39 protein-coding genes, 2 tRNA genes and 6 pseudogenes are annotated in these 52033 nt (G+C 58.7%); 22 read left to right on the top strand and 25 right to left on the bottom strand.

The window, feature by feature from the left end; all coding sequences use genetic code 11:
- Nucleotides 1-171 precede the first annotated feature (171 nt).
- Nucleotides 172-1371 carry an MFS transporter gene (locus GSM73_RS11805; protein WP_160892612.1) on the bottom strand — a complete coding sequence of 400 codons (1200 nt, stop codon included), beginning with the start codon at nt 1369-1371 and terminating at the stop codon, nt 172-174.
- A gap of 298 nt (nt 1372-1669) precedes the next feature.
- Between GSM73_RS11805 and GSM73_RS11800 the strand changes: the two genes are divergently transcribed.
- The 5 genes from GSM73_RS11800 (at nt 1670) to GSM73_RS11780 (ending at nt 9007) form a co-directional block, all read left to right on the top strand.
- A complete protein-coding gene (locus tag GSM73_RS11800) occupies nt 1670-2950 on the top strand; it encodes a cytochrome c (protein WP_160892610.1) in 1281 nt (426 codons plus the stop codon).
- A complete protein-coding gene (locus GSM73_RS11795; protein WP_160892608.1) occupies nt 2947-3420 on the top strand; it encodes a (2Fe-2S)-binding protein in 474 nt (157 codons plus the stop codon). The genes GSM73_RS11800 and GSM73_RS11795 overlap by 4 nt, the downstream gene beginning before the upstream one ends.
- Nucleotides 3417-5654, top strand: a complete 2238-nt coding sequence (locus GSM73_RS11790; RefSeq protein WP_160892606.1) for a molybdopterin cofactor-binding domain-containing protein — start codon at nt 3417-3419, stop codon at nt 5652-5654. The genes GSM73_RS11795 and GSM73_RS11790 overlap by 4 nt, the downstream gene beginning before the upstream one ends.
- 148 nt (nt 5655-5802) lie before the next feature.
- Nucleotides 5803-6915 carry an alkene reductase gene (locus tag GSM73_RS11785; protein WP_160892604.1) on the top strand — a complete coding sequence of 371 codons (1113 nt, stop codon included), beginning with the start codon at nt 5803-5805 and terminating at the stop codon, nt 6913-6915.
- A 295-nt stretch (nt 6916-7210) separates the two neighbouring features.
- Nucleotides 7211-9007: a HAMP domain-containing sensor histidine kinase gene (locus tag GSM73_RS11780; RefSeq protein ID WP_160892602.1), complete on the top strand. Its 1797-nt coding sequence runs from the start codon at nt 7211-7213 to the stop codon at nt 9005-9007.
- 389 nt (nt 9008-9396) lie between these two features.
- Here GSM73_RS11780 and GSM73_RS11775 read toward each other — a convergent pair whose 3' ends face one another.
- On the bottom strand, nt 9397-10296 hold the full coding sequence (locus GSM73_RS11775) for a polysaccharide deacetylase family protein (protein ID WP_160892600.1): 900 nt from the start codon (nt 10294-10296) through the stop codon (nt 9397-9399).
- A gap of 200 nt (nt 10297-10496) precedes the next feature.
- Between GSM73_RS11775 and GSM73_RS11770 the strand changes: the two genes are divergently transcribed.
- The 3 genes from GSM73_RS11770 (at nt 10497) to GSM73_RS11760 (ending at nt 11678) form a co-directional block, all read left to right on the top strand.
- The gene (locus GSM73_RS11770; protein ID WP_047226592.1) at nt 10497-10751 is read left to right on the top strand and encodes a DUF6555 family protein; all 255 of its coding nucleotides are present in this window, start codon (nt 10497-10499) and stop codon (nt 10749-10751) included.
- Between the two features lie 149 nt (nt 10752-10900).
- Entirely contained in the window at nt 10901-11131 is a 231-nt protein-coding gene (locus GSM73_RS11765) for a hypothetical protein (RefSeq protein ID WP_047226593.1), read from the top strand.
- A gap of 121 nt (nt 11132-11252) precedes the next feature.
- Nucleotides 11253-11678, top strand: coding sequence for a hypothetical protein (locus GSM73_RS11760; protein ID WP_047226594.1), 426 nt, complete (start codon nt 11253-11255; stop codon nt 11676-11678).
- Nucleotides 11679-11685: 7 nt separating this feature from the next.
- Here the strand turns inward: GSM73_RS11760 and GSM73_RS11755 are convergent, their stop codons facing one another.
- Both GSM73_RS11755 and GSM73_RS11750 read right to left on the bottom strand, forming a co-directional pair.
- Nucleotides 11686-11913: a PLD nuclease N-terminal domain-containing protein gene (locus GSM73_RS11755; protein ID WP_047226595.1), complete on the bottom strand. Its 228-nt coding sequence runs from the start codon at nt 11911-11913 to the stop codon at nt 11686-11688.
- 92 nt (nt 11914-12005) lie between these two features.
- A complete protein-coding gene (locus GSM73_RS11750; RefSeq protein ID WP_047226596.1) occupies nt 12006-12191 on the bottom strand; it encodes a hypothetical protein in 186 nt (61 codons plus the stop codon).
- Nucleotides 12192-12461: 270 nt separating this feature from the next.
- On the opposite strand from GSM73_RS11750, the gene GSM73_RS11745 reads away from it, so the two are divergent.
- Nucleotides 12462-12824: an NUDIX hydrolase gene (locus GSM73_RS11745; RefSeq protein WP_047226597.1), complete on the top strand. Its 363-nt coding sequence runs from the start codon at nt 12462-12464 to the stop codon at nt 12822-12824.
- Nucleotides 12825-12908: 84 nt separating this feature from the next.
- Here GSM73_RS11745 and GSM73_RS11740 read toward each other — a convergent pair.
- Both GSM73_RS11740 and GSM73_RS11735 read right to left on the bottom strand, forming a co-directional pair.
- Nucleotides 12909-12995, bottom strand: a tRNA-Leu gene (locus GSM73_RS11740).
- 474 nt (nt 12996-13469) lie between these two features.
- Nucleotides 13470-13577: pseudogene (locus GSM73_RS11735) on the bottom strand (cell wall hydrolase); the annotation flags it as partial.
- A gap of 100 nt (nt 13578-13677) precedes the next feature.
- On the opposite strand from GSM73_RS11735, the gene GSM73_RS11730 reads away from it, so the two are divergent.
- Together GSM73_RS11730 and GSM73_RS11725 are read left to right on the top strand one after the other, a co-directional pair.
- The gene (locus GSM73_RS11730) at nt 13678-14793 is read left to right on the top strand and encodes an acyltransferase (RefSeq protein WP_076385058.1); all 1116 of its coding nucleotides are present in this window, start codon (nt 13678-13680) and stop codon (nt 14791-14793) included.
- Complete coding sequence (locus GSM73_RS11725) at nt 14790-15614, top strand: S9 family peptidase (RefSeq protein ID WP_160892598.1); 825 nt, start codon at nt 14790-14792, stop codon at nt 15612-15614. Before GSM73_RS11730 ends, GSM73_RS11725 begins: the two co-directional genes overlap by 4 nt.
- A gap of 312 nt (nt 15615-15926) precedes the next feature.
- On the opposite strand, the pseudogene GSM73_RS11720 reads toward GSM73_RS11725, so the two are convergent.
- Nucleotides 15927-17864: pseudogene (locus GSM73_RS11720) on the bottom strand (acyltransferase family protein).
- A gap of 162 nt (nt 17865-18026) precedes the next feature.
- Between GSM73_RS11720 and GSM73_RS11715 the strand changes: the two are divergent.
- Nucleotides 18027-18284, top strand: a complete 258-nt coding sequence (locus GSM73_RS11715; RefSeq protein ID WP_076385064.1) for a hypothetical protein — start codon at nt 18027-18029, stop codon at nt 18282-18284.
- A gap of 154 nt (nt 18285-18438) precedes the next feature.
- Nucleotides 18439-18738 (top strand): hypothetical protein, encoded by a 300-nt coding sequence (locus tag GSM73_RS11710; protein ID WP_076385066.1) that lies wholly within the window; start codon nt 18439-18441, stop codon nt 18736-18738.
- Nucleotides 18739-18883: 145 nt separating this feature from the next.
- On the opposite strand, the gene GSM73_RS11705 is transcribed toward GSM73_RS11710, so the two are convergent.
- A tRNA-Cys gene (locus GSM73_RS11705) sits at nt 18884-18957 on the bottom strand.
- 378 nt (nt 18958-19335) lie between these two features.
- Between GSM73_RS11705 and GSM73_RS11700 the strand changes: the two genes are divergently transcribed.
- The gene (locus GSM73_RS11700; protein ID WP_047226598.1) at nt 19336-20115 is read left to right on the top strand and encodes a TSUP family transporter; all 780 of its coding nucleotides are present in this window, start codon (nt 19336-19338) and stop codon (nt 20113-20115) included.
- Here GSM73_RS11700 and nudC read toward each other — a convergent pair.
- The 9 genes from nudC to GSM73_RS11655 form a co-directional block, all read right to left on the bottom strand.
- On the bottom strand, nt 20083-20913 hold the full coding sequence (nudC, locus tag GSM73_RS11695; protein ID WP_160892594.1) for an NAD(+) diphosphatase: 831 nt from the start codon (nt 20911-20913) through the stop codon (nt 20083-20085). The two genes, GSM73_RS11700 and nudC, sit on opposite strands and share 33 nt — an antisense overlap.
- A gap of 6 nt (nt 20914-20919) precedes the next feature.
- Nucleotides 20920-21732 (bottom strand): crotonase/enoyl-CoA hydratase family protein, encoded by an 813-nt coding sequence (locus GSM73_RS11690; protein ID WP_160892592.1) that lies wholly within the window; start codon nt 21730-21732, stop codon nt 20920-20922.
- 247 nt (nt 21733-21979) lie between these two features.
- Entirely contained in the window at nt 21980-23455 is a 1476-nt protein-coding gene (locus tag GSM73_RS11685) for an efflux transporter outer membrane subunit (protein WP_160892590.1), read from the bottom strand.
- Nucleotides 23452-26556 (bottom strand): efflux RND transporter permease subunit, encoded by a 3105-nt coding sequence (locus GSM73_RS11680; RefSeq protein WP_047226602.1) that lies wholly within the window; start codon nt 26554-26556, stop codon nt 23452-23454. The genes GSM73_RS11685 and GSM73_RS11680 overlap by 4 nt, the downstream gene beginning before the upstream one ends.
- Nucleotides 26557-26695: 139 nt before the next feature.
- On the bottom strand, nt 26696-29791 hold the full coding sequence (locus tag GSM73_RS11675; RefSeq protein ID WP_160892588.1) for an MdtB/MuxB family multidrug efflux RND transporter permease subunit: 3096 nt from the start codon (nt 29789-29791) through the stop codon (nt 26696-26698).
- Entirely contained in the window at nt 29788-31104 is a 1317-nt protein-coding gene (locus GSM73_RS11670; protein WP_047226604.1) for an MdtA/MuxA family multidrug efflux RND transporter periplasmic adaptor subunit, read from the bottom strand. The genes GSM73_RS11675 and GSM73_RS11670 overlap by 4 nt, the downstream gene beginning before the upstream one ends.
- A gap of 177 nt (nt 31105-31281) precedes the next feature.
- A complete protein-coding gene (gene tpx, locus GSM73_RS11665) occupies nt 31282-31782 on the bottom strand; it encodes a thiol peroxidase (protein ID WP_047226605.1) in 501 nt (166 codons plus the stop codon).
- A 205-nt stretch (nt 31783-31987) separates the two neighbouring features.
- Nucleotides 31988-32659, bottom strand: a complete 672-nt coding sequence (locus GSM73_RS11660) for a DUF3313 domain-containing protein (RefSeq protein ID WP_047226606.1) — start codon at nt 32657-32659, stop codon at nt 31988-31990.
- A 120-nt stretch (nt 32660-32779) separates the two neighbouring features.
- The gene (locus tag GSM73_RS11655; RefSeq protein WP_047226607.1) at nt 32780-33274 is read right to left on the bottom strand and encodes a hypothetical protein; all 495 of its coding nucleotides are present in this window, start codon (nt 33272-33274) and stop codon (nt 32780-32782) included.
- A 289-nt stretch (nt 33275-33563) separates the two neighbouring features.
- Here GSM73_RS11655 and GSM73_RS11650 point away from each other — a divergent pair, with 289 nt between their 5' ends.
- A complete protein-coding gene (locus GSM73_RS11650) occupies nt 33564-34949 on the top strand; it encodes a hypothetical protein (RefSeq protein WP_047226608.1) in 1386 nt (461 codons plus the stop codon).
- Between the two features lie 60 nt (nt 34950-35009).
- The gene (locus tag GSM73_RS11645) at nt 35010-35933 is read left to right on the top strand and encodes a hypothetical protein (protein WP_052915293.1); all 924 of its coding nucleotides are present in this window, start codon (nt 35010-35012) and stop codon (nt 35931-35933) included.
- 21 nt (nt 35934-35954) lie between these two features.
- Here the strand turns inward: GSM73_RS11645 and GSM73_RS28215 are convergent.
- From GSM73_RS28215 to GSM73_RS11625, 5 genes and pseudogenes are all read right to left on the bottom strand, one after another.
- Nucleotides 35955-36038, bottom strand: a pseudogene (locus GSM73_RS28215) (GNAT family N-acetyltransferase); the annotation flags it as partial.
- On the bottom strand, nt 35998-36138 hold the full coding sequence (locus GSM73_RS27225) for a hypothetical protein (protein ID WP_372241383.1): 141 nt from the start codon (nt 36136-36138) through the stop codon (nt 35998-36000). The gene GSM73_RS27225 and the pseudogene GSM73_RS28215, both read right to left, overlap by 41 nt.
- Before the next feature lie 193 nt (nt 36139-36331).
- Nucleotides 36332-37129 carry a transglutaminase family protein gene (locus GSM73_RS11635; protein WP_047226610.1) on the bottom strand — a complete coding sequence of 266 codons (798 nt, stop codon included), beginning with the start codon at nt 37127-37129 and terminating at the stop codon, nt 36332-36334.
- Entirely contained in the window at nt 37126-38076 is a 951-nt protein-coding gene (locus GSM73_RS11630; RefSeq protein ID WP_047226611.1) for an alpha-E domain-containing protein, read from the bottom strand. The genes GSM73_RS11635 and GSM73_RS11630 overlap by 4 nt, the downstream gene beginning before the upstream one ends.
- A gap of 3 nt (nt 38077-38079) precedes the next feature.
- Nucleotides 38080-39489 carry a circularly permuted type 2 ATP-grasp protein gene (locus GSM73_RS11625; RefSeq protein WP_076385079.1) on the bottom strand — a complete coding sequence of 470 codons (1410 nt, stop codon included), beginning with the start codon at nt 39487-39489 and terminating at the stop codon, nt 38080-38082.
- Between the two features lie 488 nt (nt 39490-39977).
- On the opposite strand from GSM73_RS11625, the pseudogene GSM73_RS11620 reads away from it, so the two are divergent.
- Nucleotides 39978-40364: pseudogene (locus tag GSM73_RS11620) on the top strand (LLM class flavin-dependent oxidoreductase); the annotation flags it as partial.
- Nucleotides 40365-40626: 262 nt separating this feature from the next.
- Nucleotides 40627-41634 (top strand): acyltransferase, encoded by a 1008-nt coding sequence (locus GSM73_RS11615; protein ID WP_178129671.1) that lies wholly within the window; start codon nt 40627-40629, stop codon nt 41632-41634.
- Between the two features lie 68 nt (nt 41635-41702).
- On the opposite strand, the gene GSM73_RS11610 is transcribed toward GSM73_RS11615, so the two are convergent.
- The 3 genes and pseudogenes from GSM73_RS11610 to GSM73_RS11600 form a co-directional block, all read right to left on the bottom strand.
- Entirely contained in the window at nt 41703-43829 is a 2127-nt protein-coding gene (locus GSM73_RS11610) for a TonB-dependent siderophore receptor (RefSeq protein WP_047230533.1), read from the bottom strand.
- 271 nt (nt 43830-44100) lie between these two features.
- Nucleotides 44101-45456, bottom strand: a pseudogene (locus GSM73_RS11605) (sodium:solute symporter family protein); the annotation flags it as partial.
- A gap of 11 nt (nt 45457-45467) precedes the next feature.
- Nucleotides 45468-45734, bottom strand: a complete 267-nt coding sequence (locus GSM73_RS11600) for a DUF4212 domain-containing protein (RefSeq protein ID WP_047230535.1) — start codon at nt 45732-45734, stop codon at nt 45468-45470.
- A 247-nt stretch (nt 45735-45981) separates the two neighbouring features.
- On the opposite strand from GSM73_RS11600, the gene GSM73_RS11595 reads away from it, so the two are divergent.
- The 4 genes and pseudogenes from GSM73_RS11595 to GSM73_RS11580 all read left to right on the top strand — a co-directional run bounded on the left by GSM73_RS11595 (nt 45982) and on the right by GSM73_RS11580 (nt 51764).
- Nucleotides 45982-47778, top strand: a complete 1797-nt coding sequence (locus GSM73_RS11595; protein WP_047230536.1) for a methyl-accepting chemotaxis protein — start codon at nt 45982-45984, stop codon at nt 47776-47778.
- 110 nt (nt 47779-47888) lie between these two features.
- Nucleotides 47889-47978: pseudogene (locus GSM73_RS11590) on the top strand (hypothetical protein); the annotation flags it as partial.
- Between the two features lie 235 nt (nt 47979-48213).
- On the top strand, nt 48214-49320 hold the full coding sequence (locus GSM73_RS11585) for a YCF48-related protein (protein WP_160892582.1): 1107 nt from the start codon (nt 48214-48216) through the stop codon (nt 49318-49320).
- Nucleotides 49317-51764: an RND family transporter gene (locus GSM73_RS11580; protein ID WP_256676850.1), complete on the top strand. Its 2448-nt coding sequence runs from the start codon at nt 49317-49319 to the stop codon at nt 51762-51764. Before GSM73_RS11585 ends, GSM73_RS11580 begins: the two co-directional genes overlap by 4 nt.
- The last annotated feature ends 269 nt before the right edge of the window (nt 51765-52033 follow it).

Raw genomic sequence — 52033 nt, 5'->3', positions numbered from 1 at the left:
CGTGCCGCGGCGGAATAACCACCACAACGCACGGTTTCAACAAACATCTTCAATGCCAGCAGCTTGTCCATAGGTGCAATCCGGTCGAAAAGGAACGCAGACGATTGTGCATCACTCGTCTCGCGCCGTCTTGTACGAACGTACCTCACACCTTTCACCGACGCCTGGCGCTCAGGCCTCTGCCTTACGTCCCAGAAACATTAGCAAAGCCAGAGCAGGCAACAATGCCACCGTCACGGCAGACAGGTTCCAGCCGAAATGTTCATACAGTGGGCTCGCCACCAACGAGCCCAAGGCACCACCCACGAAGATGCTGGTCATGTAAACCGCATTCAGGCGCGCGCGACTGTGCGGGTCGATGGCATACACCTCTCGTTGGCCCAGCACCATGTTCAGTTGCACGGCGAAATCCAGCAGCACTGCACACACCACCAGCCAGAGGTAACTGCTGCCAGGCAGCGCCGCGATCAATAGCGAGACGGGTGCCAACAGCAGTGCAGCCAGCGTCCCGCGGCGGCCATGCCCAGCATCGGCCAAGCGCCCGGCAATCGGTGCTGCCAATGCACCGACGGCTCCGACCAGCGCAAAAATCGCAACCTGCGCCTGACTGAACGCGTGGTTACGTACCAGCTCAATGGGCGCGAGGGTCCAGAAGAGGCTGAAGCTGGCGAACAATAAGCCCTGATACAACGAACGTTGCCGCAGAACCGGGTGGCGACGGGCAAGCGCAAACACCGAACCGATCAACGCCGGGTACGTGGCCTGATGAGTCGGCACACGCCGCGGCAGCGCAGTCGCCATAATCACGGCGATGACGGCCATCAGTGCCGCGGCGCTGAAAAACACCCCGCGCCAGCCGAACACTTCCACCAGCAGGCTCGACAGCGGACGTGACAGCAGAATGCCCAGCAACAGCCCGCTCATGATGTTGCCAACAACGCGCCCACGCGTTGCTTCCGGCGCCAGATGCGCCGCCAGCGGCACAAGAATCTGCACCGCCACTGAGGTAAGACCGATCAGCAGGGACAATATGAGGAACATCGACGGCGAATGCGTCAGACCGGCACACAACAGGGTCACGCTCGCGGCGAGGGTAAAACCCACGACAAGGCGTCGGTTTTCCATCAGGTCGGCCAGTGGCACCAGCAACAGCAGGCCCAACGCATAACCAAACTGTGTGAGCGAAACAATCAGACTGGCATTGGCGCTGGACAGGCCGATCTGCGGCGCGATCAGTTCGACAATTGGCTGAGCGTAATAAAGGTTGGCAACGACCGCGCCGCAGCAAAACGCCAGGAACGCGACCATCAGGCCAGAGAGTGAAGCAGATTGTTCGGCCTTGGCCGTTGCCGCCGGGTTACCCGTGAGCATGATGACACCTCGTTGAGTTCGAGAAAGTGGCGTCAAGGCTAAAGGCAGCGGTCGATCCGCAGAATCCACCCCATGAGCAATTGAGTGATGCGCCATATGCAACGCGCACTCGCCTTGCGCTTGGCGCAACAGGCTATTGCGCGATCCGCGGATACTCCAACAGCCACACCTTCCTTACCCTCGGCACTTGGCGCAGAGGTCTCTCCTCCGGCGCCCTTCCCAGGCTGACCGAGGAGCTGTTCATGACCCCCAACTCATCATCACTTGCGACCGCGCGTCTGCGGCACCGGGCATTTTCATGAAGGGCAGTTTCATCAGAGCCAGGCCGTTATGGATCAGCGCCGTGGTCCTGGCTTCGGTAGGCGCCATCGGGGCCGTGATGCTGATGTGGCGTCCGGCGATAGCCCCCATCGAGCGTCCGCGAACCTTCGATTCCGCACAATTGCAACGCGGTGCTCGCGTTGTCGAGGCGGGCGATTGTGCGGTGTGCCATACACGACCCGGGGGCCAATACATGGCGGGGGGCCTGCCGCTAAGAACGCCGTTTGGCACGCTCTACAGCACCAATATCACTGCGGATCCGCAGACCGGAATTGGCCAATGGTCGCTGCCGGCATTCGAGCGGGCGATGCGCGAAGGGATCTCACGCGATGGTCACTTCCTTTACCCGGCCTTTCCATATGTACATTACCGGCGCATGACCACAGACGACATCGCTGACGCCTATGCGTACTTGATGAGCGGCCCTGCCGTGGACTCACCGGCCATGCAAAACAACATGAACTTCCCGATGAACATCCGCCCGCTAGTCTCATTCTGGAATCTGCTGTTCCTGCACGCCAAGCCACTCACGCCAGTAGCACGACAATCTGAAGCCTGGAATCGCGGGCGTTATCTGGTCCAAGGGCCCGGCCACTGCGCAGGGTGTCATTCACCTCTGAACTTACTCGGTGCCCAGAAGAGCGGCGAAAGCCTGGCGGGCGGTTCCGTGGAGGGTTGGCAAGCGCCTTCGCTGCTCGGCATGGCTCGTCGTGCAAACGCATGGAGCACTGAGCAATTGGTGCGCTACCTTCGCGCGGAAATCGTGGAGGGGCATGGCACCGCGGCTGGACCGATGCGTGCGGTCAGTCTTGGCCTGGCACGCATGCCGGTGGCCGATGCAGAGGCGATTGCCGAGTACTTGCTGAGTCTGCCCGGCAGGGCTGTGATCAGGGAAATCCATCCCGATGCTGCCAGCGCCGAGCCCACCGCTCAAGCCAGTGGCGCCCTGCTCTTCGCCAGCGCCTGTGCCGGTTGCCATGGCGCGGCGGCACCGATGCGCGAAATCGACGGGCGTCCGGCGCTGAATCGTACGTCAGCATTACAAGCCTCAAGCGCGCGCAACTTCCTGAAAACCGTACTCGATGGCATCCCGGCCACCCCGGGCGTGCCGGGTCCGGTGATGCCGCCGTTTGCCGCCAGCCTCGACAACGCCCAACTCTCAGCCCTGGCGTCATACCTGCGCCACCAGGCCAGTCCCGACCAACCCTGGACTGACCTTTCTGCCACCCTTGAAGCGATACGCCAGGAGACGAAATGACCCAAGTCACTCTCAATGTCAACGGCTCGCCCCAGACACTGGAGCTGGAACCTGACATGCCGCTGCTCTACGCGCTGCGCAATCACCTGGGGCTCAATGGCGCCAAATACGGGTGCGGCTTGGGCCAATGCGGTGCCTGTACCGTCATTGTCGATGACAAGCCTGTGTTTTCCTGCGTGACACCCTGCGCGGGCCTTGAAGGCAAACAGGTTAGAACGGTTGAAAGCCTCGGCACCGTCGAGCGCCCCGGCCCTTTACAGAAGGCCTTCATCGATAAACAGGCGGCCCAGTGCGGCTACTGCATCGCCGGTATGTTGATGCGCGCCCAGGCATTACTGGAAAGCAATCCGTCCCCGGACGAACAGACCATACGCCAGTACATGGCAGGCAACCTGTGTCGGTGCGGAACCCACCTGCGAATTATCGACGCGATCAGCCTTGTAGCCAGGCAAAACCGGAGTTCGCTATGACGCAGGTTAAAGAGATGGCTCACAGTCGCCGCGCCTTCTTGAAGGGCGGCGCCTTGTTGATGGCATTCACCCTCGCGCCGATGACCCGACGCGCATGGGCAGACACCGAAGTTGATACGCTTGGCACGGTAGTGCGGGCGCCGGACCTGCCCGGCAGCCTGCGCACCAACCCCTATCTCGATGCCTGGATCCGGGTCGGCGCAGATGGCATCACCGTCTACACCGGCAAGGTTGAGTTGGGCACCGGCGTCAAGACAGCCCTATTGCAAATAGCCGCGGAACGCCTGGAAGTCTCCCCGGCGGCGATCAATTTGCTTACCGCCGATACGGCTCTGACACCTAACGAAGGCTACACCGCCGGTAGCCACAGTATTTTCGACAGTGGGACCGCGCTGTACAACGCGGCGGCGCAGGTGCGTGAGTTACTGCTGGAGTCGGCCGGGCGTAGCTGGGAGGTATTGCCGGCACTGCTGAGCACCGAGCAAGGCATCATTCTCGGCCCCACTGGGCAGCGAATGAGCTATGCCGACGCCGTCAAGAATGTCGATCTGCACCTCTACGCCAAGGCCGAATCGCCAGTCATGCCGGCGACGCAATTCAAGCTGATCGGCCATTCGCTGCAAAGGCTGGATATTGCGGCCAAAGTCAGCGGCGGTGCCGCGTTCGTTCAAGACATTCGTCTGCCAGGCATGGTGCATGCGCGAGTCATCCGCCCGCCGCGTCCCGGCAGCAGGCTGGAGGTCTTCGATGCGAAATCGATCAAGATGCTGCCCGGGGTCGTGCAAGTGATTCGTGATGGTAATTATCTGGCCGTGGTGGCGCTTGATGAATGGCAAGCGATCAAGGCCATGCGCAGCGGATACGAATCGGCCTATTGGAGTGGTGGACAGGCAATCCCCGAGTCTGGATCGATCCATACCTTGCTCGAACGGCTCCCCTCACGCCGTTATCCAATCAGTCATGAAGGTACCCCGCAAGACGTGCCCCACCATAGCTACCGCGTGCGCGTAACCAAACAGTATTTGATGCACGGTTCCATCGGCCCGTCATGCGCCGTGGCCTGGCTCAAGGACGGCACCCTCACGGTCTGGACCCACACACAGGGTGTGTACCCCCTGCGCGCCGGGATTGCCGAAATGACAGGACTGCCACCCGAGCGCGTTCGCTGTATCCACACCGAAGGCTCGGGTTGCTATGGTCACAACGGCGCGGACGATGCAGCGGCCGACGCGGCGCTGATTGCCATGCGACTACCGGGCACCCCGGTTCGGGTGCAGTGGATGCGCGAACAGGAAAATCTCTGGGAGCCCTACAGCTCGGCGATGATTACCGAGGTCCAGGCCAACCTTGATGCGCAGGGTCGACTGCAGGACTGGAACTGCGAGCTATGGACCACGCCTCATAACGAACGCATCGTCAATGCCGGACGCTTGCTGCCGGCGCGGCTGCTGGCCCGCCCTTTCATCTCTGCGCCTTCGGTGCCTATCGCACAACCCGAAGGCGACGGCGATCGCAACGCGGTGCCCTTGTACACATTGGGCTCGACGCGCATCGACATGAACTTCGTCACCGAGATGCCATTTCGCACATCGGCCATGCGTTCACTCGGCGCGCACATCAACATTTTCGCAATCGAAGCCTGCATGGACGAGCTGGCCATCAAGGCCGAAGTCGATCCAGTTGCCTTGCGGCTTGCCCATCTGACCGATCCCAGGGCGCGGGCCGTGGTGGAGCGAGTTCGCGACGCCATTGCCTGGCCGCAAAGAAGCAGCGCTCCTGGCGCGGGCATAGGTTTCGCGTTCGCCCGCTACAAAAACATCATGGGGTATTGCGCCATCGCGGTGCGCCTTCAGGTGCACCCTCAGACTGGCGAAGTTCAGATCGATCACGTCGTCACAGCCGTGGACGTTGGGCAGATCGTCAATCCCGACGGCTTGCGCAACCAAGTGCAAGGGGGTGTCGTCCAGTCAACCAGTTGGACGCTGTATGAAAAAGTCGCCTATGACCCCGGAGGCATTCGCAGCTACGACTGGAGTGGTTACCCGATCCTGCGCTTTTCGCAAGTGCCCAAAAAGGTCGACGTCCATCTGCTCGATCAACCGGGACAACCGTTTCTCGGCGCCGCCGAGATTGTCCAGGGACCAATGGCTGCGGCCATTGGCAATGCCATCGCGAATGCCACAGGGCGGCGCTGGTTGAACCTTCCCCTGACTCGCTCGCAGCAGCCGTCATAAACCCACGCTGCATTGCGAATCACGCAATGCAGCGTGGCGAAGTGTGTGGATTATCAGGCGTCATCGCGCCGTTTAACTTAAGTACAGCCAGTGCCTGGCCCAGGTCAGACGCCACCCTGCCTGCACTTTTCGATTATTGGAGAACACCATGACGCCACATCTGTTTCGTCCCATCGCCTTAGGTCCGTACACGCTTGCCCACCGTGTGGCGATGGCACCGCTGACACGCTCTCGCGCCGGGCAACCGGGCGACATTCCGACAGCGATGAATGCCGAGTACTACCGCCAACGTGCAAGCGCCGCCTTGATCATCACCGAAGCGACGCAAATATCCCGACAGGGCCAGGGTTATGCCTGGACGCCGGGCATCTACAGCGATGAACAGGTGCAGGCCTGGGGCGAAGTCAGCGACGCCGTGCATGAGGCGGGCGGTTTGATCTTCATGCAGCTTTGGCATGTGGGCCGCGTATCGCACCCCAGTTTTCAGCCCGACAACGCGCTGCCGGTTGCCCCGAGTGCATTACCCGTACCTGGCAAGACGTTCATTGTCGATACCGATGGTCACGGCGTCTGGGGTGATGTGCCGGTGCCACGAGCGCTGCAAACCTCGGAGCTCGCCGGCATTATCAGCGACTACCGCAAGGCTGCACGCAATGCGATGAACGCCGGAATGGATGGTGTGGAAATTCACGCGGGCAATGGTTATCTGCTGGATCAATTTATCAACAGTAACAGTAACCAGCGCACTGACCGTTACGGCGGCAGCCTGGAAAATCGTGCTCGCCTGTTACTGGAAGTGGTGGCTGCCGTAGTCGATGAGGTCGGTCCAGAACGCGTGGGCGTGCGTCTGACACCCATGGGGCGCTTCATGGGCATGGGTGATGAAACCCCTGAGGCTACATTCGGCCATATCGTGCGTTCGTTGAACCACTGGAACCTGGCCTACCTGCACCTCGTCGAGCCCGCCGTCGTCGGCACTGTAAAAGATGAGAACTTCGATCCGCGCTGGGATGCCATTATCGGTCAGTTGCGTGCAGCCTGGGACGGCGTACTGATGATCGCCGGTGGCTACGATCCAAAGACGGCAGAACAGGCGCTGATCGACGGCCGCGCGGACATCATCGCGTTCGGCAGGCCGTTTCTGGCCAATCCTGATCTGCCACGGCGAATTCGCGAAGGGTTGTCACTCAATACGCCGGATCCGAGCACATTCTTTGGTGGCGACCAGCGTGGATATGTGGATTATCCGCTTCATTCCTGAGCTGTGACCGTTGTAATAGACCAAGCCAAAAGTCGGCCGCCACTGTGGCGGCTGACTTAATCTACGCCCGCCGCCAGCCTCCCACATCGCCCCGCCTCCTTAGCGCTACACTCACGTCATTGACGTACCACGCCACCGTTAGCAGGGAGCTCAACGTGCACCCAGGCAAAAGCAGACCCACGCCACCTATACAACACCAAACAAACACTCCACCCATCGTCCCAAGCGCCGCAATCCTGCCTTGTCTTGGCAACTCACCGATCTGCCCGATCAAGAGCCTTGACGGGAGGACCGCGTGACCACTCTCATTAAAAAATATAAATGGCCCGCCTTATTGGCTGTCGCGCTTGCTGTGTTTTCGGCCTTGATATTCTTTTTAGTCAAGTCCTACACCTACGACGCCTCCACCTATTTCGAGTCCCGGGATTTCATCCGCCAACTCAAACAATCCGACGCCAACTGGAACGTCAAAATCCTGCGAAAAAAGATCGGCATCAATAACAACCTGTCGCTGACCCCGCCACCTGAAGCGGCCAGTCGATGGGCGCAGTTGGAGCAGCTCAACAATTCTGGCCCTTTGGCGGCCCTTTGGGCATCCAGGCGCCAGGGCTATGTGGAGGCGGTGAAGAACAAAAGCCTGCTGGTGGAGCAGTTCCAGCAACACAACACCCGCTTACGCACCGCTCTGGATGCGCTGCCACTTGCCGAGGACGACATCCAGACACGGCTCAGGGAGATGGATGCCGACACTCCGATAAACCGCTTAGAGATTGCCTCCAGTGTCCTTGACCTGACTCTGACAACGCTTGAGTACGCCCTTTATGTCACCTCGGACAAGGCCGAAGAAGTAAGGAGCCAGCTCAATGCGCTGGAGCAATACATCGCCCAACTGCCCCCTTCCTACCAGCCGTCCTTTAGCACGCTGACACAACATGTCGAATCCATTATCCAGGAACAACCGATCGTCAATGACCTCATTGACCGCATCAGTGTGATCCCGGTCGCCCAAGAGCTCGACAGTATTAACGAGCTGTTGAACGAAACCCAACGCAGGACCGCCGAGACCGAACGCCAATATCACATCTATCTGGCTGTATGCGCCGGCCTCATGGCCATTTTGATGATCTACCTTGCTGCGCGGTTGGTTCGCAGTTCCGCGCTCATCACTCAGATTAACCAGGAACTGCAATTCTCCAATGAACGGCTGGAAGAACGGGTGGAAGATCGCACTCGCGAGTTGATGCAGGCCGAACGTGAGCTGGTGGAGGCGGCGCGAATGGCGGGAATGGCCGAGATCGCGACCAACGTGTTGCATAACGTGGGGAACGTTCTCAACAGCGTGAATATTTCGGCGGACCTGGTGACCCGCAAGTTGAAAAACAGCAAGACGCTCGGTCTGGGCAAAGCGGTAAAAATGATGAATGAGCATGCCGAGGATTTGGGCCGTTTCATTACCCTGGATGAAAAAGGCAAATTGTTGCCTCGTTATTTCAATGAGCTGGTCGAGTCCATCAATGCCGAACAGGGACTGCTCATTGACGAGCTGGCACAACTGACCAAGAGCATTGACCACATCAAGGAAATCGTCGCCACCCAACAAACCTACGCTGGCGCCGCGAGATTGATCGAGCCGCTCAATGTCAGGGATCTGTTCGAAGATGCGTTACGCATGAACGCAGGCGCGCTGAGCCGGCACCATGTCACGGTCATCAAGGATTTTCAGGACATCCCCACCATCCTGGGAGACAAGCACAGGTTGCTGTTGATCCTGATCAACCTGATCAGCAACGCCAAGTTCGCAATGTCGAATGTTTCCGGGCATCCGCGGGAAATCACGCTGGGGATCCAGATCGTCGCTGAGAGTACGTTACGCCTCAGCGTCAAGGATCGAGGCGAGGGTATTGCGCCGCAGAACCAGGCTCGAATCTTTAACCACGGGTTCACGACCCGCAAGGACGGCCATGGATTTGGCTTGCACAGCTGTGCTCTGGCCGCGGTTGAAATGAATGGTCGTCTCTACGCCCAGAGCGATGGGCCTGGTCAAGGGGCCTTGTTCACTCTGGAGATCCCGCTGGAACTGGCCAATACCTGAACCACTGGGGCGAGTTGGCTGCGTGCGCAGCATCCTCCGGGGGTTGCGCGCGTGCAGCCAACTCTGACCTGCGAACACGACCTTCTAGCGCTGCTATTTAGTGTTAGCAGATCGCTCGCTTCGGTTTCTGCGTACCGGCAACGCCGCCGCGTAAGCCAGCGCTTCCTCACGGGAAGCAAAGGAGCCAAGCCGGTCCACTTGGGTGCAGACCCGCCATGGGCCGCTGTTCACACTGAGTACGTCATAACCGTTGATGTGCACTTTCGTTAGCATCGCAGCACTCATAGTTACCTCCTGCTAGATAAACCTAAGGTACGCCCCTTACCTTACACTCAGTTGGCACCAGGGCATCAACCGGGCGTCGCAATTTCCCGGGAGCGGCATACTCGTCAGGGTGAGCCCGAACCCCACAACCTGTTCCACAACCCAGGCAGTTGCACCGGCTCGGTGCCGTCTTTGACGGTGCGAGCCAGCGCTGCTCGCTCAAGCGCCTGACGGTCGTCATAAAATGGCTTGGTGTCGGTCTTCACCCCAGTCGCCTGGGCAGCGTCGATCAGAATCTGCAGGTACTCCCGGGCGTGTCGCGCGGTGTAGCGATTGAGATCATGAAAGGTCACCACCACCGGAATGACCCCATCAACGGCAGGTATCTGCCCGACGGCGATACGTTCACGCACTTCGCTGAGCTGACGTATGAGGTTGATTCGCCGTCTCGGACTCGCCGTGATGCCCCAGACTTTGCCGTCGTTGGCACTCAGATCAGTGAGCAACATGTGCAGGCCATGGCGTCGGTAGGCCCCGAAGGTGCGGGTGTCGAAGCTCCAGAACGGCGGCCTCACCAGCCTGGGAGCCGCCCCCGTGATGGCGGCAATGTCGGCGCTCCCATTGAGCAGCGACTGTTCCAGTTCATCTGGGCTGAGGAACCGGTGGTTGCTGTGCCCGGAGGTCGCGGTATGAAAGCCCAGCACATGCCCTTCCTGCTGTTCACGACGCATCACCGAACGCCCGATATCACTGCCACCGGCCCGCGACGCTCGAGTCTGCACAAAAAATACCGCCTTGATCCCCGGCTGCACCGGGTTTTGCGCCAAGGCATCGAGCACGCCCATGCTCGGGTTCCAGAAAGATGATGCGCTGGGCCCGTCATCGAACGTCAGCAGAAAGCGGATCGGCGGTTGCGTGCGAAGGCGCTGTTCGGTCTGCGCAGTCAGCTCGATAGGAGCGCCAATGCATCCCAGCAAAGCGCTGGCAAGGGCTACGAGAGACAACACCCTGGCGAAGATTTTCATTGTGTGCCTTTTATGGTGATCGCACTGACTCGCCTTCGATCCATGGCCCTTGGTGCTCAAGCCCAGCTTGGAGAAGGTTAACCGGGTTTGGTTCCCGGCCGCGAGCCTCGCCGCGCCCCCGATTTTGACCGTCTGGAGATCCGATGGAATTTTCCGCCCGCCTCTGCATCCATCCGTATAGAACTAATTAGGGAGGATTTATGGGCGGGCCATCGCTTTACATCATCGACTACATGCTCCATGGCGAGCCCAAGTCATTCATCATTCGTGCAGAAGTGATGAACAATTCCGAAGCCTGGCATTGGGCCAGTTGCGACGCGGGTGTCGGGCGCATCCCCAAATTCGGGAGGGAAAAGGTCAAGCGGGTGTCAAAACCACTGGCAGAAAAATACGGTATTACCGACGTGCGCTGGCGAGCCAGTGTCGCGCCGGCCTGGGTAAAAGAGTCAGGCTGAGTCCGCAACCCCTCTTTGGCGCACCGGCCGTCCGGCCGTGCGCCGTTTTCTTCGCCAGACCCGAAATAACTCAACTACGCTTAATTATCGGTACAACCCGCTGCTGGCGGGTTTTGTGCTGCCCTATACACACTCAATGGAGGTGCGACATGTCTGAAAAAGAGTCCATCACCACCGTGCTCACCTTGCTGGAATCGCGTCAGGCGCGATTGGCGGCAGCCTGCAAAGAAATCGCTGACTGGGTCGACCATCAGGGCGGGCACCCTACCGCCGTGCGCATCCGGGATCGTCTCAATGACATCGAAAAAGACGCCCCCTCTATCCAGAGCGCGCTGACGTCCCTCAAGCCCGCCGAGCGACCATTGCCCAAGTTCCGCTAACGCATTGCGCTGCACAGATTCTTCCCCACGCTCTACCGGTTGGAAAACCGATGGAACGCGGGCGTTCTTTGCGCCTCGATATGGATATGTATCGGAGCAAAGCCGCTAGAGGGAGAACACCATGTACGCCAGAATCCTGCTGTTGATCGCCTGTGCCTGCCCCGCCGTCGCCATGGCGCAAGGCTGCGATGTAATCACTCGGTCCCAGAGCCAGGCTATACCGAAGATCGAAACCCATAGTTGTTACGAATACAAAGGCGTGCCAGCCGAGGCGATTGGCTGGTCGTGCAGCAACGAAAGCAAAGGTGCACTGAGCACTGAAAAGAACCAGGTCGAACGTTGCGCCCAAGGCTATGTAGCGACGTGCCAGGCCCGGCTGACTCAGGAATCCCTGGCCAATCCGCACTCAACCAGCAAGGACCGTGGCGGCGAGTCAGCCAACATCCCTGACGATGCGCAAGTCACCCGGTACTACTACAACACCGAGCAACTGGCGCAAGCACAGAAAGATTGCGAAACCACCGGTGGGCGCTGGAAAAACCAATGAAGGGTCCCTAACCTTTGCTGTGCTCTGGCGACGACGGGCCTTCCTTCACACCGCGAGGGCCGGCAACGCCCCAGATGACCAGGCCCACCACAGGCAAGATGATCAACACCAGCGCCCATCCCGCCTTGGTCCCGACAGTCTTGTCACTGCGAAAGACACTGATGATCGCCCACAGATCCACAAGCAGCAAAAGCACCACAACGCCGATCCAGAAATAGCTGGCTAGTTCAGACATGGTCCAATCCTCTTAAGGTCTATGGTTTAGGCACACCCCCTGACGGTCCGTTCAAAGAATCTGCCATCGCGTCCCCCCGCCCGAACTTGCGTCTATCCACGCTCATTCAGATAGGCGACCCACCGTTCATAAGCGTCATGCTGGCGTTGGACGGCCTGCTCCCAAATCACCCCGCTCGTTTGATGTGCGTCGACGAGCGCCATCATTTCTGAGGTGGCCGCGTCCAGTTCCACGAGAAGCTCGTGGGATTTGATTTTGAAGTCTTCAACCGTGGTCATGTCTTCTCACTTCCCCTCTACCCGAGGTTGGCTATCCACCCAACATGGATACGTTTTTTCCAAGCTGATTCAGTCGAGGCGATGATCGGTTTAATGCCCAGTCCTGACAGATAGCGAGTGCAGGCTTGAAATGAAGTTCAGTCTTTCGCCGATTGCCGCGGTCATACAGAGAGGCCCCGGTAAAAACTGTAGTGGACAGTCCGTATGACATCGGGCTCAAATATTGCAGTTATATTTCAATTTAATGACAGTCACGGATTGAGCAAGGCCATGAAAATTCGAGCGACCGTCATCTGCGAGGAAGATCGCCACATCTTGCTCGTGCGCAAGGCCAACAGCCGCTGGACATTGCCTGGTGGAACCGTTGAGCGCGGCGAAACCCATGCTGGGGCGGCACTACGCGAGTTGGCAGAAGAGACCGGGCTGGACGCGCACAACCTGCTTTATCTGATGCGCATCAGCGACGGTGAAACCGAACACCACGTGTTCGAAGCCGCGGTCACCGATTCAAAGACCGCCCGGCCACAGAATGAAATCAGCGACTGCCTCTGGCATCCGCTGGACGCTATCGCGCAACTGCAAATGAAAAAGGGCACCCGGGAGATTCTCGAGGCATTTCGGCGCAGGTTGTGAGCGCAGCTTGGATAAGGTGGTTTCACGGAGCAGAAACAAACAAGGGTTTGCTTCAGCTTTCGCTCGCAAACCCTTGATTTTAGATGGTGCCCGAAGCCGGAATCGAACCGGCACGCCCTTACGAGCGGGGGATTTTAAGTCCCATGCGTCTACCAGTTTCGCCATTCGGGCGGTAGCGCGGTCAACCTTATGGACATCAGCGTGGAGCAGATATGCCAGTCGAGGCTGGTGCAGCAAGAGGGGGGAATATATACATCCCTTCCCGGCGAAGCAAGGTTGCTGCTGTCCTTTTCAAGACAAAACCTGTCGCTGCTCCGAAAAATAAAAAAGCTCCGTAAATCATGGATCTACGGAGCTGTTTTAAAGTGGAGGCCGAAGTCGGAATCGAATCGGCGTAGGTGGATTTGCAATCCATCCACAATGCTCTGTATTTCAATAGCTTAGCATCGGAACCGTTCCGCAAGCCACAGATTTTTGACAGGCTACAACCCGTACGGAACGTGGCTCGCGTTTTCGGTTGCGGAACGCTTTCAAGCACTCAACACCCTATCAGCGGTTCATCTCCTCTTGCATACGCTTGGCACGCCGCCAGCTTGATCAGCCCCGGTCGCCGTCGACGGCGATTCCAATAATTCGTTGAGCATGGTTGCGGATAGTCCAGGCCACGGCGATCTGGCCAGCGAAACTCTCGCCACGAGCCTCTCCGTACAGCGTGCGCGCGAGGATGTCGCGATCCCTTACGGTTGCGGTCATAAACTTTTCTCCAGACGTAAAAAGCCCGCAGCTAGGCGGGCATAGTGTCACCCCGTATGATGCGCGGGGCTCGCCACAATCAATGAAATGGAAACTGACTTTGTCTCGTATCACTCCTGACCAATCGCAGCAGCTGGACTCGATCCGCGCTCTGTCTGCACTGGTGGTGCTGCTCGGCCACACAAACCAAACGATTCTGTTGCCGACCCTAAAGGCAGGCTCGGTTTTCGTTGGATTCTTTACTCAACTGTCTGTGATGGTGTTCTTCGTACTCAGTGGTTTTCTCATAGGAAAGTCGGTCTGCAACAACATCGCAAAAAATCATGGCTTCAGTATCGGACAGTACGCAAGAGACAGGGCGCTTAGGCTTTATCCACCTCTGGTTGTAGCAATCCTCCTGATCGCTCTGCTGGCTGCCCTCGCCCCGTCAGTTTTCCCATCTGGAAGTCAGCAACTGTTGTCGATACCTGGCGCGAAATTCGTGAGAACAGAGTTCACAGCGATCGCGAAACAGTTGTTCGGTGCATTGGTGTTCCTGAACGAGTTCAAAACTACAACACCAACCGCAAACGGCCCTCTATGGAGTCTGTCGATCGAAGCTTGGTATTACGTCGTCGCTGCCGCTTTATTTTTGTGGCCTTCACGGAAGGCAGCGGCTATCGCTCTTTTGGTAGTCACCGTCATTGTCACCCACAAGAACCAGCTATTTTATATGCTGGCTCCGATATGGTTCTCTGGGTTCGCCTTGGCGCTCATGCACCAGCGAACGCCACAAATGAATAACAAGTTATTCGGTTGGTTGTTTGTATTACTTACTGCCGCCGTCGCGCTGGCCGTCGCGCTAGTGCTGTTCGCAGGGCCGCTTGGCAATGGCATATGGCTGGATCGAATGAATCATTTCCGGTTGATTTCTGGCTTGTGGTTCGCTTCCTTCATGGCACTTATTATGGGTGGCGGCGCCAGATTCCCCGCACTATTCCACAAGCAAGCCGGATATTCCTACACTCTTTACGTGATTCACTTCCCCATAATGCTGTTCATTCTCGGCGCTACTCAGCAATATATTTATGGATCAGTGACAAGGTCAATAATAGTCGGCGCACTAACCATTGCACTTTCAATTGCGGCCGCAAAACTAATTGCCCACTATGCCGAGAACAAACAGCTTATCCGTTCACTTGCCCTGAACACCAAAAGACTGGTTACCTCAAAATGATCGACTTAAAAAGCATCACTTTCACCTTAACGATGATGCTTCCTGCTATTGCATCGGCAAATGATTACACCATTGAGACAACAAAATCAGGCGTTGAGTACGGATATCACCAGGGCACACCGAACGGACCTCTTCTAATTGTTGTTACAACCGACATAAAAGAATCGATGACCAACACTTACAGCCCTATTGGAGAAATATTATCTTCCAGGGGCTACAGCGTAGCGGCTATTGATGTCCCATGCCACGGCAAGGATATAAATAAAAAAGAAGGAAGCGGCCTAGAGTGCTGGCGAGTGAGAGCCGACGAAAACAGCGACAACATTTTCGACGGCTATATCGATAATTTAAAGTCTGTGCTTAGCGATGTAGCGGACAAACATAAAGCTCGTCTGGAAGGAATCACCGTCCTCGGCGTATCTCGTGGCGGTTACATCGCGATGAAGGCATCCGCCGAAATACCGAGCATCACTTCAGTTATCGCCATGGCCCCGGTCACCGATGTATTCCGCTTGCGGGAGTTCGAGAACTCGAAAGCCAATAAAACGGTGTACACGCTGGCGTCTTATTATCAGGCTCTTTCAAAGAAACACGTATTTATCCAGATCAACAATAATGACGACAGGGTCGGAACTACGGAAACCTTATCGTTGATTGCGGGAGTAACGAAGGCAGGAAACCCAGACGCTGTGGATCTGACGGCAATACTGACGCCAAAGAAAGGGCACTCGACTAGCGAGCATGAAATGGCCGCTGCATGGGCCCTGGCTCAGCAGCAGAAGCTTGCTAAGACAGACGATCAAATGTCTGCCCCTAAGTAGCTACAACGCGTTCCGGCGGCAGCCAGCCCTTCTGTGTGAAGTCTCATCGGTAAGTCATGCTTTCCCGAGCCGACTCGACTTCCACCCCCTTCGTAAGGATGCAGCGATTCAGGTAGAAACGCTCCCCATGGCCCCTGAATAGGAGCCATGGTCATTCTCAAGGAATTTCAGTTGATCGTTCAGCAGTGAGATCTCCCTCACTTGCCACCCCACAGGGTGCGCGCGAGGATGTCGCGATCCCTCTCGGTAACGGCCATAAACTTTTCTCCAAACGAAAAAAGCACGGTTTGCGGGCTAAGACAATTAGAACTATTAAAGGAACCGGGCGATCACACGTCGCGCTCCCAGGTTGGAAAGATGGGAAGTTACATTGAACAACCCACCTTCACCATCGATTACAGTACAAACTGCATCATTGCAAAACACTTCTGTGGGCTTCACTTTAATTATTGATCCAGCCGCTTTTATGTGCCTATCTATATCAGCCTCAACCCTCTAAATCAAAGACATATTTACTTTTTCATCGTATCGATTCAACAAGCCACCAGCGTAGAGTGCATCTCGGTATAATTTATTTTTTACATTCGTCATAATGCTTGGCGTTGGATAGATCAGCACAACCTTGTGACCAAGCCTCAGAAGCTCTTCAACAGACCTAGCGAAAGATGCATATACTTTTTCGCTATCGACCTTCGTATAGCCCTGGCGAACCGAAGCAAGCGGATCATCAATTCCTTTCTTTGCTTTATAGAACTGAGTAAAGCTACCGGAGACAACGAACGTTCTCCGGCCAGACATACTCCTTATTGCCTCCCAGCGCTGCTTATTTATGAGGATACATTCTGGAGCATCTCCCACCCAAATATCCTCATCAAAAAACGGACACTGCTCATATGACATAGTAACGAGACCATGTCCTAATTCCTCGAGTTTCCGCTTCAACTCCGACTCATACATACCAGCAAAACTATCTCCAACAGTTACCCAGCTTTCATCACCAAATTTACAAGCGGAACTGGGGACACGGTGGATGCAGACAAAGGTGTTCTCCCCTAACACCGAAACACCGGGCACATCCGTTGTAAGCTTGCGAAACTCAGGAACCCGGTAATCGGAATACACTTGCAGCGCTACGCCCTCAAGTCTTTTAGGTAAGCCCTGGGTGGTTTGTACTAGCGTAAAAAACCCAATACCGGTAATCATAAATGATACGAGTACGAAATACTTTTTTCGGTCACCACTCCGCCTAAACGGACTTTCGACAAACCTGAAAGTCAAGAATGACAGGGGGAGCAGAATCAACATTAGAATACCAAACGCGGCCCACGTAAACTCCTCAAACCTCAATCGATAAAAAGCGAAGAATGGTTGATGCCACAGATAAAGGGAATAAGAGATCATCCCCAAAAAAGCGAATGGTGGTAGAGACAACAGCTTCGTCAAATGAGCATTTTGTCGCCCGTACATCACAAATAGGCAGCAGCCGGCAACAGGCAACAAAGTAATATATCCCGGATGTACTTGTTGATCATCAAAGATAAACATCGGAACAATCATCAAAGACAGCCCGACCAGCGGCAATACGTATCCAATAGTATTCGATACCGGCTTTCTGCTGCCAAGCAAGCAAACGAGAGCACCAGCTAAAAGCTCCCAGCACCTACTGAAAGGCAGGTAGAAGGACCTCTGTAGGTTTCCATCAGACAAATTAATGCAATACAACAACGACAGTGCTGCCGCCAGAAGCACTCCCTCAACTCTGTAGCGCGGGAGGAGCTTGGATAACAGCAAAATGAAAAAAGGGAACACTAGATAGAACTGCCACTCAACACCCAAGCTCCAAGTATGAATGAGCGGTTTCAACTTATTCACATCAGAAACATACGAATCCTCAGACATGAAGTGGAAGTTTGAGTATGAGCCAATTGCCGATACAAGCTCATTGGAATAAACTTCCAACTCTGCCGGCATCAAAAAGAAATAAGCATAGCACGACGCCACCATCAACATCACAAGCAACATTGGGTAGATGCGATTAAATCTACTAACGAAAAACCTTTGAACACTAAAGCTCTGCGTCGCCGTTAGCATCCCCGTTATCAAATAACCAGAAAGAACAAAGAACACATCCACACCAAAGTAACCGCCGGGTAAAACCCTAATCCCCTCAATCATAAGCTCGGCATGATAAAAGATCACCGCCACAACCGCCAAAGCCCGAATGCCGTCCAGCTCTTTCCTATATTGCATTTAATGCCTGGTCCTTTTGCTCAACCGTCGAACAGCTTGTCAGCCTGAAAATCCAGACACTTTACATGTGGCACTACTGAATTGCCATGACACGGGAAGATACCTGTTACCGTAACTGGCAAGCGCAAAGAGATCCCGCTGGGCAATGACCTGGACGATGCCATGCCAAGGCTGAAAAAGGGCACCCAGGATGACTATCGGAAGGGGTTGAAACAGCTGTGGAAGTCGTTCGAGCTGGCTCCAGTGGACGCGATGACGCCACAGGTGATCGCTCAATATCGTGACACCAGGTCGGCCAAGGTTAGGGCAAGCCGGGAAATAGCCCTACTGCCAACGATCTTCACCCACGCCAGGGAATGGGGCCTGACTGGCAAGGCCAACCCGTGCTCTCGGTTGCGGCGGAACAAGGATTTTTCTTGATTGGATCGCATGTATACTTAATAAAGAGATGCGACTGTCGAGCAGAACTATTACCTTCGCTGTCTCGGCACAACCCATATTCCATCTAATATTTATATCGACGATGGTTTCTTTTGGCGTTGGCTATGCGCAAGGATCTTATAGAGTGACAAGCATGTACAAAGCAGAAGCACAAATCCAAGTTGCAGTTGAGAGCTTCATATTGAAAGAGAATCGCCTCCCGAACACGATAGAGGAAGTCGAAAAAAAGTCACCTTATATCTCTCGATCACTCGACATAATCAAACGCTCAGAGATACGCATTGAAAGTGCCAAGGACTCCAAGGATAAATATCAAATAATCTTCCCCGGGCAAGATGAAAAAATAGATACGAGCGATGACCAGTCCGTGACAGCCCGGTTCGATCTTAGCGATTTCTATGATCAAGTTAGAAGCGATAGAAAGGCGAGGTAGTTTCCCAGCCCAAAAGCAGGAAAAGACTCTAAGGCCACTCGATTGGTAGATCGTTGCGGAACACTTTAAGAAATATGCGGAACACATAGGATTGAAACAGGCACAAAAAACCCCGTAACTCATTGAGCTACGGGGTTTTTGATAGTGGAGGCCGAAGTCGGAATCGAACCGGCGTAGGTGGATTTGCAATCCACTGCATAACCATTTTGCTATTCGGCCTCAATACGTTTGATGCAAGAAAGCTACATCAACCGCGTACAAACCTGATCAGGAAACAAGACGCTTACGAAGCTCTATCTCCTTGAAAACATTGAGATTTTTTACGTCCCAGTGCGTTCGATGGGCGCAATTATGTACTCATTTGCCTAGGCTGACAACCCCTTGATTTCAAAAAAAATTCGTCCAAAGGCCAGCTTCCGCCCGACAACCACATAGGTGTGCGAAGGCTTCTGGGCCTGCGTCGCAACCCAGCGGAGCCAGCTCCCTCGTCACGGAGAACTTCAGCCCCCCTGGAGGCAGTCGCAGCCCTGCCCCATTTATGGGTAACATACCGGCCTTCCCCGCAGCCACCTGCGCCCTGCCAAATAAGCCCATTTCATGCCTTTCGAACTCAGCGTTGACCTTACCACCCTCGCTATCCTGATCGTCGTCGCCTTCATTGCCGGTTTCATCGATGCCATTGCCGGCGGAGGTGGCCTGTTGACCACCCCGGCCCTGCTGACCGCCGGCTTGCCTCCCCATCTGGTCCTGGGCACCAACAAACTCAGCTCGACCTTTGGTTCGGCCACGGCCAGTTTCACGTTCTACAAGCGCAAGCTGTTCCATCCAAGGCAGTGGACCCATGCCCTCGTCGGCACGCTGGTCGGTGCCTTGGCCGGCGCCATCGTCGCCCATTACCTGCCCGCCGAGTGGCTGAACAAGATGCTGCCGGTGATCGTCTTCGCCTGCGGCCTGTACCTGTTGTTCGGTGGCACGCCCAAGGCGCCGCTGGACAGCGATGCGCCGATCAAGAAGACCTGGCAAGCGCCCCAGGGTTTCAGCCTGGGCTTCTACGACGGCGTGGCCGGTCCTGGGACGGGTGCATTCTGGACTGTCAGCAGCCTGCTGCTCTATCCCATCGATCTGGTCAAGGCCAGTGGTGTGGCCCGCAGCATGAATTTCGTCAGCAACATCGCGGCGCTGTCGGTGTTCATTTTTTCGGGGCAAGTGGATTGGATCATCGGCCTGAGCATGGGGCTGTCGGTGATGGTAGGGGCATTCTTCGGCGCGCGCACCGCCATCAGCGGCGGCGCGAAATTCATCCGACCTGTATTTATCACCGTGGTACTGGGCTTGACCGTGCGTCTAGCCTGGCAGCACTGGTTCAGCGTGGCCTAAGCGCCGCGCCACATAGAGGTCGATCAGGTAGCGGGCGATGGAACGCGAGGCCGGCAGCGGCGGCAGGTTGTGCACGTTGAACCACTGGGCATCTTCGATTTCATCTTCCTGCCTGATGATGTCGCCACCGGCATATTCGGCATGGAAACCGAGCATCATCGAATGGGGAAACGGCCAGCATTGACTGCCGACATACTGAATGTTCTTCACCTCGATGCTGACTTCTTCGCGCACCTCACGAACCAGGCAATCCTCGGCGGACTCACCTGGCTCGGCGAACCCGGCCAGCGTGCTGTAGACCCCCGTGACGAAGCGAGGCGAACGAGCCAGCAGGACTTCATCGCCACGGGTGATCAGCACGATCATGCTTGGTGAGATTCGCGGGTAATGCCGCAAATCACAGGCATCGCAATACATCGCCCGTTCCCGGGCAATCTGGCCCATGCGTTTGCCACAGCTGCCACAGAAACGGCACTCCCGAGCCCAGGTGCCGATCTGCGCGGCATAGCCCAGGACCTTGTACAGCGTGTGGTCATCCTCGAGCATGAAGGCCCGCAGCCCCTTCCAACTGCAGCCGGGGATGTCCTGTGCGCTGTGCAGTTCCAGCAGATAGACCGGCTCGCCATCCAGGTGGCCAATGCCATGCTCGGCGAGGATCGACAGGTCCTGGCGCTTGAGCCAGTCGCGGGGAAACAGCGCGCCGTTGTCATCGAACAGAAAGCCTTCCGGGCTGCGGGCCACGGCCCAGCCCCCCGGGAGATCGGTATCGAGTACTGCGGTGGTCCAGCGTGAAATCATGATCAATCAATCCAGAAATTCAGGTTTCTGTTTGCTCATATGGGCGGCCATGGCCACGCGCAGGTCGGTCGATTGCAGCATGGCGGCGTTCCAGGTGGCGACGTATTCCAGCCCGTCGTCGATGCGGTGGTCGCGCATGTAGCTGATCATTTCCTTGGTACCGGTCACGGCGATCGGCGACTTGGCGGCGATTTCCCGAGCGATGCCCATGACACCGTCAAGCAGGCTGGCGGTATCACTGTAGACACGATTGACCAGGCCGATGCTGCGCGCTTCGTCGGCACCAAAGGTGCGCCCCGTATAAGCGAGTTCACGCAGCATGCCGTCCCCGATGATCCGGGGCAAGCGTTGCAATGTGCCAACATCGGCCGCCATGCCGATATCGATTTCCTTGATGGAGAACTGTGCATCTTCGGCGGCATAACGCATGTCGCAGGCTGAAATCAGGTCGATGGCGCCGCCCAGGCAATAACCCTGGATAACGGCAAGCACCGGTTTGCGACAGTTGTCCACGGCGTTGAACGAGGCTTGCAGTTGCAGGATCTTGCGGCGCAACAGGCGTGCGTTGCGGCCCACGTCCTTGCCCAGCTCATTGGCGACGGCGGCCAGCATCATCAGGTCGATGCCCGAGGAGAAGTGTTTGCCGGCCCCGCTCAATACCACCACGCGCGCTTCGTCGGTGTCGTCGATCCATTGGAAGATTTCGACGATCTCGCTCCAGAACGCGGCGTTCATTGCATTGATCTTGTCCGGTCGATTGATCTGCACATGGGCGATATTGTCTGCAAGTTCGACGGTGAACGCTTGGTATTGCGACATGGCGGTGATCCTTTACCGGCTGAAAAAGAGGCCTGAACTATAACAAGTCAACGCACCGGGTCGTAGACAGTGCATCGGCCAAAAGCGGGACCTGGCGACCGGTCAGGTAAAGATGTCTCTGTGGCGAGGGGATTTATCCCCGTTGGGGCGCGAAGCGGCCCCTGCATCCCGACAGAGGTATCTGGGGTCTGCTGCGCAGCCCAGCGGGGATAAATCCCTCGCCACAGGGATCACCTTCAATCACGGATTATTCACTCACCTGCATCTGCCCATCCCACCCACCACCCAACGCGGCGATCAGTTGCACACTCGCGATCAACCGGCTCTGCTGCAAGGTCAGCACACTGCGTTCATTACTCAGCGCGGTGGCCTGGACCGTGACGACATCGAGGTAGGCGATCAGCCCTGCCCTGTACTGGTTCTGGGTCAGGCGCAAGGATTCGCGGGCGGCATCCAGGGCCTCCTGGCGCACGCGAGCTTCGTCTTCCAGGACTTTGAGCTGGATCATGTAATTTTCCACTTCGCGAAAACCGTCGAGCACCGTCTGGCGATAGGTGGCGACCGTCTGGTCGTAGGCCGCAACGGTGCGGTCGACTTCCGCCGAACGCTGGCCGCCATCGAACAGCGTCATCGCCAGCTGCGGTCCCACCGACCAGAAGCGATTCGGCACACTCACCCAGTTGTCGTAGGTACTGCTGCTGTAACCGCCGCTCAAGCTCAGGGTCAGGTCCGGGTAATAGGCGGCCTTGGCCACGCCGATGTTGGCGTTGGCGGCCATCACCGAACGCTCCGCCGAGGCAATGTCCGGCCGGCGCTCAAGCAACTGCGAGGGCAGCGCCACGGGGATTTGCGGAAGGGTCGGGATGTCCTGGGTTTCTGCCAGGCTGAATTCGGCCGGCGGCAGGCCGATCAGCACGGCGATGGCGTTTTCAAATTGAGCGCGTTGCCAGATCAGGTCGATCAACTCGGCCTGGGTAGTCTTGAGCTGAGTCTGCGCCTGAGCCACCGCGTCCCTGCCGGATACGCCCGCGCGGTATTGGTTTTCGGTCATCTTCAGCGAACGCTGATAGTTGTCCACGGTGGTCTGCAACAAGCGCTTCTGCTCGTCGATCACCCGCAATTGCAGGTAGTTTTGCACCAGTTCCGATTGCTGGCTCAGGCGCATGGCGGCCAGATCGGCGAAGCTGGCTTCGGCGCTGGCTTCATTGGCTTGCAGAGTGCGACGCAACTTGCCCCAGACGTCCGCCTCCCAACTGACACCGGCCTGGGCGCTGTAGGTGTCGCGGATGCCACTGGCCGAACTGCTCAGGCTCGAATTACTGCTGCCGGTGCCCTGGCTGGAGCGGTTCTTGCCGACGGTCAGTTCAACGGAGGGGAAGAACGCGCCCCGGGCACTGCGAACCAAGGCCTGGGCCTGACGGTACTGGGCTTCGGCCTGGGCCACGGTCTGGTTGGAGGTGTTGAGTTTCTCCACCAGGCCATTGAGCCGGGCATCGCCGTACAACTCCCACCAGGCACCCCGAGCCAAGGCGTCGCTAGGATTGGCCTGGCGCCAACCCTCAGCCTCCTTGTACTGCACGGGCGCCGCGGCCACCGGGCGCTGGTAATCCGGGCCGATGGCGCAGGCGCTGAGCATCGCCACGCACAGCGTCAGGCTCAGCAGCCGCGAGCCACGGGCGGTCGCCAGCGGTGCGACAAGATTGAAAAGCGAACGGTCGGTCATAGCGGAGTTTCCAGGGCAGCATCAGTGCGCACGCCGCGCCAGCGGTTGAAGCGATGGCGCAGTTTGTCGAGATAAAGGTAAACCACAGGCGTGGTATAGAGGGTCAGGATCTGGCTGAACACCAGTCCGCCGATGATGGTCAGGCCCAGCGGCTGGCGCATCTCAGAGCCTTCGGCACCGCCAAGCAATAGCGGCAAGGCACCGAGAATCGCCGCCAGCGTAGTCATCAGAATCGGCCGCAAGCGCAGCAGGCAGGCGTTGCGGATCGAGTCCTGCGGCGACTGCCCGCCGCGCTCCAGTTGCAACGCCAGGTCGATCATCAGGATCGCGTTTTTCTTCACCACGCCAATCAGCAGGAACAACCCCAACAACGAGATCAGGCTGAACTCGCCGCCCAACAAATAAATCGACAGCAGTGCGCCGACACCGGCCGACGGTAAGGTGGACAGGATGGTCAGCGGATGAATGTAGCTCTCGTACAACACACCCAGCACCAGGTACACCGCCAGCAATGCCCCCAGGATCATGAACGGCTGGCTTTTCTGGGTTGCCGCGAACGCATCGGCGGTACCGGCCATTTTTGCGATGATGTCTTCGGGCATCCCGAGCCTGGCAATTGCCCGCTCGATGGCGGCCGTGCCCTGCTCCACCGTCACACCCTCGGCCAAATCGAACGATATGTCCTCGGAGGCGAACTGACCCTCATGGCTGACCCGATCATCCTCCAGGCTGCTCTCATAATGCGCGATGGTCGACAGGGGCACCCGCGCGCCGTCAGCGGTAATGACCTGGACCTGATCGAGGGTGCTCGGGTCCTGGGCGTACTTGGGGTTGACCTCCATCACCACCTGATACTGGTTGAGGCTGTCATAGATGGTGGATATCTGCCGCTGGCTGTAGGCGTTGTTCAACACCGAGGTGACCATATCCATGTCGATGCCCAGGCGCTTGGCCTGGTCACGGTCCACCACCAGCGTGATCTGCTGGGCGCCGCCGCCGTCGCGAGCGTCGATAGCGGTCAGCTCCGGCAAGGCCCTGAAGGCCGCCGCGACTTTGGGGTACCACTGGCGTAGCGACGCCAGGTCACCGCTCTGCAGGATGTAGGAATACTGCGAGGTGGTCTGCTCACGTCCACCACCAAACTGCAGATCCTGGTCGGCCATCAGCATCAAGCGGCCACCCGGCACCAGGGGCATCTCCTTGCGCAAGCGCTCGATGACTTTCTGCGCGGAGATACCACGCTCGTTGATCGGTTTGAGGCGTACCAGCATGAAGGCATTGTTGGTGCCGTTGTTGCCGCCGATGAACCCCGCCACGCTTTCTACGGCTTCATCCTTCAGCACGGCGCGACGAAAGATTTCCATCTTCGGCTGCATGACGTTGAACGAGAGTCCGTCGTCGCCGCGCACGAAACCGATCAACTGGCCGGTGTCCTGCTGAGGCATGAAGGTTTTCGGCACCACCACGTAGAGTGCGATGTTCACCCCTATGGTCACCAGCAGGCTCAGCAAGGTCAGGCGCCGATGGCGCAGCACCCAGTCCAGGCTGCGCGCGTAACCACGGACCATCCGCTCGTTGAGGCGCCGGCTCCAGCGCTGCAAGCGATTCTCCTGCCCCGGCACGTGGGGCTTGAGCCAGCGAGCGCAGAGCATCGGCGTGAGGGTCAGCGACACCACCAGCGAGACCACGATGGCCGCCGCCAGGGTGATGGAGAACTCGCGAAACAGACTCTCGATAATCCCGCCCATGAACAGGATCGAGAGAAACACCGCCACCAGTGAGACGTTCATCGACAGCAGCGTAAAGCCCACCTCTTCGGCGCCCAGGTAGGCCGCCTTCATGGGCGGTACGCCTTCGTCGATGTGCCGGGAAATGTTCTCCAGCACTACGATGGCGTCGTCCACCACCAGGCCGGTGGCGAGGATCAACGCCATCAACGACAGGTTGTTCAGGGAGAAGCCGTAGAGGTACATCACCGCAAACGTGCCTACCAGGGACACCGGCACCGCCAGGGTCGGGATCAGTGAGGCGCGAAAATTGCCCAGGAACAGGAACACCACCAGCACCACCAGGGCCACGGCAATCAGCAGGGTCATTTCCGCCTCGTGCAGCGTGGCCTTGATCACCGGTGAGCGGTCCATGGCCAGGTTCAGCTTGACGCTGGCCGGCAGCACGGCCTGCAACGCCGGCAGCTGGTTCTTGATCTCATTGACCGTCTCGATGATGTTGGCGCCAGCCTGACGGTTGATCACCAGCAGCACGGCTGCGTCATCGTTGAAGAAACCGCTGTTGTAGCGGTCTTCGACGCCGTCGGTGACTTTTGCTACGTCCTTGAGGCGCAGCACCGAGCCGTCCTGGTAACGGATGATCAGCGTTTCGTAGTCCTTGGCCTTCTCTAACTGATCGTTGGCCTGGATTTGCCACATGCGCTGTGCGTCCTCGACCGAACCCTTGGGCCGGCGCACGTTGCTGTCGGCAATGGCGCTGCGCACATCATCCAGGGCTACGCCGTACTGGTTGAGCAGTTGCGGCTCCAGTTCGATGCGCACCGCCGGCAAGGAACTGCCACCAATCTGTACCTCGCCCACGCCCGACACTTGGGACAGGCTCTGGGAAAGGATGGTTGAAGCCAAATCGTAGAGCTGGCCCTTCTCCAGCACATCCGAGGTCAGCGACAGCACCATGATCGGCGCCTGGGACGGGTTGACCTTCTTGTACGTGGGCATGCTGCGCATGCCGCTGGGCAACAGGTTGCGCGAGGCATTGATGGCCGCCTGCACTTCCCGCGCCGCGCCGTTGATGTCGCGGTCCAGGTCAAATTGCAGGATCACCCGGGTAGAGCCCTGGCTGGACCGGCTGCTCATGGTATTGACCCCGGCGATGGCGCCAAAGGAACGCTCAAGCGGCGTTGCTACCGTCGACGCCATCACCTCGGGGCTGGCCCCCGGCAAGTTGGCCTGGACCACGATCACCGGAAAATCCATCTGCGGCAACGGTGCAACCGGCAGCAAGCCAAAGCTCACGCCACCGAGCAGCATGATTGCAAAGCTCAGGAGCATGGTCGCTACGGGGCGGCGGATGAAAGGGCCGGAGAGGTTCATGGGTGACCGCTCCAGGCTTCAGACGATATGCCGTGAGGGATGGTCGGGCTCTTGTGGCGAGGGGATATATCCCAGCCCTGTGGGAGCAAGCTCCCTCGCCACACAAAGCCCTCAGGCTCCGGGATGCCGAGTGCTGCCGTCATACCCGCACCTCTTCCCCATCAGGCTTGGCAAAGCGGCGCCCCAGGCGGTCGAAATACAGGTAAATCACCGGCGTGGTGAACAACGTCAGCACCTGGCTCACCAACAACCCACCCACCATCACCAGCCCCAAAGGCTGGCGCAGTTCGGCGCCGGAGCCCGTGGCGAGCATCAGTGGCACCGCACCGAACAGGGCCGCCAGTGTGGTCATCAGGATCGGCCTGAAACGCAGCAACGCGGCCTGGTAGATGGCCGTCTGCGGATCCATGCCCTGGTTGCGTTCGGCGTCGAGGGCGAAGTCGATCATCATGATCGCGTTTTTCTTGACGATGCCGATCAGCAGGATGATGCCGATGATCGCGATCATGCCCAGGTCATTGCCGCTGATGATCAGCGCCAGCAAGGCGCCGATGGCCGCCGAGGGCAATGTGGAGAGAATCGTGATCGGGTGGATGTAGCTCTCGTACAGAACGCCGAGCACGATGTACATGGTCACCACCGCCGCAAGGATCAGCAGCAAGGTACTCGACAGCGAGGCCTGGAACGCCTGGGCCGCGCCCTGGAATTGGGTCTGCACCCCGACCGGCATGCCAATGTCCTGCTGGACCTTCTCGATCACGTCCACCGCGTGCCCGAGGGCTACATCGGGCGCCAGGTTGAACGACATCATCACCGCCGGGAACTGGCCGATGTGAGCAATGGCCAACTGGGCCTGACGCTCCTCGACGCGGGCCAGACTCGACAGCCGCACCTGGCCACCATCGGTGGTCTTGACGTGAATCTGATCCAGCGCCTGCGGCCCGATGCGCTCCCCGGCCTGGGCCTGCAACACCACCCGATACTGGCTGGCCTGGGTGTAAATGGTGGAAATCTGCCGCTGGCCGAAAGCGTCATACAGTGCATCGGTGATGTCCGACACCGATACGCCCAGGCGAGACGCGGCGTCGCGGTCGATCACCAGGTAGACCTGCAGACCTTTGTCCTGCAAGTCGCTGGCGACGTCGGTCAACTCCGGCTGCCGGGCCAAGGCTTCGACAAGGCGATCGCTCCAGAGGCTAAGCAACTCGGCATCCGGCGAAGACAGGCTGAACTGGTACTGGGTGCGGCTGACCCGGTCTTCGATGGTCAGGTCCTGCACCGGTTGCATGAACAGGCGGATGCCCACCAGCCGGTCCAGTTGCGGCTGCAAGCGGGCGATGGTTTCGGTGGCGCTGTCATCCCGTTCGCTGTGGGGCTTGAGATTGATCAGCAAGCGACCACTGTTGAGCGTGGCGTTGTCACCGTCCACGCCGATGTAGGAAGACAGGCTCTGCACCGCTGGATCGGCCAGGATCACCTTGGCCAGCTGCTGTTGGCGCTCGCTCATGGCGGCGAAGGAAATCGACTGTGGCGCCTGGGAAATACCCTGGATCACCCCGGTGTCCTGCACCGGGAAAAACCCCTTGGGCACGGCCAGGTACAACACCACCGTCAGCACCAGGCTGCCCACGGCAACCAGCAGGGTCAGCGGCTGATGCTTGAGCACCCACTGCAACTTGCGACCGTAGGCGGCGATCATCCAGTCGATCCAGGCGCCGCTGGCGCGGTAGAAACGCCCCTGCTCCTGCTCTTTGGGTTCGCGCTTGAGCAACCGGGCACACATCATCGGCGTCAGGGTCAGCGACACCACAAGAGAGATCAGGATCGCCACCGCCAGGGTGATGGCGAACTCGCGGAACAAGCGCCCAACCACGTCGGCCATGAACAGCAACGGGATCAGCACCGCGATCAGCGACAGCGTCAGCGAAATCAAAGTGAAGCCAATCTGCTTCGCGCCCTTGAGCGCGGCCTGCATGGGGCTTTCGCCCTCCTCGATGTAGCGGGCAATGTTTTCCAGCATGACGATGGCATCGTCCACCACAAAACCGGTGGCAATGGTCAGGGCCATCAGCGTCAGGTTGTTGATGGAAAAACCGGCCAGGTACATCACGCCGAACGTGCCGATCAGCGACAACGGTACAGCCACCGACGGAATGATCGTGGCACTGACCCGACGCAGGAACAGGAACGTCACCATGACCACCAGGGCGATGGCGATCAGCAGTTCATGCTGTACGTCGGTGACCGAAGCGCGAATGGTCTGGGTGCGGTCAGTCAGCACCGTAACGTCCAGGCCGGCCGGCAGGTTGTCGGTAATGCTCGGCAGCAAGGCCTTGATCCGGTCTACCACCTCGATGACGTTGGCCCCCGGCTGGCGCTGGATGTTCAACAACACGGCCTGATTTTCGTTGGCCCAGGCGGCAAGGCGTTCATTCTCGGCGCCATCGACGATCTGCGCGACATCCTTGAGGCGCAACGGAGCGCCGTTGGCATAGGCGAGGATCAGCTCGGCGTAGTCCTTGGGTGAGGTCAACTGATCGTTGGCATCGAGCATCGAGACCCGGGTCGGTCCGTCGAAGTTGCCCTTGGGCTGGTTGACGTTGGAGGCGCCGACCAGGGTGCGCACGTCCGCCAGGTTCAGACCTGCGGCTGCCAGGGCCTCGGGATTGACCTTGATCCGCACAGCCTGGCGCTGACCGCCGGCGATCGAAACCATGCCGACCCCGCTGATCTGGGCGATTTTCTGCGCCATGCGGGTGTCCACCAGGTCATTGAGCTTGGGCAGCAGCATGGTCTTGGAGGTGATCGCCAGGGTCAGCACCGGGGTGTCGGCCGGGTTGACCTTGTTGTACACCGGCGGGGCCGGCAGATCGTTGGGCAGCAGGTTGGTGGCCGCGTTGATCGCCGCCTGCACCTGTTGCTCGGCGACATCCATGTTGATGTCGAGGCTGAAACGCAGGGTAATCACCGACGCGCCGCCGGAGCTGGTGGACGCCATTTGCGTCAGGCCCGGCATCTGCCCGAACTGCCGTTCCAGAGGGGCGGTCACGGCACTGGTCATCACATCGGGACTGGCGCCCGGGTACAGGGTCATCACACGGATGGTCGGGTAATCGACCTGGGGCAATGCCGACACCGGCAGCAACCGATAGGCGATCAGACCGGCCAGCACGATGGCCAGCATGCTCAGGGTGGTGGCGACCGGGCGAAGGATGAACAGACGCGAGAGGTTCATGCGCCGCCCTTTTTCGCCTTGTCGGCCACGGCCGGTTCAGCCGGGGCTGCCGCCGTTTTGCCCTGCAGGTGTTCGGTCGGCGTGGTGGGCACGTCCTGGCTGTCGTTGACCACATCCACCTCACTGCCTTCCTTCAGGCGATCGGTGCCTTCTAGCACTACTCGATCACCTGCGGCCAGGCCTTCGGTGACTACGGTGTGTTCGCCGTCGCTGGCGCCGATCTTCAGCTTTCTGATGGTGACTTTTTTATCGCCATCCAGGGCGTAGACGAAGGTGCCGTTGGTGCCGAACTGAATCGCAGCGGTCGGCGCCAGGACTACATTTTTGAGGGTGTCGGCCAACAGATGCACATTGACGAACTGGTTGGGGAACAGCGACTGGTCGCGGTTATCGTAGCGAGCCTTGAACTTCAGGGTGCCGGTGGTGATGTCGATCTGGTTGTCCAGGCTTTGCAGTACACCGCTGGCCTGCAGCTTCAGGTCACTACGGTCCCAGGCCTCCACTGGCAGCTTCGCCCCGCTGCGATAGCGGGCAAGCACGGTATCCAGGTTGGTTTCCGGCAGCGTAAACACGACGCTGATGGGTTGCGTCTGAGTGATGACCGCCAGCGCGGTAGTGTCGTTGGCGGCCACCAGATTGCCAACGTCCAGTTGCCGCAAACCGACCCGGCCGGAGATCGGCGCCCGGATCCTGGTGAACTCCAGATTGAGCTTGGCGTCGTTGACTGCCGCCTGGTTGGTCTTGACCGTGCCCTGGTACTGGCCCACCAAGGCGGCGGCGGTATCGAGGGTCTGTTTGGCGATGCTGTCCTCGGCATACAGGCCACGATAACGCTCGAGGTCTACCTGGGCATTTTTCAGTTGGGCCTGATTCTGCAGCAGCGTGCCTTCGGCCTGGAGCAAGGCGTTCTGGTATGGACGCGGGTCGATTTCAGCCAGCAGGTCTCCAGCCTTGACCATTTGCCCTTCTTCAAAGGCGATCTTGACCAGCTCGCCACCCACCCGGCTGCGCACGTTGATGGTATTGAGGGCCGTGACGGTGCCCAACGCCTTGTAGTAAAGCGGAAAATCACCGGTGACTGCCGGCGCTACCCGAACCGGTACCGGCCCTGTCGCCCCCCCAAACCCTGGCCGCATCCCGCCCGACCGCCCCGCCTGTTCAGCAGGCGCTTTTTGCCCTGCTCCGGGCTTTTGGTCCGTCCCGGCGGGCCAGAACTTCCAGGCCAGCGCCGCGACGATCAATACGACGACCAGGCCAAACAGCCAGCGACGGGATTTGTGGGAAACAGAGGATTGCATGGAATGATCAACCATTGGGCGCGTGGGCTTCTTTTACGGGAGGCTGAACGATAAGCACTGGCGGGTATTTAGCAAAGCGCCTTTACCGGCAATTTACCTTGGGCTTACCTATCGCGTAGTTGGCTAAGGTCTTGAAGCACAAATGAAAACGGCCTGGACAAGGCCAGGCCGTTAACAATTGTAATAAATACTTTATTTCAGTACAGCTAGAGCAGCGTCGTAGTTGGGCTCTTCAGCGATTTCCTTGACCAGCTCGCTGTGCAGCACGTTGTCGTTTTCGTCGAGCACCACCACGGCACGGGCGGTCAAGCCTTTGAGCGGGCCATCAGCAATCGCCACGCCATAATTCTCGATGAACTCACTGCCGCGCAGGGTGGACAGGTTCTGGACATTTTCCAGGCCTTCGGCACCGCAGAAACGCGCCTGGGCGAACGGCAGGTCAGCCGAAATGCACAGCACCACGGTGTTGCTCAGTTCGTTGGCCTGGGCGTTGAACTTGCGCACGGAGGTGGCGCAGGTCGGGGTATCGACGCTTGGGAAAATGTTCAGCACTTTGCGCTTGCCGGCGAAATCCTTCAGGGAAACGTCGGACAGATTGCCGGCTACCAGGGAAAAGGCTGGCGCCTTGGAACCGGCTTGTGGCAACTGGCCGTTGACTTGAACCGGGTTGCCTTTGAGGGTGACTTGAGCCATGAACGGATTCCTTCTGACAGGTTTGAAAATGGTGAGGCCGGAGTTAACCATGAAATGGTTCTGCGACCTATGGTTGGACATAAAAAGTCATGGCTTGGCGGTGTAGGAGCTATCGAGTGCAACGAGTCTGCGATCTTTGCCCTGCTAATTGAGTCTAGAGCGAAAGATCGCAGGCTTCGCCAGCGCCTACAGCGACGCCTGTGGGCTATTTAGCCTTGAGCTTCAGAAACGACTGATGCAAGTCCGCCGCCCAACCATCGATCACACCTTTGACATCATCGGGCTTCATCACCTGGGCTTCGTTGGACAACGGCTTACCCGTGCCCTTGCGCACCACCTGGGCGACCACTGCATTGTTGCCACCGTCGAGGAATACCGCTTCAGTACCCAAGGTGGTTTCCTGGTCGCGAATACCGCTGGCGGTACTGACCGCGGCCGCCACCAGCGCGATCGGAATCACTTCATAAGGTTTCAGGCCCTCGGTCTTGCTGCTGACGGCGGTGATGGCCGCGCGCATCACCAGTACTCCCGGCCCAGGGCCGGTCGCCAGGGGCAGGGATTTGCCCGCTTCCCGCTTTAGCGCCTGATCGTAGTAACCGGTAATGCCGGACAAGGTGGCCTGGGGGATCTTCACGGTCGGCTGCGGCTTGGGGTAAAGCTGTGTCGGCTCGACGTAAAGGCTGGTGTATTTGCTCAGGTCTGCCGTGGGATCAACCCAGCGCATCACTTCGGCCCCCGACGGCGATTTCTCCTCCTTGAGCCGGCTGTAATCACCCAGAAAGCCGGAGTACTCATCCGGTTGGGTGATCTTGCTGGAGCAACCCGCCAGGGCAAGCGAGGCCATGCACACGGTGCCAATCATTGACGCAAACTTCATGCTGTCACTCCTGTAAGCCACACGAAACGGGGCCGGGAATTACAGGTATAGCCAATGGGCGCGGTTTTGCCTGCTCCGAAGGAACAAGTCACTGGGCAAGCCCTTTGCTCGCCACCGCCTTCAGCCGCGCTCGCGGGGTATCAGGCTCTGCAATTGCTGCGCGAGAAAGTCCGCGTCGAAGGTAAAAGTATCCGGATCCTTCAACCCGTTGGTTCGACGCCATTGCCACTGCAACGAAGGCGGCAGGCAAACCAGCGAGATGCTGCCGTAACGCGTTGCAGTCAGCCCCATGATCGCCAGGGAAATCTGCCCGCCGGCCCCCATTACATCGGGTATGAATTCCACCGGCTTGCCAGTGATGGACAGTGTCAGCTTTTCTGTCTTGAAGCCGGAGGTTTCTGCCGGAACACTCGGCCCGTGGGCCACATATGCCTCACGGGTCAGCGTCAGAAGGCCGGGGGCCAGGACCGGCGCCAGCCATTGCTCGATCTGCCCGTACAACGCCTCGATCTGTGCGGCCCACACCGCCGCTTGCGCCTCGTGCTGTTGCTTCTTGTGCGCTTCGCTGTCTGCGTAGTGACGAAGCATCTCACCCAATTGCTTTACATCGTCCATGCGCTGTTCCTCGATTCAAGGGGTGCTGCCAAGCTGGATGATGACAGGTTCAAGACGCAGGCGTACGCAAAACCCGCCTGGCCCGTCACGCGCGGCATAGTCGTGCGTCAGCACCTTTGCCACAGATAAGGAATACCTCAGGGAAATCCGATGAGTGGAGAGGTTTTTCTCTGGTTTTTTCGCCTCACCTGTCAGGAATGACAGTAGTCAAAGCCGCGGGCGGGAGGTTTGATGAAGCGAACCGCCAAGACGATAACTCCGACGACGCTTGGCAAGAGGAGGACGCGCCATGACCAGCCTGAGCCCGGACAATGAAATCGAAGTCATCAACCGTGTCATCATCATCGGGATGGTGACGGTTGAACACCCAGCAAACCCGCACGGCGGTATCCCGCTTCGTTTGCTCGCCAATGGATTGCTGCCATTGCTGGTGGAACCCTGGACCCAACAGGCCGAATATGACGACGCCCGCATCTTGCTGAGCAATTCCGACATCCCCGTGCTGAACAAGACCATTATGCCGGGTGAAGTGAATCAGCCATTCACGCTGAACCTGCCGGAAGCCCTGTTGAGCAACGGCATCAACCAGATACGCCTGAGCGTACTGCGTGTAGGTCAGACGATTCCCGAAACATCACAGTCATTGGACGTGCTCTTCCACCGGCCACGGCCGGGGGGCGAAGTCTCGACCCCAGGCGACAATCCCAACCTGACCCTCACCCTGCCCTCCGAGGTCATCACCAAGGGGGTGGATGCGGCAATGGCCAGCCAAGGGGTGATCCTTACCATCCGCTATCCCTACATGAGGGAAAAAGACGTCATCACAGTGGACCGTGACAGCCAGGAAATGACGCGCACCGTAAGCGCTACCGAGGCCGCTGCCGGCAGCGTGGACATCATTCTGCGGACCGCCGACTTCTGGCAAGACAATCCCCGGTTCGCTTTGCGGTTCAGAGTAACTGACCTGCTGGGCAACTCCAGCGGCCCGCAGGCGATATGGTCAAGGGCCACCTACATCGATGTGCACATTCGCCAACCGGCACTCGACCTCACCAAACCCAGGGTCCTGGAGGCCAGGGAACTCAATGGCGAGCGCCTGAATTTCGAAAGAGATTTCTATGACGCCCAATTCGCCAACGTCGAAGTGAACTACATCGGTTCGGCTCCGGGGCAGGACGTAAAAGTGTATTGGGTTGGGCGTAACTCCACCTGGGGCAGTGAGATCCAGACGGTATCGGTTGCTGGTCAAACGTTGAGATTCCAGGTACCCAGAAACGAAGTGGTGGATTGCATCGGCACCGGTGCGGAGGTCTATTACACCGTCAGAGCGCCTGGCACCACTACGGATATTCCATCGAGAGACCTGGACATTACGGTCACGCCACAAAAATACACGCTACGGGAACCGACGCTGGACGGCAGCAAAACCAATCTCCGGGCCTATCATCCAGCCCTGCTCACCGCGCATACCGCACGAATGGCGCTGTTTGGCGTGACGGCCCGCTACGGTGAGGAAATTCGGATAACAGCCGGTACCAGCCAAACCGACCTGTCCGTGCCCCCTGCCTGGATAGCGGAAAACCGCGGGAAGCCCATCATGGTCAACTGGACACTCCGGGAAACCGGCACCGGCACGCCGATCATCTTTTCATGGTTTCTGAGATTGATCGCCTGACTCGGTTTTTCAGCTAACCAACGGTTTTGACGCTGCTTTTCCATTGCAGGAGGACGTACCGTGCGTAAATTAATGGGGTTGCTGTTAATCACGTTGATGGTCGGGTGCGCACAAGTCACGACAGCACCGCCTGCCCCCATCACAATCAACGGAGTCCAGGTACTCGATGGGCCTGAGACCGCCAGTTTCCTGACCACGCTTTACCATCGCAAATTTCCCAACTGCAACAATTCCGACTCACAACCCTCGTTCCTCTGCTCGGGTGTCACCCTCAGGGTGACGGTAAAAGACCCCGAAGAACAATACAAAGTCTGGGACCCCAGCCCAACCTCAATAACCAGTGGCGGAGTGTCTTTCTCTTATCTACGGGCGGACGCCAATTTCGGGCGGCTGGCGTGGGGCCACGGCAACGGCCTTATCCTCTACCCCATCTTCGGCGCACCGCCTGACAAGATTGACCTGGACTATCTGTGCTCATACCCGATGGATGCCTGGACCTGGCACCGTACCAGCCCTTGTGGCCACCACGTGGACTATCCCGCGTTAAGCCAACTCTGCCATCTGGCCGGCGTGACCACTGCGCAACAATGGCTGGGCATATGGACAATGCCGGGGGGTAATGAACACCTGCGCCAATGCGGATTCGATGTCAACGATGACCGCAATCAACTGGCCGGACCGGCGTTCTACGCCTCGGTGCTGGGCAAGGTCCTGATAGGGGCGAGAGGATTCGCTGAGCATAACGAGATCATCATCAAGACCTGGACACCAGGACGGCCAAACACTTTCCCCATCATGGCGTTCTTCTTTGTTGCAGGAGGCACCAACGAGGGGTTGCCCGACGCTCGCTACAACCAACGCGACTTTTATAACTCCACCAATCCGAAAATTGTCGTGCCGATCATTCGTCTGACACCTGCCAACAGTGCCACCGAAAGCGCCACGTTCACCTACGTCGCGTCCGATCAGGCGGTGACTCAGTGATTCGTTCGTGCTGGGAGCTACTCAGCGCAACCGCGCCATCGCCAGGGTGTCCATCCATCGCCCGTCACGCACGGCGTAGTCGCGCAGCAGGCCTTCGGTTTCGAAGCAACATCTGACGGGCGACCGCCGGGTCGTTGTAGAGCGCGGTAACCCCACCGATATGAGCTTCATTGAAGCGAGTGAGGCTGATCGAAGGCTCGGACATGCGGCTCCTCCCTGGAGACCTGAAAAGGCCGTTCACTATAAGCCAGCGAACATTCAGGTATCCAGGGCCAAGCCTGTGGGAGCAAAGCTTGCTCGCGATTGCGGTGATCCGATTGCATCAATACTGACTGTGCCGCCGTCTTCGCGAGCAAGCTTTGCTCCCACATGGGCTTGGGCCTCAGTACTTTCCTCACCTACTGATGCTGCACCTGAACCATTGAGTTCACCTGCACCCGCGCGTGCATCTGCTCTGCCCCGCCACCGCGGCGCATGCCGCGTACCGGACAGGCGTCGAGGTAGTCCAGGCCGACCGCCAGTTTCAAATGCCGATCCGGACAGGTCAGGCGATTGGTCACGTCGAAGCTGTACCAGCCGTCCTCCAGCCAGGCTTCAGCCCAGGCATGGCTCGCCAGATGACTTTCATCTTCGGTGCACAGGTAACCGGAGACATAGCGCGCCGGAACCCCCAGGCTACGCGCGCAGGCCAGAAATGCGTGGGTATGATCCTGACAAACCCCCACGCCCCCGGCGAAGGCTTCGGCGGCGGTACTGCTGACCTCGGTCGTGCCCGGGCTGTAGGGCATGCGGGCAGCCAGGCCGTTCATCAAATCGGTCAGTGCCGAGCGATCACGTCGGGCTGCGCATTGCTCCACAGCAAAGGCCGCGAGAGCATCATCGGCCTGGGTGAGGCGGCTGGGGCGCAGAAATGGCAGCGGTGACTGGCTGTCCGGCTCCATCTGCACCGCCTGATGGATTTCCACCTCGCCATAAGCCGTGAGCACCAGAGCGCCATGGGGCTCGTCCATGGTCATCACATGCAGGATATTGCCGTAGGGGTCGAGCTGGCTGCGCACCAGACGTGGCAATTCCAGATGCCATTGCAGGATGCGTTGGCGCTGAGTGTCCTTGGGAGTCAAGCGCAGGAACTGGATGCTGGTGCACACTTCATCGGCATAGCTATAGGTCGTGTCGTGGCGTATGGAAAGTTTCATACCACCTCCAGATAAGACTCGTGAACGGTCTGGCCCAGGTGGCGAATCTGGCCAATGAGGTCAGTCAGCCATTGATGCAGGCCCGATGCCAGGATCTCGTCGATGCCGGAGTAACGCAGCCGCGCGTTCAGTTCAGCGGCCAGGCGTTGGGCCGGGCGGCCATTGTTGCCCGGCAGGCTGGAGAGGATCTGGTCCAGCTCCTCAATACAGGCATGCAACGAGCGCGGAACGTCGGCGCGCAGCAGCAACATTTCCGAGACCTGCTCGGCGTTGGGCGCATTGCGGTAGATCTCGTTGAACGCTTCAAACGAAGACAACGCCCGCAGCAAGGCGCTCCACTGGTAATAACCGCGTGCCGAGTTGTCGCTGACCTCTTCCGACTCCTCACCAAACATTTCGTAGCGGGCGTCCAGCAGACGCAGGGTGTTGTCCGCCCGCTCGATAAAGGTTCCCAGACGAATGAATCTATAGGCATCGTTGCGCATGATGGTGCCCGACGTCGCGCCACGGAACAGGTGCGAGCGCTCCTTGACCCATTCACAGAAGTGGCTGATGCCGTAGCGGCCCAGACCATTGCTGGCAATGTTGCGCATCTCCAGCCAGGTGGCGTTGATGTTCTCCCACATATCGGCGGTGATGCGTCCACGCACCGCATGGGCATTGGTCCGCGCCGCCCGCAGACAGCTGTAGATGCTTCCGGGGTTGGTTTCGTCCAGTGCGAAAAAATGCAACATGCGTTCGGTGTTCAGCGCGTCATAACGGGCGTTGTAATCGTCCAGCGTGCCGGCCGCCAGCAACGACATCGCCAGCTCGGCATGCCCGTCGCTGCGCCCGGCCTGGGGCATGAGCGACAGCGAGTAACTGACTTCGAGCATGCGCGCCAGGTTCTCGGCGCGCTCCAGGTAGCGGGACATCCAGTAGAGGTCCGAAGCGGTTCTTGAAAGCATGTCTTAGTCCTCCACTACCCAAGTGTCTTTGGTGCCGCCACCCTGGGACGAATTGACCACCAGCGAGCCGTCGCGAAGTGCCACGCGGGTCAGCCCGCCGGGCACCAGGCGGGTTTCCTTGCCCGACAACACGAACGGACGCAAATCGATGTGGCGCGGGGCGATACCGCTCTCGACGAAGGTCGGGCAGGTGGAAAGGCTCAACGTCGGTTGGGCGATGTAGGCTTCGGGGCGAGCCTTGAGACGTGCGCGGAAGTCTTCGATCTGCGCCGCTGTGGCTGCCGGCCCTACCAGCATGCCGTAACCGCCGGAGCCCTGGGTTTCCTTGACCACCAGGTCAGGCAGGTTGGCCAGCACGTGGGACAGATCCTGGGGCTTGCGGCACTGCCAGGTCGGCACGTTCTTCAGAATCGGTTCTTCGGTGAGGTAAAAGCGGATCATCTCGTCGACGTAAGGGTAGATCGATTTGTCATCGGCCACGCCCGTGCCCACCGCATTCGCCAGCACCACGTTGCCTGACCGGTAAACGGCGATCAGTCCGGGAACGCCCAACATGGAGTCGGGGTTGAACGACAGCGGATCGAGGTAATCATCGTCAAGGCGGCGATAGATCACATCCACCTGCTGGGGGCCTGCGGTGGTGCGCATGTAGACATGGTCGTCGCGCACGAACAGATCGGCGCCCTCCACCAGTTCCACCCCCATTTCACGGGCCAGGAACGCATGTTCGAAATAGGCACTGTTGAAACGACCGGGGGTCAGCACCACGGCGGTCGGGTTGTCCAGGGGGCTTGAACTCTTGAGGGTGTCGAGCAACAGATTCGGGTAGTGATCGATGGGCGCCACGCGCTGGGCGGCGAAGAGCTCGGGGAACAGGCGCATCATCATCTTGCGGTCTTCGAGCATGTAGCTCACGCCGCTGGGCGTACGCAGGTTGTCCTCCAGCACGTAATAACTGCCATCACCGTCGCGAACCAGGTCAACACCGGCGATGTGGGCATAAATGCCTCGGTGCAAGTCCAGGCCTTGCATCGCGATTTGATAACCCTCATTGGCGAGCACCTGCTCGGCCGGAATGATTTTTTCCTTGAGGATCCGCTGCCCATGGTAGATGTCGGCCAGAAACATGTTCAGGGCCTGGACCCGCTGAATGCAGCCACGCTCGACCATCTTCCATTCGCTGGCCTTGATGCTGCGAGGAATAATGTCGAACGGAATCAATCGTTCGGTACCCTGCTCGTCACCGTAAAGGGTGAAGGTGATACCGGCTCGATGAAACAGCAGATCGGCTTCGCGACGCCGCTGTTCCAGCAGCTCCAGCGGCGTGTCCGCCAGCCAGCGTGAGAAGGCTTGATAGTGCGGGCGGCAGTCACCCTTTGCATCATACATTTCATTAAAAAAAGCTTGGGGCATAGCCAACTCCCAGCCGCGTTCTACACGGCATTTTTTATCACTTCGTCATTCCAATGGTCCGGCCTTGCTTTGTTTTAATGAGCCCTGTTTTTCTGAGTACCTCGATTGCACCGGTCTCTGATCTGGCCTTTGCGTCTGGATGACGTGCGCCCCCTGATTAAATCTGCGCCGTGAATGCTCCTCTGATAACCCCGCGCTGTAGTGGCCTACTCTCTTGAACTCTAGCAAAGGCTGTGCCTAAGCCCGGTGCACCAGGACATTGCTGGAGAAACCGTCGCAGATGTACGCCCCCGCGATATTTAGTTTCATTTTTGCGACATACGCTCCTTTATACGCTGAAACGTTTATTTCAGCTTTTTCCTACATGCGCCCGAACGAGTCGAATCGGTGCAATAAGTCAGGTAACAGGTCGGTAATGCCCCGAAAGAGGGAAATTTATACTCACCGCCCTTCAGAGCGCTCAAAAGCGACTCTCACTTTAAGCAAAAGATTTATCCCGCAATCAGGAGATGGTGCTGCGTCACACCCACGTGCATGCCGCCGACGATCCCGAAGGCTGGAAAATCGGCGCCCAGGCAATCTCCAAGTTCTACCGCACCTTCGATGCCTGGTTCGGCAACAAGCAAGTTCCAGTCAACGGCTTTCTGGCACCAAGCCCGGAAGAAAAATTCGTCGAGCGTCCGGAGTTCCAGCTGGAGAACATTCGCAAGAACACCATGATCGGCACCCCGCAGCAGATCATCGAACAGATCAAGTATTACCAGGAACTGGGCGTGGATGAGTTCAGCTTCTGGTGCGACAACAGCCTGTCCCATGCCGAGAAGAAGAAGTCCCTGGAGCTGTTTATCCAGCAGGTGGTGCCGGCCTTCAATTGATATCCAACCCTGGAACCCACGGGGTCAGTTCCACCGTCATCGCGAGCAGGCTCGCTCCCACAGGGGGGCTATGGCGTTCACATAATGAGTGAACACCCGCGGCCAATGTGGGAGCGAGCCTGCTCGCGATGGCGGCCTGACTGAGACAACGATGTCATATCTGCCAAATTCCCCCACTTCCCCGTCGCCGCCCCGCAAACCTCTGTTCAGCGCCGATAAACCCCAATAACTTAACCGTTCAACGGATCAACTCTGATTAAGGATGATGGGCGTGGGGAGTTATCGGTTGCTGCTGGCCATGCTCGTGGCGATTTCCCACATGGGCGTGATGTTCGTAGGCTTCAACCCCGGCGTTGTTGCCGTGGTGTCGTTTCTGATTATCAGCGGTTTTGTGATGACGCCCTTGATCGACAGGAGCTACAACGTCCCAGGGAAAATCGGCCTGTTCTACCTTGACCGATTGTTGAGACTTTACCCGCAGTTCCTTCTGTATTTCGTCCTCTCCTGCGCGGTGATCCATTTCCTGCTGCCGGGCACGCCACAGGCAGCGGCGCTGACAATCGAAAACATCGCCACCAGCCTGCCCATCGTGCCGCTGGGTTTCTATATGTTCGGCGTCACTGTGCCGGAGATCCTGCCACCTGGCTGGTCTCTGGGGCTGGAGATGTGCTTTTACCTGCTGATCCCGTTTCTGATCCTTTATAAGGCCCGAGGCATTGCGTTCGCGGTGTCCGTAACGGTTTTCCTGGTCGCCTCGCTGGGCTACGTCAACACCGACATCTACGGCTACCGTCTACTGCCGGGCGTATTGTTCATCTTCCTGTGTGGCAGCTACCTGTACCACGCCCAGGCCAAAGGACTATGGGTCGCCTCCATCACCACGGTCGTGGCAGCGATAATGTTCCTGGCCATTGTTGTCGGGTTCATTCCCCGCCGCCCCTTCAACGCAGAAGTAACCTTGGGCATAGTCTTGGGTGTGCCGGCGGTGCATGTGCTCAGCAGGCTCAAGCATCACTGGATGGATGAGTTTCTGGGGAATATCAGCTATGGCGTGTTCCTCAACCATTTTGTGGTGATGTACGTGTTGCGGGCGTTCTGGCCGGTTGAGTACAGCGCCCTGATGATTACACTGGTGCTGGTGTTGTCGCTGGCATTGAGTGGCTTGTCGTATTACTGCGTTGAGCGACCGGCGCTGAAGCTGCGCCACGCGTTGAGGGCGGGCGCTAAACGTGACATCACGCAGGTACCCGTTGGCCGCACACTGGCTTAGCCGCTGGCCCCGAATAAAAAATGCCCGGAACTCGGTTCCGGGCATTTTTTGTTTTCAGAACAGCGCACTCAGAACGTCACGCTGGCACTCAGGCGGGCGGTACGCGGTTCGCCGACATTGACCTGCAATTGGCTGCCGGTGGAAGACGGGTAGTAATGTTTATCGAACAGGTTGTCCACGTTCAACTGCAACGAGGTTTTGTGTCCCAATACCGGTGACTCCCAGCGCAGGAAGGCATCAGCCACGGTGTAGCTGCTGAGCCAGAAATCGTTGGCGTTGTTGGCGGCGCGCTCGCCGACGTAACGGGCACCGGCGCCGGCGTGCCAGGCGCCGAATTCGGCAGGCACGTTCAGGTGGTGGGTCAGGTACAGGCTGGCGGTGTGCTTGGGTGCGTTGGCCAGGCGGTGGCCTTCGTCATCCGGATCGTCGAGGATTTCCGTGTGGGTGTAGGCGTAGGTGCCGATCAGATCCCAACGCTCGGCCAGACGACCGGTGACGTCGAGTTCCAGACCTTGGGAGCCGACTTTGCCGGCGGCTTCTGCCAACGTGACGCCATTGACCGTGGAGGACGTTACGACGTTCTTCTTCACGATGTCATACAGCGCAAGGTTGATGTTCAGGCCCGGTAGCGGGTCGTATTTGGCGCCGATTTCATAACTGCGGCCCTCCTCTGGATCGAAGGTGTTGCCGGCATCGTCCACGTCATCGTTGGGCTTGAAGGAGCGACTGTAGTTGCCATACAGCGACAGGTTGTCGGTGGCTTTGTAGACCAGCCCCAGGAACGGTACAAAAGCGTCGCCGTTGTCATCGCGGTTGACCACATAACGGCTGCCCAAACCTTGGTCGCTGTATTGATCGTAATGCTGGTAGCGGCCACCCAAGACTAGAATCCAGTGGTCGTCGAGGTGCCAGTTGTCCTTGAGATAAACGGAGCTGGAGGTCAACTGGTTACTCAGGTCGCTTTGGGGAGCACTGATCTGGCTTGGCTCTGGCAGGTTGCCGTAGGTCGGCGAAGTGATGTCGAAACCACCCTGAGCAGTATTGCGGTAGGTCTTGCCACGAAATTGGTCAGACACTTGATTGTCAGCCCCAACCAGCAGGTCATGACGCTGACCAAACAATTGCTGCCTGCCGATGAAATCCCAGCTGGCGTAGCGGGTTTCATCGTCATAGTGAGCACCGTTGGCGGCACGGCGCAAATTATTACCCGTCAGCGAATTGGGCTGCGCAATCGAAAGACTATACCGATCATTGTTCCAGCCATAGGTCACGCGGGTCTTCCACGCTTCACTCAGCTCATACTCAAACCGCGCTGTCGCCGTTTCGCGAATCCCCACGCTTTTGGCCCAAGGCTCATCAAGGCGCTTGTTGTAGTCAATGTCGGCCGGATGCCCGTCGGTGAATACAGTGCCGCGGTCGAAGGGATTGGAATATTCGTTGTACTCATAACTGAGGTTCAACGAGGCCCGCTCACCCGTCCAGGCCAGGGACGGCGCCACCAGCGTGCTCTCGTTGACGCCATAGTTGCGCCAATAATCCTCATGCCCACGCTCGGCGATCAACCGATACGCCAGGCCGGTATCGCCCAACGGCCCGGTGGTATCCAGGGCCATGGTGCCGCCACCTTCGCTGTAGGCCGAGCCGCTCAGTGTGGTGCTCTGGGTGTATTCGGGTTTCTTGCTGATGATGTTGACCAGGCCGCCGGGCTCCAGCGCGCCGTATAACATCGAGGCCGGGCCCTTGAGCACTTCGACCCGCTCGGTGGTGGCGCTGAAGTTACGTCCCAGGTTCGAACGCACACCATCGCGCAGGATCGAGCCGTCATCGTTGGTGCCGAAACCGCGCTTGACCAGCGAATCCCGCGAACCGCCCAGGGTATTGCCCTGGCTGACGCCGCTGACAAATTTCATCGCATCGCCCAGCGAGCGCACCTGATAGTCCGCCAGGGTCTGCCGGGTCACCACGTTGATCGACTGCGCCTCTTCCTTGATCGGTACATCGCTTTTGCTCGCGGTGCTGGCTTGCGACGCCGTGTACCCTTCGTCCTGAGTGATGCGACTGCCCTGGATGTCCGTGGTTGGCAGTTCGAGAATGTCCTGCGCCCACAAAGGGCTTGCAATGAAACAGCAGGACAGCGTTGGCAACACGCGTTTAAAAAAGGCGTTGCGGGTAGCGAGAGGGGTGGAACGATTCAAGACGCAGCACTCACAGAGGGATGTTAATGAGAGAGAATATACTTTGAGAATGATTCCCAGTAAATATTTCTAACGCTTTCCCGCTTGACCCGCGCAAAAAAAAGACGCCGGATCACTCCGGCGCCTTTGTTCGTTTCCCACCCCTGTTATCAGGGCTTACCGCACATCAATGATCGATGGCCGCACCCGCCCCCCTTGGAACCCGGATATCTTCCACCAGGTGCTGAATGTGCTCCGGCGGCGGCGCGGTAAAGCGTGACACCACTTCTGCGGCGATCCGGGCGGCCAGCAACTCTTGCTTTTCAGTGATCCTGGGCATGATGTTGCTTTTGAGCAGGTCATGGGAGACCGATGTGGAAATCACCAGCAGCAACCCCGCTGCCGTCGACAGCGCCGCCGCCAGGCCACCGGCGGCAATCAGGGCGATGACCCAGCCTGGCAACCCGGCAATCTCCGGGTTGGCCAGAACCATGATGTCGTTGTCGACATACAGTTCGTTGGCCACCGGTGAAACCTGGTTGCTCAGCAGCCGCTGCTCGTTCGCCCCGCGTTCACCCGTGAAGCTCGGCGCGCCGACCAGGGCTGCCCCCGGGCCATACTGGATGATGCCGTCGTTGTTCTTGTCCGCCCAGGCGATCAGCCCCGAATTTTCCCAGGTCTTGAACCATGTTGGCGCGGTGGCGTAGCTGACGTTGGGGATCGAGGTCAGCAGATTGGTGCGCGCGAAAGCCGCCACGGCCGGCGCGGTGGTGTAGAGGACAGCGATGAACAGCAGTGCGTAACCTGCTGACTTGCGCGCATCACGCACTGTCGGGGTGGTGAAGAAACGCACGATCACATGAGGCAGGCCCGCAGTCCCGACCATCAGCGCCATGGTGATGAAAAACACGTCGGTGGTCGATTTGGTGCCGTCGGTATAGGCCGTGAAACCCAGCTCCGCACCCAGCCCGTTGAGCCGCTCGATCACACTCTGGCCGGAGCCGGTGACCTCGCTGATGAAGCCCAGTTGCGGGATCGGATTACCGGTGATCATGATCGAGATGTAGATCGCCGGCACCATGTAGGCAAAAATCATCACGCAGTACTGCGCCACCTGCGTGTAGGTGATGCCCTTCATGCCGCCCAGCACGGAATAGAAGAACACAATGGCCATACCGATCATCACGCCGGTATTGATATCCACTTCCAGGTAACGGGAGAACACGATGCCCACACCGCGCATCTGCCCTGCCACATACGTGAAGGAAATGAAGATCACGCAGATCACCGCCACCACCCGCGCCGTCTGCGAGTAGTAACGCGCGCCGACGAACTCCGGGACGGTGAACTTGCCGAACTTGCGCAGATACGGCGCCAGACACATCGCCAGCAGCACATAGCCGCCGGTCCAGCCCATCAGGTAGACCGAGCCGTCATAGCCGGCGAAGGCGATGATCCCAGCCATGGAGATGAACGAGGCGGCCGACATCCAGTCGGCCCCGGTGGCCATGCCGTTGAGTACCGGGTGCACGCCTTTGCTGGCAACGTAGTACTCGCTGGTGGAGCCGGCGCGCGTCCAGATGGCAATGGCGATATAGAGCGCAAAGGACGCGCCGACGAACAGGTAGATCAGGGTTTGGGTATCCATGCTCGTCGGCCTCAGTCTTCGTGGACGTCATATTTGCGATCGAGCTGATTCATCTTCCAGACATAGAAGAAGATCTCGAGCACAAAGACGTAGATGGACCCCTGCTGGGCGAACCAGAATCCCAGGGGCGTACCGAAGAAGCTGATGGTGTTGAGCTGGTCAACCAGCAAAATGCCAAAGCCGAACGACACCAAGAACCAGATTGCCAGCAATACCAGCATCCAGCGTAGGTTCTCCGTCCAGTAGGCACGCGCAGCCTGTTGCTTTTGAGTGGACATGGAAATCAACTCCCGTTGTTTTTATTGTTTTCCACTCAAACCGTAGCAGTCGCTGGGCAGAGCGCTAGTACGACTTTCGTCTACCTTCGCCACCCTGGATATTGACATCCGCGTTCCCTCACTTACTGGGACGGGTTAAAGATCGCGGAAACCGCCGCAGTGATATCAAATCGCCCATTTCCCTAAAGCTTTGCCGTGCGCGGTCGAATGTATGCAATCAAAGTGATTTTTTACCCGGGAGCAACGGATGCAGACGCTAAAGGCCTTGTACGAGTCTATCGAGATGCAGTTTTTCGATACGCTCACCAAAAAGCTGTCGAGCCTTTTCCTGCTGGTCGTGGTCAGTGGCTTGCTTTACTGGGTGGCAGTCAGTGCCCGCGCCGACATTGTGCTGCAGTTGCACACTGCGCAACTGGACCCCGCGCTGCTGGGGCAAGTCGAAGGCCGGCTCGACAGCCTCACCCATGCCCTGCTCTTCGGCGCGCTGCTGACGCTGTGCATGATCAGCTTCATGGTCTGGTACTTTCGCCACCTCATCGTGCGCCCCGTCACGGCCATGACCAAGGCCCTCGAGGAGATCGCCAGCGGCGAAGGCGACCTGTCCAAAGACCTGCCCCTGGTGACCCACGACGAAATCCGCGTGCTGGCCGACACTTGCAACCGCTTCCTGGCCAAGCAGCGGGAGATCATCAGTAATGTCCAGGCGCTGACCGTGCACATTGCGGTCGAATCGGCCCGCTCGTTGAAAAACATCAGCGACTCCAGCGACAGCGCTACTCACCAGGCCCGCTTCGCCAAGGAAGTGATGGACCAGAGCAACACCGCCGTAGGTCGCATCGAAGAAGTCTCGCGCCAGACTCAGGGCATTTCCAGCACCACTGCCCAGAACCTGAGCATGGCTCGCGACTCCTATGCAGAACTGCTGGAAGTGACGGGCAACATCAGTGAAATCTCCAGCAGCCTCAATGAATTCGCCACGCTGGTAGGCGCCCTGAACCAACGTTCTTCGAGCATCAAGTCCATCGTTGGGCTGATCCAGCAGATCTCTGCCCAAACCAACCTGCTGGCCCTCAACGCGGCCATCGAAGCCGCCCGGGCCGGTGAAAGCGGTCGGGGGTTTGCCGTGGTGGCCGATGAGGTGCGCACCTTGGCGCAGAATGTCAGCCGGGCTACCGACGACATCTCACGAAACATCGACGCCATGCTCGAAGAAGTCAGTTCCACACATGAACAGACCAACCAGATCAGCCACAGCGCCCGGGAAACCCAGAAAGTCGTGGAGCGTGCCTCGGGCCATTTCGAAAGCATGATCGGCGACTTCGAATCCACCAATGGCAAGTTGGCCGATATCGCGTCCCATATCCAGCTTTTCGCCGAATCCAACACGGGTATCAACGAACGGGTTACGCAGATCCATGCCGACAGCCAGTCGATTGACCAGCGCATGCAGCATTCGGCAACGGCGACCCGTGACTTGTCCGGTGTCGCTGAAAAGGTCCAGGCATTGTTGGGCCGGTTCGTGCTCGGCCATGGCAAGCTGGATGCCGCCATCACCCGGGCCAGCCAGTGCCGCGACGGCCTCCAGGTCCAATTGGAGGCGCTGCAGCAGGATGGCCTCAACCTGTTCGATCAGAACTACCAACTGATCCCCGGCACCGATCCCAAGCAATACATGACCAGCTACACCGAGCGTTTTGCCCAAGTCTGCCAGGAAGAATGCGACAAACTCACCCGCAGCACCCCGGGCGGCAAAGTCTCATTCATCGTCGACACCAAGGGTTATTGCCCAGTGAACAACAGCTGGGTTTCGAAACAACCGACCGGTGACCGCGCCGTCGACCTGCCGGTGTGCCGCAACAAGCGCATCTTCAACGACCCGATCGGCCTGCGCGCGGCGGGCAACACCCAACGCTTCCTGCTCCAGACCTACCTGCGCGATACCGGGGAAATCATGACCGAGATCGACGTACCGTTCTTCTTCGGCGGCCGCCATTGGGGCAACTTGCGGGTCGGGTTCGATGCGGCGGTGCTGTTGGCGGAGTGATTTCCAGGCACAACAGCGATATCAAGCCCGACAAATAACCTGCGCCAAGCCCTGAACGTGCAATACGACGGGGCTGGATGGTGGACACCACATAGCGCTCCGACGCACGGCACAGGGTGCCCAAACCTCGCTTTTACCTCCATGAAGACACCTGGCAAGTGCTGGTGACCGCCCCATGGCACGCCAAGGGCCAGTTGTAGAAGACCCCCACCCTGACGCTGTTCGTCTATCCGCTGATCCCGCCGGCCTACAACGCCACCCCCCTTGTCTACAATCTTCAGGCCAAGGACTACGCGGCGCTCAACCTGATCGACGACAAGGGGGCGGTGAAGTTCTATGAACAACCAAACAGCATGTTTACCCCACAATCACTGGAACGTTCCGGTGCTCGCTAACAGGTACCGTCCCCTTGGCTTGGGCCGACGAAGTCGTGCGATGGCCAGACGCTTGCTGCTCGGGGGATTGCTGACCCTGGGCGCCGCGCAGATTGCCTCGGCGGCGACATCGGCAGACCCGCTCAATCGCCCGGCGCCCAGTGTGGCGCAACCGCAACGCGCCTTGCTCAATGGCATCGTACGCGCCGGGCAACGCCTGGTAGCGGTGGGTGAACATGGGCTGGTGATCTGGTCCGACGATAACGGCAAGGCTTGGCATCAGGCCGCGGTCCCGGTGGATGTCAACCTGACCGCCGTGGCCTTCGTCGACAAAAACCATGGCTGGGCCATCGGCCATCAGGGTGTGGTGCTGTCCAGCGAGGACGGCGGCGAAAGCTGGCGCAAACGACTCGATGGTATCCAGGCCGCCGCGCTGACGTTGGCCCAGGCCGAACAGGAGGCCGCCTCGCTCGATGAAGCGGCCCGAGACGAATACCTGAATGCGGCCCAGCGCTTGGTGGACGACGGCCCGGACAAACCTCTCCTGGCCCTGATGTTCAACGGCCCGAATCGCGTCAGCGTGGTCGGCGCCTTCAATCTGGCGTTGCGCAGCAGAGATGGGGGCAGGACTTGGCGCGCCTTCTCCGGTCAAGTCGAGAACCCGGACGGCCTGCACCTCTACGCCTTGCAAACCCAGGGTCGGACACGGTTCATCGCCGGGGAACAAGGCCTGCTATTGGCGACAAGTCCAGGCGGCGGCTCCTTCAAACGCGTGGCCTCGCCCTGTGAGGGCAGCTACTTCGGCTTGCTGTCATTGGCGAGCGACCGGCTCCTGTTGTTCGGCCTGCAGGCAAACGTGTTCCGTTCCGACGACGGCGGGCAACAATGGCAACCCGTCACCATTGATGGCGCCAAGGCCAGCTTCAACGCGGGCCTGCAATTGAGCGATGGCAGCGTCGTGCTGCTCGATCAGGGAGGCCGGGTGTACACCAGCCGGGACCAGGGCCGCAGTTTCCGACCCGTCCCCTTCGGTTGGGGCGCACCGCTGACTGCTGTCGCCCAAGCCACTGACGGCAGCCTGGTGATCACCAGCCTGGCCGGCATCGTGACCCTGCCGGCGGAGAAACTCGCCGCGCCCCTATCGATCGCCCAGGAGTCTACGCCATGAAGACTACTCACGAAGAGGCTCCGGTGATCGCGGATCTGCGCCAGTTCGACACCCGCTCGGGCTCGCTGCTCGAACGCCTGCTGTTCAACCATCGTCCCTGGCTGATGTTGGCCTGTCTGCTGCTGACCGGGTTCTTTGTCGCGCAGTTGCCTCAGTTGACGCTCAATGTCAGCTTCCAGCGGTTGATTCCCCAAGATCATCCGTTCGTCATCAACTTCCAGGCCAACCAGGACAGCCTCGCCGGCCAGGGCAACGTAGTCCGCGTGGTGGTGGAAAATACCCGGGGCAGCATTCTCGACAAGAACTATCTCGAAACCCTGCAAAAGATCAGCGATGAGGTGTACCTGCTCCCCGGGGTCAACCGGCCCTATATGAAGTCGCTGTGGACCCCGACCCTGCGCTGGCAGGGCATCACCGAATCGGGCCTGGACGAGGGCCAGGTCATCGACTCGCACTACGATGGTTCGGCCGACAGCCTGGAACAACTGCGTCTGAACATCGAACGCTCGGGTGAAATCGGCAGCATCGTCGCCGGTGATTTCAAATCGAGCATGTTGCTGGTACCGCTGCTGGACATCGACACCGAAACCGGCGAACCGCTGAACTACGGGGTTTTCGGCGCCAAGCTTGAAGACATCCGCGCCAAGTACCAGAACGAGCACATTCGCCTGCACGTTGTCGGTTTTGCCAAGGTGGTGGGCGACCTGATCGAAGGACTCGCCCAAGTACTGACCTTTTTTGCCGTGGCCATCCTGATCGCCGGCCTGGTGATGTTCGCCTGCACCCGTTGCCTGCGCAGTACGTTGCTGGTGTTGTTTTGCTCATCGATCGCGGTGGTCTGGTGGCTTGGCAGCCTGCCGTTGCTCGGTTACGAACTGGCCCCCTACACCGTCCTGGTGCCTTTTTTGGTGTTCGCCATCGGCATGAGCCACGGAGCACAGACGATAAACGGCTACCGGCAAGACATCGGTCGTGGTACCCATCGCCTGATCGCCGCACGCTACACCTTGCGCCGCCTGTTCATGGTCGGGCTCATGGCATTGGCCTGCGATGCCGTCGGCTTCGCCGTGCTGCTATTGATCAAGATCGAGGTGATCCGCCAGTTGTCGCTGACCGCCAGCCTGGGTGTGGCATTCCTGATCGTCACCAACCTGATCCTGCTGCCTGTTCTGCTGAGCTACATCGGCGTCGGCCCCCAGGCCACGGCCCGCAGCCTGCGTAGCGAGCAAGCACAACGGGAGGAAAAGGTACACCCGCTGCTGTGGCGCTGGCTGGACCTGTTTACCCGACGCAAGGTGGCCGCACCGACCTTGCTCGTCGCCCTGGCCCTGGGCGTCGGCGGGCTCATGGTCAGCCTGCATCTGAAAATCGGCGATCTCGACCCCGGCGCCCCGGAACTGCGCACCGACTCGCGCTACAACCAGGACAACGCCTACATCACGTCCAACTATGGCAGCCGCAGCGACGTGTTCATCGTCATGGTCACCTCGGCGCCACAACAGTGCATGAACTACGCCCTGCTCGAACGCATCGACCGGCTCGAATGGCGCCTGCGCCAGCAGCCCGGCGTGGTCGCCACCGATTCATTTGCCGCGTTCGTCAAGGTCATGACCAGCCAGCTCACCGAAGGCAACCCCAAGTGGATCGGCCTGCTACCCAACCAGGCGGTGATCAATAACCTGGTCAAATACGCACCCCAAAGCCTGGTCAACCACAGCTGCGACCTGTCGATGCTCAGGATCTTCCTGCGCGACCACAAGGCCGAGACCTTGCAGGCGCTGGTCACAGAGATCCAGGCCTTTGCGGCAGCGAACGATCAAGGCGATGAACGCTTCCTGATGGCCGCCGGCAACGCCGGTCTCGAGGCCGCGACCAACAGCGTGGTGCAAAAGGCCAACCGTGAAATGCTGCTGTGGGTGTATGGCGCGGTGATCCTGCTGTGCTTTTTGGTGTTCCGCTCCTGGCGCGCGGTGGCGTGCGCAATCCTGCCCTTGATGTTGACCTCGGTACTGGCGGAGGCGCTGATGGTCTGGCTGGACATCGGCGTAAAAGTCACCACGCTGCCGGTGATTGCCCTGGGTGTGGTCGTCGGCATCGACTACGCCCTGTATGTGCTGAGCATCCTGCAGTTGCACCTGCGCCGCGGTGAGTCACTGTCCATCGCCTACTACCGCTCGCTGCTGTTCACCGGCCGGGTCGTACTGCTGACCGGTGCGACGCTGGCCATCGGCGTCGCCACCTGGGTGTTCTCGCCCATCAAGTTCCAGGCCGACATGGGCATCCTGCTGGCCTTCATGTTCCTCTGGAACATGCTGGGTGCCCTGGTGCTGCTCCCGGCCCTCGCCAGTTTCCTGCTCAAGCCGGCGCCTGGACAGAAGCCCTACCCCCTCCCCGTGACTGCACTCAGGAGAACGGCATATCAAACGACAGCCTCTACGACATAGTCGGGCACCTGCTCGGGTAAACGCGGGCCGGATGGTACGGCCCCGAGCGGGCACGCTCCCACAGGGGATCTGGGGTGTAGGCAAATTCTGAGATCCCCCACAAGGGGGATCGGTGGTGTATGCAAATCCCGAGGCCGCCCCAAAACAACTGTGGGAGCGAGCCTGCTCGCGATGGCGGTGGGTCAGTCAACATCATCGTAACTGACCCGACGCCATCGCGAGCAGGCTCGCTCCCACAGGGTTACCTCATCAACCTGAAATCAGTTGAT

This window comes from Pseudomonas sp. PICF6 (genome assembly GCF_009831705.1).
GTDB classification, from domain to species: domain Bacteria; phylum Pseudomonadota; class Gammaproteobacteria; order Pseudomonadales; family Pseudomonadaceae; genus Aquipseudomonas; species Aquipseudomonas rhizophila.
Note: the sequence above shows the minus strand (reverse complement) of the source record. Positions and strands in the feature narration are given on the sequence as shown.

Coding starts and splice junctions, on each gene's coding strand:
- GSM73_RS11805 (WP_160892612.1), bottom strand. CDS start 1,371: ATGCTCACGGGTAACCCGGCGGCAACGGCCAAGGCCGAACAATCTGCT.
- GSM73_RS11800 (WP_160892610.1), top strand. CDS start 1,670: ATGAAGGGCAGTTTCATCAGAGCCAGGCCGTTATGGATCAGCGCCGTG.
- GSM73_RS11795 (WP_160892608.1), top strand. CDS start 2,947: ATGACCCAAGTCACTCTCAATGTCAACGGCTCGCCCCAGACACTGGAG.
- GSM73_RS11790 (WP_160892606.1), top strand. CDS start 3,417: ATGACGCAGGTTAAAGAGATGGCTCACAGTCGCCGCGCCTTCTTGAAG.
- GSM73_RS11785 (WP_160892604.1), top strand. CDS start 5,803: ATGACGCCACATCTGTTTCGTCCCATCGCCTTAGGTCCGTACACGCTT.
- GSM73_RS11775 (WP_160892600.1), bottom strand. CDS start 10,296: ATGAAAATCTTCGCCAGGGTGTTGTCTCTCGTAGCCCTTGCCAGCGCT.
- GSM73_RS11770 (WP_047226592.1), top strand. CDS start 10,497: ATGGGCGGGCCATCGCTTTACATCATCGACTACATGCTCCATGGCGAG.
- GSM73_RS11765 (WP_047226593.1), top strand. CDS start 10,901: ATGTCTGAAAAAGAGTCCATCACCACCGTGCTCACCTTGCTGGAATCG.
- GSM73_RS11760 (WP_047226594.1), top strand. CDS start 11,253: ATGTACGCCAGAATCCTGCTGTTGATCGCCTGTGCCTGCCCCGCCGTC.
- GSM73_RS11755 (WP_047226595.1), bottom strand. CDS start 11,913: ATGTCTGAACTAGCCAGCTATTTCTGGATCGGCGTTGTGGTGCTTTTG.
- GSM73_RS11750 (WP_047226596.1), bottom strand. CDS start 12,191: ATGACCACGGTTGAAGACTTCAAAATCAAATCCCACGAGCTTCTCGTG.
- GSM73_RS11745 (WP_047226597.1), top strand. CDS start 12,462: ATGAAAATTCGAGCGACCGTCATCTGCGAGGAAGATCGCCACATCTTG.
- GSM73_RS11725 (WP_160892598.1), top strand. CDS start 14,790: ATGATCGACTTAAAAAGCATCACTTTCACCTTAACGATGATGCTTCCT.
- GSM73_RS11715 (WP_076385064.1), top strand. CDS start 18,027: ATGCCAAGGCTGAAAAAGGGCACCCAGGATGACTATCGGAAGGGGTTG.
- GSM73_RS11710 (WP_076385066.1), top strand. CDS start 18,439: ATGTACAAAGCAGAAGCACAAATCCAAGTTGCAGTTGAGAGCTTCATA.
- GSM73_RS11700 (WP_047226598.1), top strand. CDS start 19,336: ATGCCTTTCGAACTCAGCGTTGACCTTACCACCCTCGCTATCCTGATC.
- nudC (WP_160892594.1), bottom strand. CDS start 20,913: ATGATTTCACGCTGGACCACCGCAGTACTCGATACCGATCTCCCGGGG.
- GSM73_RS11690 (WP_160892592.1), bottom strand. CDS start 21,732: ATGTCGCAATACCAAGCGTTCACCGTCGAACTTGCAGACAATATCGCC.
- GSM73_RS11685 (WP_160892590.1), bottom strand. CDS start 23,455: ATGACCGACCGTTCGCTTTTCAATCTTGTCGCACCGCTGGCGACCGCC.
- GSM73_RS11680 (WP_047226602.1), bottom strand. CDS start 26,556: ATGAACCTCTCCGGCCCTTTCATCCGCCGCCCCGTAGCGACCATGCTC.
- GSM73_RS11675 (WP_160892588.1), bottom strand. CDS start 29,791: ATGAACCTCTCGCGTCTGTTCATCCTTCGCCCGGTCGCCACCACCCTG.
- GSM73_RS11670 (WP_047226604.1), bottom strand. CDS start 31,104: ATGGTTGATCATTCCATGCAATCCTCTGTTTCCCACAAATCCCGTCGC.
- tpx (WP_047226605.1), bottom strand. CDS start 31,782: ATGGCTCAAGTCACCCTCAAAGGCAACCCGGTTCAAGTCAACGGCCAG.
- GSM73_RS11660 (WP_047226606.1), bottom strand. CDS start 32,659: ATGAAGTTTGCGTCAATGATTGGCACCGTGTGCATGGCCTCGCTTGCC.
- GSM73_RS11655 (WP_047226607.1), bottom strand. CDS start 33,274: ATGGACGATGTAAAGCAATTGGGTGAGATGCTTCGTCACTACGCAGAC.
- GSM73_RS11650 (WP_047226608.1), top strand. CDS start 33,564: ATGACCAGCCTGAGCCCGGACAATGAAATCGAAGTCATCAACCGTGTC.
- GSM73_RS27225 (WP_372241383.1), bottom strand. CDS start 36,138: ATGTCCGAGCCTTCGATCAGCCTCACTCGCTTCAATGAAGCTCATATC.
- GSM73_RS11635 (WP_047226610.1), bottom strand. CDS start 37,129: ATGAAACTTTCCATACGCCACGACACGACCTATAGCTATGCCGATGAA.
- GSM73_RS11630 (WP_047226611.1), bottom strand. CDS start 38,076: ATGCTTTCAAGAACCGCTTCGGACCTCTACTGGATGTCCCGCTACCTG.
- GSM73_RS11625 (WP_076385079.1), bottom strand. CDS start 39,489: ATGCCCCAAGCTTTTTTTAATGAAATGTATGATGCAAAGGGTGACTGC.
- GSM73_RS11615 (WP_178129671.1), top strand. CDS start 40,627: ATGATGGGCGTGGGGAGTTATCGGTTGCTGCTGGCCATGCTCGTGGCG.
- GSM73_RS11600 (WP_047230535.1), bottom strand. CDS start 45,734: ATGTCCACTCAAAAGCAACAGGCTGCGCGTGCCTACTGGACGGAGAAC.
- GSM73_RS11595 (WP_047230536.1), top strand. CDS start 45,982: ATGCAGACGCTAAAGGCCTTGTACGAGTCTATCGAGATGCAGTTTTTC.
- GSM73_RS11585 (WP_160892582.1), top strand. CDS start 48,214: ATGGCCAGACGCTTGCTGCTCGGGGGATTGCTGACCCTGGGCGCCGCG.
- GSM73_RS11580 (WP_256676850.1), top strand. CDS start 49,317: ATGAAGACTACTCACGAAGAGGCTCCGGTGATCGCGGATCTGCGCCAG.